Source organism: Pseudomonas sp. AK181 (assembly GCF_051122975.1).
GTDB classification, from domain to species: Bacteria; Pseudomonadota; Gammaproteobacteria; order Pseudomonadales; family Pseudomonadaceae; genus Aquipseudomonas; species Aquipseudomonas lactis.
Window position 1 is genome coordinate 115343 of the sequence record NZ_CP146348.1, and the last position, 57671, is coordinate 173013.

Annotated in this window: 49 protein-coding genes and 1 pseudogene (2 of these 50 running past the window's edge); 22 read left to right on the forward strand and 28 right to left on the reverse strand. The window is 62.5% G+C overall.

Annotated elements, in window-relative coordinates:
• The 8 genes from tssH to tssA all read right to left on the reverse strand — a co-directional run.
• Positions 1-2608, reverse strand: partial view of a type VI secretion system ATPase TssH gene (gene tssH / locus V8689_RS00495; protein ID WP_056790874.1) — the 5' portion only. It extends 53 nt beyond the left edge of the window; only the first 2608 of its 2661 coding nucleotides appear in the window; it begins with the start codon at positions 2606-2608; its stop codon lies off the left edge, out of view.
• Entirely contained in the window at positions 2601-3644 is a 1044-nt protein-coding gene (tssG, locus tag V8689_RS00500; protein ID WP_056790876.1) for a type VI secretion system baseplate subunit TssG, read from the reverse strand. Before tssG ends, tssH begins: the two co-directional genes overlap by 8 nt.
• A complete protein-coding gene (gene tssF, locus V8689_RS00505) occupies positions 3608-5467 on the reverse strand; it encodes a type VI secretion system baseplate subunit TssF (protein ID WP_003195564.1) in 1860 nt (619 codons plus the stop codon). The genes tssG and tssF overlap by 37 nt, the downstream gene beginning before the upstream one ends.
• Positions 5464-5979 (reverse strand): type VI secretion system baseplate subunit TssE, encoded by a 516-nt coding sequence (tssE, locus tag V8689_RS00510; RefSeq protein WP_003195563.1) that lies wholly within the window; start codon positions 5977-5979, stop codon positions 5464-5466. Before tssE ends, tssF begins: the two co-directional genes overlap by 4 nt.
• A 72-nt stretch (positions 5980-6051) precedes the next feature.
• Positions 6052-6540, reverse strand: a complete 489-nt coding sequence (locus tag V8689_RS00515) for an Hcp family type VI secretion system effector (protein ID WP_003195562.1) — start codon at positions 6538-6540, stop codon at positions 6052-6054.
• Between the two features lie 155 nt (positions 6541-6695).
• Entirely contained in the window at positions 6696-8192 is a 1497-nt protein-coding gene (gene tssC, locus V8689_RS00520; RefSeq protein WP_003195559.1) for a type VI secretion system contractile sheath large subunit, read from the reverse strand.
• A 2-nt stretch (positions 8193-8194) separates the two neighbouring features.
• A complete protein-coding gene (gene tssB / locus V8689_RS00525; RefSeq protein ID WP_003195557.1) occupies positions 8195-8701 on the reverse strand; it encodes a type VI secretion system contractile sheath small subunit in 507 nt (168 codons plus the stop codon).
• Between the two features lie 54 nt (positions 8702-8755).
• Positions 8756-9775: a type VI secretion system protein TssA gene (gene tssA, locus V8689_RS00530; RefSeq protein ID WP_047712087.1), complete on the reverse strand. Its 1020-nt coding sequence runs from the start codon at positions 9773-9775 to the stop codon at positions 8756-8758.
• A gap of 393 nt (positions 9776-10168) precedes the next feature.
• Here tssA and tagH point away from each other — a divergent pair, with 393 nt between their 5' ends.
• From tagH to V8689_RS00595, 13 genes are all read left to right on the forward strand, one after another.
• The gene (tagH, locus tag V8689_RS00535; RefSeq protein WP_056790878.1) at positions 10169-11497 is read left to right on the forward strand and encodes a type VI secretion system-associated FHA domain protein TagH; all 1329 of its coding nucleotides are present in this window, start codon (positions 10169-10171) and stop codon (positions 11495-11497) included.
• Between the two features lie 57 nt (positions 11498-11554).
• Positions 11555-12064 (forward strand): type VI secretion system lipoprotein TssJ, encoded by a 510-nt coding sequence (gene tssJ / locus V8689_RS00540; RefSeq protein ID WP_056790881.1) that lies wholly within the window; start codon positions 11555-11557, stop codon positions 12062-12064.
• A gap of 18 nt (positions 12065-12082) precedes the next feature.
• Positions 12083-13417, forward strand: a complete 1335-nt coding sequence (tssK, locus tag V8689_RS00545; RefSeq protein WP_044269913.1) for a type VI secretion system baseplate subunit TssK — start codon at positions 12083-12085, stop codon at positions 13415-13417.
• A 6-nt stretch (positions 13418-13423) separates the two neighbouring features.
• Positions 13424-14713, forward strand: coding sequence for a DotU family type VI secretion system protein (locus tag V8689_RS00550; protein ID WP_056790884.1), 1290 nt, complete (start codon positions 13424-13426; stop codon positions 14711-14713).
• Positions 14710-18210 carry a type VI secretion system membrane subunit TssM gene (gene tssM / locus V8689_RS00555; RefSeq protein ID WP_434520674.1) on the forward strand — a complete coding sequence of 1167 codons (3501 nt, stop codon included), beginning with the start codon at positions 14710-14712 and terminating at the stop codon, positions 18208-18210. Before V8689_RS00550 ends, tssM begins: the two co-directional genes overlap by 4 nt.
• The gene (gene tagF / locus V8689_RS00560; protein WP_056790891.1) at positions 18207-18860 is read left to right on the forward strand and encodes a type VI secretion system-associated protein TagF; all 654 of its coding nucleotides are present in this window, start codon (positions 18207-18209) and stop codon (positions 18858-18860) included. Before tssM ends, tagF begins: the two co-directional genes overlap by 4 nt.
• A complete protein-coding gene (locus tag V8689_RS00565) occupies positions 18861-19580 on the forward strand; it encodes a PP2C family protein-serine/threonine phosphatase (protein WP_056790893.1) in 720 nt (239 codons plus the stop codon). It abuts the gene before it with no gap.
• Positions 19577-22555 (forward strand): serine/threonine-protein kinase, encoded by a 2979-nt coding sequence (locus tag V8689_RS00570; RefSeq protein ID WP_056790896.1) that lies wholly within the window; start codon positions 19577-19579, stop codon positions 22553-22555. Before V8689_RS00565 ends, V8689_RS00570 begins: the two co-directional genes overlap by 4 nt.
• A complete protein-coding gene (locus V8689_RS00575) occupies positions 22555-23259 on the forward strand; it encodes an ABC transporter ATP-binding protein (RefSeq protein WP_056790902.1) in 705 nt (234 codons plus the stop codon). The genes V8689_RS00570 and V8689_RS00575 overlap by 1 nt, the downstream gene beginning before the upstream one ends.
• Positions 23259-24443: an FtsX-like permease family protein gene (locus V8689_RS00580; RefSeq protein ID WP_056790903.1), complete on the forward strand. Its 1185-nt coding sequence runs from the start codon at positions 23259-23261 to the stop codon at positions 24441-24443. Before V8689_RS00575 ends, V8689_RS00580 begins: the two co-directional genes overlap by 1 nt.
• Entirely contained in the window at positions 24436-26148 is a 1713-nt protein-coding gene (locus V8689_RS00585; protein WP_056790906.1) for a formylglycine-generating enzyme family protein, read from the forward strand. Before V8689_RS00580 ends, V8689_RS00585 begins: the two co-directional genes overlap by 8 nt.
• An 84-nt stretch (positions 26149-26232) precedes the next feature.
• The gene (gene tagQ / locus V8689_RS00590; protein ID WP_044269897.1) at positions 26233-27156 is read left to right on the forward strand and encodes a type VI secretion system-associated lipoprotein TagQ; all 924 of its coding nucleotides are present in this window, start codon (positions 26233-26235) and stop codon (positions 27154-27156) included.
• Positions 27157-27280: 124 nt separating this feature from the next.
• Entirely contained in the window at positions 27281-27655 is a 375-nt protein-coding gene (locus tag V8689_RS00595) for a hypothetical protein (protein ID WP_003195530.1), read from the forward strand.
• Between the two features lie 202 nt (positions 27656-27857).
• Here the strand turns inward: V8689_RS00595 and V8689_RS00600 are convergent, their stop codons facing one another.
• From V8689_RS00600 to exbB, 6 genes are all read right to left on the reverse strand, one after another.
• Positions 27858-29258, reverse strand: a complete 1401-nt coding sequence (locus V8689_RS00600) for an aminoacyl-tRNA deacylase and HDOD domain-containing protein (protein WP_056790907.1) — start codon at positions 29256-29258, stop codon at positions 27858-27860.
• A gap of 213 nt (positions 29259-29471) precedes the next feature.
• Positions 29472-31547, reverse strand: a complete 2076-nt coding sequence (recG, locus tag V8689_RS00605; RefSeq protein WP_003195525.1) for an ATP-dependent DNA helicase RecG — start codon at positions 31545-31547, stop codon at positions 29472-29474.
• Positions 31548-31555: 8 nt separating this feature from the next.
• Positions 31556-32476, reverse strand: a complete 921-nt coding sequence (locus tag V8689_RS00610) for a hydrogen peroxide-inducible genes activator (protein ID WP_003195523.1) — start codon at positions 32474-32476, stop codon at positions 31556-31558.
• A gap of 156 nt (positions 32477-32632) precedes the next feature.
• Positions 32633-33379: an energy transducer TonB family protein gene (locus V8689_RS00615; protein WP_003195521.1), complete on the reverse strand. Its 747-nt coding sequence runs from the start codon at positions 33377-33379 to the stop codon at positions 32633-32635.
• Positions 33376-33801 carry a TonB system transport protein ExbD gene (gene exbD, locus V8689_RS00620; RefSeq protein ID WP_003195519.1) on the reverse strand — a complete coding sequence of 142 codons (426 nt, stop codon included), beginning with the start codon at positions 33799-33801 and terminating at the stop codon, positions 33376-33378. Before exbD ends, V8689_RS00615 begins: the two co-directional genes overlap by 4 nt.
• 6 nt (positions 33802-33807) lie before the next feature.
• A complete protein-coding gene (exbB, locus tag V8689_RS00625; RefSeq protein ID WP_032894531.1) occupies positions 33808-34791 on the reverse strand; it encodes a tonB-system energizer ExbB in 984 nt (327 codons plus the stop codon).
• Positions 34792-34978: 187 nt separating this feature from the next.
• On the opposite strand from exbB, the gene V8689_RS00630 reads away from it, so the two are divergent.
• A complete protein-coding gene (locus tag V8689_RS00630; protein ID WP_056790910.1) occupies positions 34979-35830 on the forward strand; it encodes an SDR family oxidoreductase in 852 nt (283 codons plus the stop codon).
• A 608-nt stretch (positions 35831-36438) separates the two neighbouring features.
• Here V8689_RS00630 and V8689_RS00635 read toward each other — a convergent pair.
• The 6 genes from V8689_RS00635 to V8689_RS00660 form a co-directional block, all read right to left on the reverse strand.
• On the reverse strand, positions 36439-37179 hold the full coding sequence (locus tag V8689_RS00635; RefSeq protein WP_003195513.1) for a hypothetical protein: 741 nt from the start codon (positions 37177-37179) through the stop codon (positions 36439-36441).
• Between the two features lie 56 nt (positions 37180-37235).
• A complete protein-coding gene (locus V8689_RS00640; RefSeq protein WP_003176922.1) occupies positions 37236-37616 on the reverse strand; it encodes a RidA family protein in 381 nt (126 codons plus the stop codon).
• 24 nt (positions 37617-37640) lie between these two features.
• On the reverse strand, positions 37641-39746 hold the full coding sequence (spoT, locus tag V8689_RS00645; RefSeq protein ID WP_003195510.1) for a bifunctional GTP diphosphokinase/guanosine-3',5'-bis pyrophosphate 3'-pyrophosphohydrolase: 2106 nt from the start codon (positions 39744-39746) through the stop codon (positions 37641-37643).
• Positions 39747-39806: 60 nt separating this feature from the next.
• Positions 39807-40070, reverse strand: a complete 264-nt coding sequence (gene rpoZ / locus V8689_RS00650) for a DNA-directed RNA polymerase subunit omega (protein WP_003195508.1) — start codon at positions 40068-40070, stop codon at positions 39807-39809.
• Positions 40071-40237: 167 nt separating this feature from the next.
• Complete coding sequence (gene gmk, locus V8689_RS00655; RefSeq protein ID WP_003195506.1) at positions 40238-40858, reverse strand: guanylate kinase; 621 nt, start codon at positions 40856-40858, stop codon at positions 40238-40240.
• 10 nt (positions 40859-40868) lie between these two features.
• Positions 40869-41732: a YicC/YloC family endoribonuclease gene (locus tag V8689_RS00660; protein ID WP_003195504.1), complete on the reverse strand. Its 864-nt coding sequence runs from the start codon at positions 41730-41732 to the stop codon at positions 40869-40871.
• 286 nt (positions 41733-42018) lie between these two features.
• On the opposite strand from V8689_RS00660, the gene rph reads away from it, so the two are divergent.
• On the forward strand, positions 42019-42741 hold the full coding sequence (gene rph / locus V8689_RS00665; RefSeq protein WP_003195497.1) for a ribonuclease PH: 723 nt from the start codon (positions 42019-42021) through the stop codon (positions 42739-42741).
• A 22-nt stretch (positions 42742-42763) separates the two neighbouring features.
• Complete coding sequence (locus V8689_RS00670) at positions 42764-43132, forward strand: DUF4870 domain-containing protein (RefSeq protein ID WP_056790913.1); 369 nt, start codon at positions 42764-42766, stop codon at positions 43130-43132.
• A gap of 60 nt (positions 43133-43192) precedes the next feature.
• On the opposite strand, the gene V8689_RS00675 is transcribed toward V8689_RS00670, so the two are convergent.
• The gene (locus V8689_RS00675) at positions 43193-43972 is read right to left on the reverse strand and encodes an exodeoxyribonuclease III (protein WP_003195493.1); all 780 of its coding nucleotides are present in this window, start codon (positions 43970-43972) and stop codon (positions 43193-43195) included.
• An 82-nt stretch (positions 43973-44054) separates the two neighbouring features.
• Here V8689_RS00675 and pyrE point away from each other — a divergent pair, with 82 nt between their 5' ends.
• Entirely contained in the window at positions 44055-44699 is a 645-nt protein-coding gene (pyrE, locus tag V8689_RS00680) for an orotate phosphoribosyltransferase (RefSeq protein WP_003195489.1), read from the forward strand.
• A 162-nt stretch (positions 44700-44861) separates the two neighbouring features.
• Here pyrE and argB read toward each other — a convergent pair whose 3' ends face one another.
• From argB to coaBC, 4 genes and pseudogenes are all read right to left on the reverse strand, one after another.
• Positions 44862-45767, reverse strand: coding sequence for an acetylglutamate kinase (gene argB, locus V8689_RS00685; protein ID WP_056790918.1), 906 nt, complete (start codon positions 45765-45767; stop codon positions 44862-44864).
• A gap of 20 nt (positions 45768-45787) precedes the next feature.
• A pseudogene (locus V8689_RS00690) lies at positions 45788-47194 on the reverse strand (phosphomannomutase/phosphoglucomutase); the annotation flags it as partial.
• Between the two features lie 254 nt (positions 47195-47448).
• Positions 47449-47904 carry a dUTP diphosphatase gene (dut, locus tag V8689_RS00695; RefSeq protein ID WP_056790920.1) on the reverse strand — a complete coding sequence of 152 codons (456 nt, stop codon included), beginning with the start codon at positions 47902-47904 and terminating at the stop codon, positions 47449-47451.
• A 5-nt stretch (positions 47905-47909) separates the two neighbouring features.
• On the reverse strand, positions 47910-49118 hold the full coding sequence (coaBC, locus tag V8689_RS00700; protein WP_003195481.1) for a bifunctional phosphopantothenoylcysteine decarboxylase/phosphopantothenate--cysteine ligase CoaBC: 1209 nt from the start codon (positions 49116-49118) through the stop codon (positions 47910-47912).
• 142 nt (positions 49119-49260) lie between these two features.
• Here coaBC and radC point away from each other — a divergent pair, with 142 nt between their 5' ends.
• Positions 49261-49935, forward strand: coding sequence for a RadC family protein (radC, locus tag V8689_RS00705; protein WP_014720480.1), 675 nt, complete (start codon positions 49261-49263; stop codon positions 49933-49935).
• Positions 49936-50058: 123 nt separating this feature from the next.
• Here radC and V8689_RS00710 read toward each other — a convergent pair whose 3' ends face one another.
• Positions 50059-51651, reverse strand: coding sequence for an ABC transporter substrate-binding protein (locus tag V8689_RS00710; protein ID WP_060766318.1), 1593 nt, complete (start codon positions 51649-51651; stop codon positions 50059-50061).
• 457 nt (positions 51652-52108) lie between these two features.
• Here V8689_RS00710 and rpmB point away from each other — a divergent pair, with 457 nt between their 5' ends.
• Complete coding sequence (gene rpmB, locus V8689_RS00715; RefSeq protein WP_003176907.1) at positions 52109-52342, forward strand: 50S ribosomal protein L28; 234 nt, start codon at positions 52109-52111, stop codon at positions 52340-52342.
• Positions 52343-52353: 11 nt separating this feature from the next.
• Positions 52354-52509 (forward strand): 50S ribosomal protein L33, encoded by a 156-nt coding sequence (rpmG, locus tag V8689_RS00720; protein ID WP_003176906.1) that lies wholly within the window; start codon positions 52354-52356, stop codon positions 52507-52509.
• A 149-nt stretch (positions 52510-52658) separates the two neighbouring features.
• Here rpmG and V8689_RS00725 read toward each other — a convergent pair whose 3' ends face one another.
• Positions 52659-53021, reverse strand: coding sequence for a cupin domain-containing protein (locus V8689_RS00725; RefSeq protein ID WP_056790926.1), 363 nt, complete (start codon positions 53019-53021; stop codon positions 52659-52661).
• 230 nt (positions 53022-53251) lie between these two features.
• Here V8689_RS00725 and V8689_RS00730 point away from each other — a divergent pair, with 230 nt between their 5' ends.
• Together V8689_RS00730 and V8689_RS00735 are read left to right on the forward strand one after the other, a co-directional pair.
• Positions 53252-54745: an aldehyde dehydrogenase gene (locus tag V8689_RS00730; protein ID WP_003195472.1), complete on the forward strand. Its 1494-nt coding sequence runs from the start codon at positions 53252-53254 to the stop codon at positions 54743-54745.
• Between the two features lie 177 nt (positions 54746-54922).
• Entirely contained in the window at positions 54923-56065 is a 1143-nt protein-coding gene (locus V8689_RS00735) for an MFS transporter (RefSeq protein WP_056790929.1), read from the forward strand.
• A gap of 125 nt (positions 56066-56190) precedes the next feature.
• Here the strand turns inward: V8689_RS00735 and V8689_RS00740 are convergent, their stop codons facing one another.
• A protein-coding gene (locus V8689_RS00740; RefSeq protein ID WP_056790932.1) for a phospholipase D family protein crosses the window boundary here: on the reverse strand, positions 56191-57671 show its 3' portion. It continues 88 nt past the right edge of the window; 1481 of the gene's 1569 nt are visible here — the last part of the coding sequence; its start codon lies beyond the right edge, outside the window; its stop codon occupies positions 56191-56193.

Sequence of the window (57671 nt, forward strand, 5' to 3'; positions counted from 1 at the left end):
GCACTCCCGCCAACGCCTTGCCTTCCAACATGCGCGTGAGGAACTCGCGGCTCATGTCCGGCAGCAGGCTGTTGGTGAGGATGGTGTCGATCATGCGCCCGCCGCTTTCAGTCTCGGTGCAGCGCGAGACGATCAGGTCGACCACTGCGTCGTCATACTCGAACGCGACTTTATGGGTGTTCTCCACACGCTTCTTGATGCGGTTCAGTTGCAGGCGGGTGATCGCCTTGAGCATCTCATCGCTGAGCGGGTAGTACGGGATGGTCACCAGGCGGCCGAGCAACGCCGGTGGGAAAATCTCCAGCAGCGGCTGGCGCAGGGCCTTGGCGATTTCCTCCGGTTCAGGGATGTTCGCCGGGTCTTTGCAGACGTGGGAGATCAGCTCGGTACCGGCATTGGTGGTCAGCAGGATCAGGGTGTTCTTGAAGTCGATCACCCGGCCTTCGCCGTCTTCCATCACGCCCTTGTCGAACACCTGGAAGAAAATCTCATGCACGTCCGGGTGGGCTTTCTCCACCTCATCGAGCAGCACCACGCTGTAGGGTTTGCGCCGTACCGCTTCGGTCAGCACGCCGCCTTCGCCGTAGCCGATATAGCCCGGAGGTGCGCCCTTGAGCGTGGACACGGTGTGGGCTTCCTGGAACTCGCTCATGTTGATGGTGATCACGTTCTGCTCGCCGCCGTACATGGCTTCGGCCAGGGCCAGGGCGGTTTCGGTCTTGCCCACACCCGAGGTGCCGGCCAGCATGAATACGCCAATCGGCTTGCTCGGGTTATCGAGGCCGGCGCGGGAGGTCTGGATGCGCTTGGCGATCATCTGCAGGGCATGGTCCTGGCCGATGATGCGTTTCTTCAGGTGCTGGTCGAGATTGAGCACAGTCTCCAGCTCATTGCGCGCCATGCGGCCCACCGGGATGCCGGTCCAGTCGGCGACCACCGAGGCCACGGCCTGGTAATCCACGGTCGGCAGGATCAACGGGGTTTCGCCTTGCAGGGTGGTGAGGCGTTGCTGCAGATCGACCAGCTGCGCACGCAACGCATCGTTGCCGCTGTCCACCACGCCGGCTTTTTCGCGCAAGGTGGCACGGGTGGCGAGCAGTTCATCCACCAAGGCTTTCTCTTCAGCCCAACGGCTTTCCAGGGTCGCCAGGCGCTCGCGCTCGGCGCTCAACAAGGCTTCGCTGTTGCTCTGGCGCGTACCCGTGGCGATGCCGATCGCATGCTCACGGGCGATGATTTGCAGCTCGGTTTCCAGGGCCTCGATACGCCGACGGCTGTCGTCTACTTCTGCGGGTACCGCGTGCAGGCTGATGGCGACGCGGGCGCAGGCGGTGTCCAGCAGGCTCACGGACTTGTCCGGCAACTGGCGCGCCGGAATGTAGCGATGGGAGAGCTTCACCGAGGCTTCCAGGGCTTCGTCGAGGATCTGCACCTGGTGGTGTTTTTCCATGGTGGAAGCCACGCCGCGCATCATCAGCAGGGCCTTGTCTTCCGACGGTTCGGCAACCTGTACCACCTGGAAGCGGCGGGTCAGGGCCGGGTCTTTCTCGATGTGCTTTTTGTACTCAGCCCAAGTGGTGGCAGCCACGGTACGCAAGGTGCCACGGGCCAGGGCAGGCTTGAGCAGGTTGGCCGCGTCACCGGTGCCGGCAGCGCCACCGGCACCCACCAGCGTGTGGGCTTCGTCGATAAACAGGATGATCGGCTTGGGCGAAGCCTGCACGTCTTCGATGACCTGGCGCAGGCGCTGTTCGAACTCGCCTTTCATGCTGGCGCCGGCTTGCAACAGGCCCACGTCGAGGCTGCGCAGCTCCACGTCCTTGAGCGCAGGCGGCACGTCACCGGCGACGATGCGCAGGGCGAAACCTTCGACCACGGCGGTCTTGCCCACCCCGGCCTCACCAGTGAGGATCGGGTTGTTCTGGCGCCGACGCATGAGGATATCCACCAGTTGGCGAATCTCCTCGTCACGGCCCACGATGGGGTCGAGCTTGCCGCTGCGGGCCTGTTCGGTCAGGTCCACAGTGAAACGCTTGAGCGCTTCCTGCTTGCCCATTGCACTGGGCGCCATGGCCCCGCTGGCCTCGCCAGGGACGCCGGCATTGAAGCCGTCGCTGGCGCTCAAGGCGTTTTCCGGCGAGTCACCGACGTATTCATCAAAACGTTCGCTCAAGGCCTCGGCCTTGATCTTGTCGAACTCGGCGGACAAACCCAGCAGCGCATGGCGCAGGCTCGGCGTCTTCAAGATGCCCAGCACCAGATAACCGGTGCGCACCTGGCTTTCGCCGAACATCAGGCTGCCATACACCCAGCCGCGCTCTACGGCCTCTTCCACATGGGAGGACAGGTCGGTGATCGACGTGGAGCCGCGCGGCAGGCGGTCCAGGGCTTCGGTGAGGTCGCGAGCCAGGCGCGCCGGTTCCACGTTGAACTGGCGGATGATGCGGTGCAGGTCCGAGTCCTGCAGTTGTAGCAACTGGTGAAACCAGTGGGCCAGTTCCACATACGGATTGCCCCGCAACTTGCAGAACACGGTGGCGGCTTCGATGGCCTTGTAGGCCACGCTGTTGAGTTTGCCGAACAGTGCGGCGCGACTGATTTCACCCATGCTCTGGATTCCTTGAGGTGGTGGCGTGGTCGGCGTAATGCCGGGCCAGGATTAGGTCGTTGGCGTCATGCGCAGGTTGGCCGAGCCAGGTGTTGAAGCCCAGGCGGAACTGGCCGTTGAGTTGCAGCGCCGGTACTTCGGGTTGTTGCAAAACCAGGTTCAAGTCCCAGTCCAGTTCATGGCCCAGGTACTCGGCCACCCACGCCACCAGCTCGTTGAACGGCTGTTGGCCGGGCAGCATGCCCATGTAGTCATCCAGCGTGAGCGGGCCCAGGCGGATGCGGAATTTATGCTGGCGGTCCCACACGTGGCTGCCCAGGCAGAAGTCCACGCCCAACTGGTTGGCGCTGACCCCCACGCGGCTGCGTTCGGGCAGTTCCAGCCATTGGCCCACGTATTCCTCGATCTCTACCGGCAGGCCGAAGTACTCGCCGAGGATCGCTTTCAAGCCATCCGGGTAGCGGGTTTGCGCCGACAGATGGCCGCTGTAATGCAGCTTTGCAGTATCGGGGATCAGCCCTTGATTGAGCAGGCTCGGCATCCCGCGGCCACTCAGGGCGGCGAGGCGAGCGGACCAGTAGTCATCGTCCGGGCGGTCATGGCTGACCGTGGGCCGCGCCTCGGCCCAGGCCCGATAGAACAGGGTCAGCAGGCGATGGTGAAACACATCCAGGAACTGCTTGCTGGTGCTGTCGGCGTTGTTGCGTTGGCGCTCGCGTACGTACTCGGTGATGTGCAGCGGCAGCGGGCCATTGGGGCCGCCGAGGCCGAAGAAGAACTGCTCCAACCGCGCCGGCTTGCCGTCGCCTCCCGGCTCGACCGAGGCAAGGGTGGCGGGTGCGAAGGTGCAATCGGCCTGCTGCCCCAGGCGCAGCGGATCATCGGCCAGGCGCAGGGAATGGCCCAGGCGTGGCAGCTCGGGCGTTTCGCACTCGATGCGCCGCAATGCCTGGAAGAAGTCATATTCCCAGGGCTCCTGGTGCATCGCGTCCAGGGTTCTCACAGGGTCGGACGCCGTCCGGGCTTGGCTTTCCATCGCATGATCTCGCCGCGTTCGGTGGTACGGATCACCGTCTCGGTAAAACTGTTGATCGACACGTAGCGTGCCAGGAAGCGCTCCAGCACTGCACCGAGCAGGAACACGCCGGTGCCGCGAAACGCGTTTTCATCGAACTCCAAGGTGATTTCCAGGCCGCGGCCAAACACAATCGGGCCGGGCATCGGCAGGCGTCGGGTCACCGCCTTGCTGCTGACTTCGCGCAGGCCTTCGATCTGCAATTGCAGGGCGGCGTCATTGCTGTCGCCGTACAGGCGCAGCAGTTCACGCAAGGCGCCGGCGCCCTGGCCCTGTTCGCTCAAGGACAGGTAGTTGAGCGACAACTGGCTGATCAGGCGCCAGGCCTTGGCGTCATGTGCGTGGCTGGCACGCGGGCGGCTTGGCCCGGCGACGCACCGCACGGCCAGTACCGGCGCGCTGTCGGCCAGGGTGAAGTCGGTCTTGCCGTTGCCCACGCTCATGAACAGCGGCAGATCGCGGTTGGTGCACAGCGCCGTCACGCCCAACTGGCGCAGGTCATGGCGATACGGCGCCTGGCGGCTGTCCACCAGGCTGACGAAGGTTTCACTGCCCACATAAGTGGAGCGCGGGCCATTGCGGCGCTGATCGCTGGACAGCACCCGCGGCTCGCGGCGCACGCTGTAATACGCCTGGTCGCGGCCATAGCGCGACGGATCGCGCACCGCGTAGAACGGCAAAAACGGCTGCTCCGGCCCGGTGCCATGGCCGGTGATGCCGCTCAAGGAGTGAATCTCGAAATCCATCGGCCGCGTACGGTCGGCGATCACGTGGTGTTCATTGACCCGGTCGGACAAGTGGATACGGTCCACGCGCTTGGGGAACAGGTTGATGGCGGGTGTGCAGAACGGTAAGAACTGCGCCGCGCCGACGCTGCCTTCCAGGCTCGGTTCGTGGCGGTCGAACAGCACGATCAGTTCCAGCTCCTGGCCGTCACACCGTTTGACCGCACGGCTCAGTTCGGCGAATTCAACGAACAGGAATCGATGGGGCAGGGCGAAGTACTCCTGCAACAGGCGATAGCCCTGGAATGCCCGCGCCACCACCGGCATGGCCGCATCGGCATCGTCGAACCCCCGCGAGCGCAACGCGCCCTGGGGCAGGCGCTCGACCCAATCGCCACCGGGCTGGCGCGCAAACACCGCACAGGCGTTGCCCAGCAGTTGTTCGTAGAGGCGAAACGGTTGTTCATCAGCGCCGCTCAGGTACAGCGGCAAGGTGTCCAGGTCGAGACTGTTGAACGGCAGCTCGGCACCGGTGCGCAAGGTCAGGCGCAGACCGGCCTTGGCTTTCGGCTCGCTGGCGGCCAGGCGCCCGAGCACGGCGGCGGGGTTGCCGAAATATTCGGCGTTGCTGACCTGCAACGGCCACAGCGTCACCGGGTGCGCGGTGCGGTACTCGCAGCAGGTCTGGGTTTCACGGCCCAGGGCGGCACGCAGTACCGTGTCACGGGGCAGCGGGAAACCGCCGGCCAGGGAGCCTTCATCGGGGTCGGTCTGCAATTGCACCACGGTCATCGACGGCGTCGGCGCCAGGTAGTGCGGGTAGGCGATTTCCAGCAAGTTGTGGGTGAAGGTCGGGTACTCGGCGTCGAGCTTGAGCTGCACGCGGGCGGTGAGATAGGCGAAGCCTTCAAGCAAACGTTCGACGTACGGGTCGGCGCAGTCCATACCGGACAGGGTCAGCCGACTGGCGATCTTCGGGTATTCCTTGGCGAACTCGGCGGCGCTTTCGCGCACGTGGTGCAGTTCCTGGTTATACAGCTCCAGCAGGCGCGGGTTCATGGGCGTCTCCGCTGGTCGGCATTGAGCACGCGCACATGGCCGGACTCCAAGTCCACGTCGGTCTGCAACAGCAAACGCAACGGCACCGGCTGTGCCCACAGGTCGCCTTCAATCTCGAAACTCAGGGCGTTGTGGTTCATCTCGCCATGGCCCATGCGCGCCTTGACCCGCAATGTGTGGCGCAAAATACGCGGCTCGAAAGTGGCGATGGCCTGGTAAATCAAGGCTTCCAGGGCTTTGATATCGACGCTCGACGCGCTGTTGCCCGCCAGAGCCGGCAGGCCGTAATTGACCACCGACGTGCCGGCCGGGGTGTGCAGCGTGGCATCGGTATCGAGTAACGAGGTGGTGTTAAGCAACCACGCCAGGTCACGGAGCACCGAGGCCTTTAATTGGGTCAGGGACAGCACGCGTTTGTCGGCGCTTTCCTTGGGGTTGGTCGGGTCGTCGTCGGTCAACCGGTCCAGCAGGGACGGTTGCAGACGGTCGCGGGAAGCGATTTCAGTTACCACCAAAGCAGCTCCACGGACGGGTTGCGAGAGGGACACAATGGCCGTGGCACCGGGCCACGGCCACAAGGGCTATCAGCGTTTGGTGTTGGAACGGATGTTCCAGCCAAACTTGATCGCGCCGCCGTCTTTGGTGCCGTCGGCTTTCTGCGGCTGGTAGTCGACCATCACTTGGGCAAAGTTCAGGGTGACGTTTTCGGTCAGGCGATCATCGCTGCCCGAACCGCCGGTGCTCAAGGAGGTGACCAGCACTTCTTCCAGGTTGATCACCATGTACTCGACCTGGCTCTCGCCACCGGCCTTGCGCACGGTCAGCTTGACCTTGTCGATGTGCTTGCCGCTGGCGCAGTGCATCATCAGGTTGGGCGAAGCCTTGTCGACGTATTTGGTCAGCGACAGGTCCTGGATATTCACCTTGCCCGCGCCACCGCCACCGCCGACGTGCATGTTGCCGGACTGGGACATGCCCCAGCTCCAGTTCAACACATCGATTTCGTCCTTGTGGGCCTTGTCCATGGACTCGCCCTTGATGTCGCCGATCTTGATGAAAATATCAACAGCCATGTTTTCTCCCTGTGTGGCCCATGCCACTTGATTGGGTGATCGTTCCCACGCTCTGCGTGGTAACGCATCCTGTGACGCTACGCGTCACCGGGACGCAGAGCGTCCCGGGCGGCATTCCCACGCGGAGCGTGGGAACGAGCTAGCTCAATCGTTACTTATGCGCTTTTTGCCGAAGGCAGTTTCGATACCAGGCGCAACGACACCGTCAGCCCTTCAAGCTGATAGTGCGGGCGCAGGTAGAACTTGGAGTTGTAATACCCCGGGTTGCCTTCGACTTCTTCCACGATCACTTCGGCGGCTGCCAACGGGTGCTGGGCCTTGGTGGTTTCGGTGGAGTGTGCCGGGTCGCCGTCGACGTAGTTGAGGATCCAGTCCTGCAACCAGCGCTGCATTTCGTCCTTCTCTTTGAAGGAGCCGACCTTGTCGCGCACGATGCACTTCAAGTAGTGAGCGAAACGGCAGGTGGCGAACAGGTACGGCAGGCGCGCGGCCAGGTTGGCGTTGGCGGTGGCGTCCGGGTCGTCGTATTCGGCAGGTTTCTGCAGCGACTGGGCGCCAATGAACGCGGCGAAGTCGGTGTTTTTCTTGTGCAGCAGCGGCATGAAACCGTTCTTCGCCAGTTCCGCTTCACGGCGGTCGCTGATGGCGATTTCGGTCGGGCACTTCATGTCCACACCACCGTCATCGGTAGGGAACGTGTGGGCCGGCAGGTTTTCCACTTCACCGCCAGACTCGATGCCGCGGATGCGCGAGCACCAACCGTAGTGCTTGAACGAACGGTTGATGTTCACCGCCATGGCGTAGGCGGCGTTGGCCCAGGTGTACTTGGAGCTGTCGGCGCCGTCGGTGTTTTCTTCGAACGCGAAGGCTTCCACCGGGTCGGTCTTGGCGCCGTACGGCAGGCGTGCCAGGAAGCGCGGCATGGTCAGGCCGATGTAGCGTGAGTCTTCCGATTCACGCAGCGAGCGCCAGCCGGCATACTCCGGGGTGGTGAAGATCTTGGTCAGGTCGCGTGGGTTCGACAGTTCCTGCCACGAGCCCATGCCCATCACGGTCGGCGAGGCTGCAGCGATGAACGGCGAGTGCATGGCGGCGCAGACTTTCGACAGCTCGCCCAGCAGTTCCACGTCGGGCGGCGACTGGTCGAAGTAGTAGTCACCCACCAGGCAGCCGTAAGGTTCGCCACCGAACTGGCCGTATTCTTCTTCGTACATCTTCTTGAAGATCGGGCTCTGGTCCCACGCGGTGCCCTTGAACTTCTTCAGGGTCTTGTGCAGGTCTGGCTTGGAGATGTTGAGCACGCGAATCTTCAGTTGCTCATCGCTCTCGGTGTTATTGACCAGGTAGTGCAGGCCACGCCAGGCGCTTTCCAGTTGTTGGAAATCCTGGTGGTGGATGATCTGGTTGACCTGGGCGGTGAGCTTGGCGTCGATGGCGGCGATGATCGATTCGATCGACTTGATCGCGTCGTTGGACACCAGGTCGGTTTGCGCCAGGGCCTGTTCAGCCAAGGTGCGCACCGCAGTTTCAACGGCTTCGCGGGCACGCTCGGTCTTGGGTTTGAATTCTTGCAGCAGCAGGTTCGCGAACTCGCTGGCTTCTTCGGTGGTACCCAGGATCTGGCTGCCTTCGCGGGCGGTATTGTCCGTCATGATTACTGCTCCCCTGCAGGCTTGGGCGCGCTGGCAAGTGCCTGAAGCAATGCCGGGTCCTTGATCGCCTTCATGATGATTTCTTCAGCGCCAGTCTTGCCGTCCATGTAGGTCAGCAGGTTGGCCAATTGGGTGCGGGCTTCGAGCAGCTGGTTCAGGGAGTCGACCTTGCGGGCCACAGCGGCCGGGCTGAAGTCGTCCATGCTTTCGAAGGTGATGTCCAGGCTCAGGTTGCCTTCGCCGGTCAGCTCATTGGGTACGTGGAACGCGACGCGTGGCTGCATGGCCTTGAGGCGTGAGTCGAAGTTGTCGACGTCCACTTCAAGGAACTTGCGGTCGGCCACGGGTGCCAACGGCTCGGCAGGCTTGCCGGCGAGGTCGGCCATCACGCCCATTACGAAGGGCAGCTGGACCTTTTTCTCGGCGCCGTAAAGCTCGACGTCGTACTCGATCTGCACTCGAGGCGCACGGTTGCGCGCGATGAATTTCTGAGAACTTTGCTTCGCCACGTTGCTGCTCCTGGTCGCTTGAGCGACGGTGTTGTTACTGCACGGTCCGGCGGCTTACTCGCTGTCGGGGCCGCGCAGGTTTTCAAATTGGGACATGCCATCGGGAATCAGATTGCGCACGATGGCCGCAAAGTCGGCATGTACCAGATTCTTGGCTCGGTTCAACAACACCGGCAGCGGGCTCGAAGGCTCGTGGCGGGTGTAGTACGCGAGGATTTTGTCGAGGCTGCGCAGCACATCGTCGCGGGTGGCGATGTCGCCAGAAGGGCGAGGGGCTGCGGGCGCGGCGGCGTAATCGACCGAGGGGGCATTGTCTTCACTGACGGCCTCGGGATCGCTGCTGCTGTCGGTGCCTGGCACCGCTTGGTTGAGCAGTTGCAGGGCCTGTTTGAGCGGCTGTTTCAAGGCGCTGAGGTCCACGCCCTGGGCGGAACCGACTTGGTCATTGACCTGTTGCTCAATGGCCTCGCATGCCGCACGCGCCGCGCTCAAGGCGTCACGGGTGGCTTGCAGTTGTTCGGGGTCGCTGTCCAGGAACGCGGCATTGAGTTGCTGGTTGCCCAACTGCTCATCGGCAAAACTCTGCAGGCCGCTGGCGTTGAGCGCTGCGCGCAGGGTCACGGGCCCGAAGGTGCGCGAGCGTGTGAGGATACTTTCGCGCAGCAGGCGAATATTGGTCTCGCAGGTCAGGCCGGTAAGGGCGTTGATGCGCACGGTAGGGTCGTTGTCATCGTCGGCATCCAGGCGCGGGTGCAGCTCGGCCCAGTATTGGCGCAGCAAGGCGTCGATCAGCGTGAGGACTTCGGCCAGCCCGGCCACACCCTGGAGGGCGAGGGTGCTTTGCAGCAGAAAGTGGGTGATGCGCAGGTCTTTGCTGCGCTGCAACAGGTCCAGGCTTTGCTGCTGGATGCTGCGCCACTCGGGCGGCTCAGCGGGCAGGATCGAGTCGCCCATGCTGCGTTCGGGTTGGCCCTTGGCATCACGTTCCAACTGCAGAAATTGCGCGTCATATTCCATGTCCTCGCCACAGGGCGACGTCGCGGAAACGGCGGTGAGCAGCAACGGCACATCCACTGAATTCGATCTCCTTATCGGCCCGCTGGACGGCGAGCAATGCATGCATTAGTTACGCGATGAACTTTGCATGTTTTCTTGGTCATATACTCAGCGTGCCACTACTGCGCCATCACTGATGTTCAAGAAGTTGTGCATTTTTGGTGTAGTACTTATGGCTTGTCAAGGTAAGCTATTCGCCCTCTGTGACAGATGTGCGGTGTTTAACAACCTGCGCGACTGGCGGGTCGAAAGGCGCGCCCAGAGCGGATTTTTGTCATGGAAGCCAGTTAAGATCAGCGATCATGCTGGTAAAAGCAGATTTTGGCGGTCGTTTGTACGACAGGACGGGACTCTCCAGGGTGGCACTGCCTCCTGGGTAGACTGCGCGCGATGTATCAGCAAGGAGGCAAGATGTCGCTGTGTTTGACTATCACTAGTTATCACAAGATCACCCCTGGGCAATGCCCCGAAAAGTCCATGGATCAGGGCGTGATGGCTATTGGCCGCAGTTCTGACAATGACTGGGTATTGCCCGACCCTGAGCGTCTCGTCTCTTCGCAACATTGCGTTATTCAATACAAAGATGGCCGTTACTACTTAACCGATAACAGCACCAATGGTGTGGAATTGGTCAAGGCGGGTATTCGTATGCGTCGGGGTAACAGCGAGCCGCTGCAAGACGGTGAGTTGATCCGCATCGGTGATTACGAGATCCAGGCGCGCATCGACTTCAACGTGCAGGCCATCGACAGCCAGCCATTTGCCGGTAACTCACCCAACAGCTTTGAAGCGCTGATGGGCGCCGTGGCGAGCCCGCCTGCGCCCACGCCGATGATCGCGCCGCAGTTCCAGGGCGCCTCGGCCATGGAAACCCTGCCAGACCTGTTCGACTTCCTCAGCCCCACCGCCGTGCCGCCGCCCACCGTGGCGGACCATGTGCCGTCCGAGCAACACGATTTTCGCCCCCCGGCTCCGGTGGCCGTACCGGCGCCTGAAAAGTCGCCAGTGCAAGGCTCGGTGATTCCCGAAGACTGGGACCTGTTCGGCGACGCGCCCGCGCCCCTGGTCAATGCTGCGCCCGCCCCAGACCCGATCATCCCGCCGCCACCTGTGGTCGAGCCTGTTGCGCTCCCCATGGCCAATGCCGAGCCACAACCGGACCTCTTGCAAGCCTTCCTGCGCGGTGCGGGCCTGGACCAGTTGCGCCTGGATAAAGCCGACGCCTGCGCGCAGATGGAAAGCATCGGCCGCAGCTACCGGCTGATGGTCGAGGGCCTGATCGACGTCTTGCGCGCCCGTGCCAGCCTCAAGGGCGAGTTCCGCATGCAGCAGACGATGATCCGCCCCGCCGAAAACAACCCATTGAAATTCGCCCCGAATGCCGATGAAGCGTTACTGCTGTTGCTGCGTCATGGCAACCAGGCATTCATGGCGCCGGACCTTGCCGTACGTGACAGTTTCGACGACCTGCGCGCCCACCAGTTGGCCGTGATGGCGGGCGTGGAAGCGGCGATCAAACACCTGCTCACGCGCTTTGAACCGGCGCAATTGGAGGAGCGTATGGGCAAACCCGGCGGCCTCTCGAGTCTGTTCAACGGTTCGCGCCAGGCCCAGTACTGGCAGCAGTTCACCGAGCTCTACAGCAACATTTCCCGGGAGGCCCAGGAAGACTTCCAGGACCTGTTCGGTCGCGAATTCAGCCGGGCCTACGAAGAACACAGTGCACGACAGCGACGCTGAAAACGCCTCGCACTAATGGATAAAACGGATAGCTAAATACGTCATTGAGGACGCAGGATGATTCCCAGGTTTTTACTCGCAGCCGCTACCGCGCTGCTGCTGACGGCGTGTGCCAACGACGCGGTCAAACCCCAGGCGGCTGCCGAAGCCGAAGCTGACACGGCTGCCGTTGAGCTGCATTTTCACGCCATTGCCGGGCTTAACCCCGGTGCCAACGGCCAGGCCGCGCCGGTGCGGGTGCGCATTTTCGAATTGAAAAACGCCGCTACCTTCTCACGCTCCGATTACTTCGCCCTGGCGGACCGTGCGCAATCCACCCTCGGCCTGGACCTACTGGACCAGGACGAAGTGATGGTGCAACCCGGCCAACAACTGAGCGTGCAGCGCGATCTCGACCCGTCCACGCGCCAGATCGGCCTGCTGGTGGGCTACCGCGAGTTGGACCGTGCGCAATGGCGCGCCGTCATCAACGTGCCGCCGCGCCAATACAGCGAATACCAGATCAGCCTCGACGTGCATGCCGTGCGCGCCGACGTCGTGGCTTCCCCATCCAGCCCAGCCCAATAACAAGCAATCGGAGCCCCCATGTCCTGGAACAATCGCGTGGTCTGGTCGGAAGGCATGTTCATCGGAACGCAGCACTTCCAGCAGCATGACCGTTACCTGGAAAACCTGATCGATGCCCGCAGCCGTCCGTTGTCAGCGGGTGCCTGGGGGTTCTCCGAACTGCTGATCGACCAGGGCCTGCTGGCCCAGGGCAAGCTGGCGATTGTGTCGGCCCGCGGCCTGCTGCCCGATGGCACGCCGTTCAATATTCCCCAGGACGACCTGGCGCCGAGCCCGTTGAACATCGACGACAACCTGCGCGACGGCCTGGTGTACCTGGCCCTGCCGCTCAAGCGCGCCGGCGCCCGTGACACGGTGGACGAGGGTGAAGCCCTGGAAGCCGCGCGCTACGTGAGCCAGGTGCGTGAAGTGCGCGACGACAACGCCCCGTTCGAAAACCGTGCACCGGTGGCGGTGGGGTCGCGGGCATTGCGCCTGCTGACGGCGCAGGACGGCATCAGCGACTACGCGGCCATCGGCCTGGTACGCATCAAGGAAAAGCGTGCCGACCGTGCGTTGGTGCTCGATGACACTTACATCCCGCCCGTGCTGGACGTGGCCGCGAGCAAACCGCTGACGGCCTTTCGCAGCGAACTGCTGGGCCTGTTGCACCAGCGTGGCGAAGCCTTGGCCGGCCGCGTGGTGGCCTCGGGTGCCGGTGGTGCCTCGGAGATCGCCGACTTCATGCTGCTGCAACTGGTCAACCGCGCCCAGCCGCTGATCCAGCACTTCAGCCAGTTGAGCCCGTTGCACCCGGAGCGCTTCTTCAGCGAACTGGTCAGCCTGGCCGGTGAGTTTTCCACCTTCTCAACCTCCGGCCGCCGTCCCCACGAATACCCGCAGTACCAGCACGACGACCTGGCCCTGAGCTTCATGCCGGTGATGGCGGCCCTGCGTGAGGCGCTGTCGATGCTGATCGACAGCAAGGCCACGCCGATCCCGATCGTGGAGAAAGCCTACGGCATCCATGTGGCGATGCTGGCCGACAAGACCCTGCTCGACAACGCCAGTTTCATCCTCGTGGTGCGCGCCGATGTGCCCGGCGAAACCCTGCGTGCGCGCTTCGGCCAGCAAAGCAAGGTTGGCTCGGTGGAGCACATCCGCGACATGGTCAACCTGCAACTGCCGGGCATCGGCCTGCTGCCATTGCCGGTGGCGCCACGCCAATTGCCTTACCACGCGGGCAGCACCTACTACGAGCTGGACCGTGGCAGCGAGCACTGGCAGCAGCTGAACAATTCCGGCGGTTTCGCCTTCCATATCGCCGGGCAGTTCCCGGGCTTGAACCTGGCCTTCTGGGCGATCCGAGGATAATTGGCGATGCATCCCAATGATGATGACCGCACCCAGTTCATGCCGCGCCCGGGTGGCCGAGAACCTGCACCCGCGCGTGCCGAACCGGCGCCGCTGTCGATGCCTGCTGCACCGATCCTCACCGGCAAGAGCCAGGGCCTGAACCCGCTGGAAAGCGCCGCCGGCCCGTTGCTGGCGTTGTTGACGCGGCTGCGCAACACCATCGCCCACCCCGCGCCGGCCAGCCTGCGCGCGCAGTTGCTGGCGTACCTGCGCCAGTTCGAAGAGCGCGCCGAAGCCGCCGGTGTGGCACGCAATGAAGTGCTGTTGGCCCGTTACGCGCTGTGCACCGCCTTGGATGAAGCGGTGCTGAGCACGCCGTGGGGCAGCACCAGTGACTGGGGTAAACAGAGCCTGTTGATCACCGTGCACAACGAAGCCTGGGGCGGCGAAAAGGTTTTCCAGTTGCTTGACCACTGCCTGCAAAGCCCACGGGAACGCCTGTACCTGCTGGAGCTGTTGTACCTGTGCATGTGCCTGGGTTTTGAAGGCCGCTACCGCGTGATGACCGACGGGCGCAGCCAGTTGGAAGCTTTGCGCGAGCGCACCGCCGCAGCGATACGCAGCGCCCGTGGCGAACACGAGCGTGAGCTGTCACCGCACTGGCGCGGTGTGACCGTGGCCCGTGATCGCCTGGCGCAATTCATGCCGCCGTGGATCGCCGTGGCGATTGGCTTGGCGCTGCTGTTGGCGTTGCTGTTCGGCCTGCGCCTGAAGCTGGCCTCGGACGCCGAGCCGGTGTTCAAGAACATCCATGCCCTGGGCGAGATCCCGGTGCAGGCCATCGACCGTCCGGTGGCGCAGCCCAAAGTGATCGAGCGGCCGCGCCTGGCCGGGTTCCTGGCCGACGACATCAAGGCCGGACGCGTGGCGGTGGAAGACAAGGTTGACCGCTCTGTCGTGACCATTCGTGGCGATGAGCTATTCGCCTCGGCCAGCTCCAGCATCGTCGATGACTACCAGCCGCTGATGCTGCGCATCGCTGACGCCATCCGCAAGGTCAAGGGCCAGGTGCGCGTCACCGGGCACAGCGACAACCGCCCGATTGCCACGTTGCGCTTCCCGTCCAACTGGGCATTGTCCGAAGCCCGGGCCAAGTCGGTGCTGGAAATTCTCGCGGCCAAGACCGGCCAGGCCGAGCGCTTCAGTGCCGAAGGCCGCAGCGACACCGAGCCGTTGGCCACCAACAGTACTGCCGAAGGCCGTGCCCGCAATCGTCGGGTTGAAATCACCGTATTGGCGGAGGGCGTCGAGTGAAGGCGTTTTTCAGTTTCATGATTCGCTGGGTGATCCCCGTGCTGGGCCTGATTGCCCTGAGCCTGATCATCTGGTTTGTTGGCCCGCTGCTGGACGTGCTGGTGCCCGAAGCGCGCCGTTGGGTGCTGATCGTGCTGGTGTTTGCGCTGTGGGTGGCCTACCGCGTGTTCCGCATCATCCAGGCCCGTCGCCAGGCCGCCGAAGTGATGCGCAGCCTGGCCGCAGAAACCCCGGTCGACCCCAACAGCGTCGCGACCGCTGAAGAGCTGTCCACCCTGCGCCAGCGCATGGACGAAGCCCTGGCACTGCTGAAAAAAGCCAAGCTGGGCGGCGATGAGCGCCGCAACCTCTATGAGTTGCCGTGGTACGTGATCATCGGCCCGCCGGGCTCGGGCAAGACCACCGCGCTGGTCAATTCCGGGCTGCATTTCCCGCTGGCGGCGCAATTGGGCGCCGGTGCGGTGCGGGGCGTGGGTGGTACGCGCAACTGCGACTGGTGGTTTACCGACCAGGCCGTATTGCTCGACACCGCGGGCCGCTATACCACCCAGGACAGCAACTCCACGGTGGATAAAGCCGCCTGGCTGGGCTTTCTCGACTTGCTGAAAAAGCAGCGTTCGCGCCGGCCGATCGACGGTGCCTTTATCGCCATCAGCCTCTCGGATCTGTTGCTGGGCACCGACGCCGAGCGCGCCGCCCATGCCGCCGCGATTCGCCTGCGCATCCAGGAGCTGTACACGCAGCTGGGCGTGCGTTTCCCCATCTACCTGATGCTCACCAAGCTCGACCTGGTGCCGGGCTTCATGGAGTTCTTCGACAACCTGAGCAAGGAAGAGCGCGCTCAGGTGTGGGGCATGACCTTTGCCCTGGACGACGGCAAAAACAGCGACAGCCCGCTGGCGCACCTGCAAAGCGAATTCGCCGGCCTGGAGCAGCGCCTCAACGAACGCCTGGTCGAGCGCCTGCAACAGGAACGCGACCCGGCACGACGCGACCTGATCTATGGCTTCCCGCAGCAGTTCGGCGCGTTGAAAGATTGCTTGCAAAGCTTCCTCGAAGGCGTGTTCAAACCCAATGCCTTTGAAGAGCGCGTGTTGCTGCGTGGCGTTTACTTCACCAGCGGCACCCAGGAAGGCAGCCCGATTGACCGCCTGATCGGTGCCATGGCCCAGAGCATGAACCTGGACCGCCAGCACCTGGCGCGCCAGAGCGGCACCGGGCGCAGTTACTTCATCGAAAAACTCTTCACCGCCGTGGCCTTTGCCGAGCGCGGCCTGGTGGGGGTGAACCCGAAACTCGAGCGGCGCCGCAAGTGGATCGCCCGTGGCGTACTGGCGGCCACCGTCGCGCTGGTGGTGGTGGTCAGCAGCCTGTGGTGGGTGAGCTATCGCGCCAACCAGGCGTATATCGCCCAGGTCGACCAGAAGGTCGCGCCCCTGGGCCAGACCGTACAGAACCTGAGCCCGGCACAACGAGAAGTGCTCGCCGTACTGCCGTTGCTCAACGCGGTGAAAAACCTGGCGGGCGATTCGCCGAGCTGGTCCGAAGGGCTGGGGCTGTACCAGAGCGATATGCTCGAAGCCGAGTCCGCCAGCGTGTACCGCAAACTGTTGATCGCCGTGTTCGCGCCACGCCTGGTGACGCGTATCGAAGAGCAACTGCACGGCGGCGGCAACTCGGACTTCCTCTACGAGGGCCTCAAGGCTTACCTGATGCTCGCCGACACCGAGCATTACGACCCGGACTTCATCAAGGCCTGGATCGCCCTGGACTGGGACCGCAACCTGCCCCGCGACCTGCCGGCCGATCAACGCCAGGCCCTGGCCGGGCACTTGCAGGCGCTGTTCGAACGCCACCCACCGAGCGCGCGCCTGGACCCACGCCTGATCGACGATCTGCGTCGGCAGTTGCAGCAACTGCCGGTAGCCCAGCGCGTGTATGACCGCGTCAAGCGCCAGAAACTGCCCGAAGGTATCCCGGACTTTCGTCTCAACGAGGCCGCCGGTCGCGATGCCGCACTGGTGTTCAGCCGCAAGAGCGGCAAGCCGTTGGGCGAACCGTTGAGTGGTTTCTTCACCGCCAAGGGCTATCGCCAGGCGTTCTTGCTCAGCAGCCTGAACCAGACCGGCACCCTGGCCGAAGAGCAATGGGTGCTGGGCCATGAACAGGCCGACCAGCAGAACGTGGTGAGCCTGGCCGCCGACGTGCGCCGCTTGTACTTCCAGGATTACCAGCGCCAGTGGGACGCGTTGCTCGCCGACATCGACTTTGTGCCGATCACCAGCGTGGCCCAGGCCGCCGATGTGCTGCGGGTGATTTCCGGGCCGACTTCGCCGCTGAAAAAGCTGCTGGTGGCAGTCGCCAGGGAAACCGACCTTCAAGCCGAAGAACGCCAATTGGCCGCCAAAGGCGCGCCAGTGGAGGGCGGCGTGGACAAGCTCAAGGAGCGCCTCGGCAGCTTGCTGGGCGAGGCGCAACCGACGGCGAATGCCCCGGCACCGGCGGATGATCCGGTGACCGCGCACTTTGCCGAACTCAACAGCATCGTCAGCAAAAACGAAGGCGAACCGGCGGCCATCGACGGCCTGCTGTCGGACATGAATGCACTGTATGTGCAGGTCAGCGCCATGGTCGGTGCCAGCGGCGATGCCTTGCTCGGCGAGGCCAAGAACCAGGCGTCGGCTGCGGCCACGCGGGTCAGCCTGAACGCCGAACGCCAGCCGCCGCTGGTGCAGGGCATGGTCAAGTCGGTGGTCAATTCCACCACCAACAGCATGATGGGTGGGGTGCGTAACCAGCTGAACGCGGCGTGGGTCAGTGAAGTGGTCAACGTGTATCGCCAGTCGTTGGCCGGGCGCTACCCGATGTCGCCGGGCAGTGCGCGGGACGCCACCCTGGATGACTTCGGCCAGTTCTTCGGCGTGGGCGGGGTGATGGACAACTACTTCCGCAAATACCTGCAACCCTATGTGGACACGTCGGCACAGACCTGGCGCTGGCAGCCGGGGGCGGCGCAGAAGCTGGGGATTGCCCCTGGCGTGCTGCAAACCTTCCAGCGTGCGGCGACGATTCGGGACGCGTTCTTCCGATCCGGTGGCACCCAACCCATCGTGCGTTTCGAGCTCAAGCCGGTGTCGATGGACCCCACCATCACTCAGTTCCTGCTGGACCTGGACGGCCAGCAATTGAGCTACGATCACGGCCCGAGCCGCCCGGTGGCGATGCAATGGCCGAACCCCGGCAGCATTGGCGTGGTGCGTATTTCCATCATGCCGCCGTCGGCCAGTGGCCGCTCCGGCATCACCCTGGACGGCCCGTGGGCCTGGTTCCGCCTACTGGAGCAATCGGACCTCACTGCAGGCAACTCGCCGGACCGTTTCAACCTGCGCCTGCGGGTCGATGGCGCGAGCATCGCCTACGAGTTGCGCGCCAACAGTGCGTTCAACCCGTTCAAGAGCCGCGTGCTCAGTGGCTTCAGCCTGCCGGAGCGGCTATGACGGCCTTGGGTTTTTACGGCAAGTTGGCCAGCCGCGGCGACTTTGTCAGCCGCGCCTTGCCCCAGAGTTTTATCGGCCCGTGGGACAGCTGGCTGGCGGCAGGTTTGCTCGCCAGCCAGAACAGCCTCGGCGCTGACTGGCTGAATGCGTACCTGGTCAGCCCGTTGTGGCGTTTTGTGCTGGCACCGGGCGTGTGCGGGCCGGATGCGGCGGCGGGCGTGGTGATGCCGAGCATTGACCGGGTCGGGCGGTACTTTCCGCTGGCGGTGGTGACCTTGCTGGATCACGACACCAACCCGGCGTCGCTGGTGGGCGGTTCGGACGCCTGGTTCGAGCAGGCTGAAACCTTGTTGCTCAGCACCCTGGACAGCGGCGCGACCTTCGAAGGCTTCAACGCCGGGCTCGACGAGTTGGGCGTGCCGGCCAGCGAGCCGCGGGCGGTGGACAGCCGTTTCGCCGGCCTGCAAAGGGTGGCAGCCACCGTGCCGCACCAGCGTATGACCGCGCTGGCCGAACAGGCGTGCGAGGGCGCAAGCCTGTGGTGGGGGCGAGGTTCGCAGCGTATCTCCCCCGGTTTATTACGGTGCCAGGGCCTGCCTGCCGCCAGCGATTTTGCGCAGTTTTTGCTCGGACAAGAAGGTGTGGTGTAGATGGGCGTGACGTACAAATCCGCGAGCAAAAGCCATGTGGGCATGGTTCGCCAAGTCAACGAAGATGCCTTTCTGGACCTGCCGGAAAACCGCCTGTGGGTGGTGGCCGATGGCATGGGCGGGCACGCGGCGGGGGACTATGTCAGCAGCTTGATCGTCGACAGCCTGCGCCATGTGCCGCTGGGCCGCTCCCTGGACGAATACTCGGCGGCGCTGCGCAATGACCTGCTGCGCATCAACACGGCTGTGCGCGAAGAAACCGCCAACCGTGGCGTGACCATGATGGGCAGCACCGTGGTGGTGTTCGCCGCGCGCGGCTTGCGCGGGGTGTGCCTGTGGGCCGGCGACAGCCGCCTGTACCGCCTGCGCGACGGCGTGTTGGAAAGCATTTCCCGCGACCACAGCTACGTGCAAGACCTGCAAGACAGCGGCCTGCTCAGCGAAGCCGACGCCCGCACACACCCGCGCTCCAATATCGTCACCCGCGCCATTGGCGTGGAGGCCCAGTTGGATGTCGCTTCAGTGGACCTGTTGATCGCGCCCGGCGACAGCTATTTGCTGTGCAGCGATGGCCTCAACAAAACCGTCGAAGACCACGAAATCCGCGACGTGCTCAGCCATGACGCGCCGGATGAAATCGTGCGCAGCCTGGTGCACCTGGGGCTCAATCGCGGCGCACCGGACAACATCACCACCCTCGTCGTGAAGGTCTCGTCATGAACATCGTCATCCCGGGTTATGACATCGAAGGCGAGATTGGCGAAGGCGCCATGGCCAGCGTGTACCTGGCGACCCAGCGCTCGCTGGAGCGCAAGGTGGCGCTGAAGGTGATGGCGGCAGCGCTGGCAGCCGACCCGAGTTTCTGCGAACGCTTCCTGCGCGAGGGCAAGACCCTGGCGCGCTTGTCGCACCCGCACACGGTGACCATCCATGACATCGGCAACGTCGGTGAGCTGTATTACATGGCCATGGAATACCTGCCCAACGGCACGCTCAAAGAGCGCATTGCTGCTGGGCTGACCCCGGAGCAGGGCGTGACGCTGATCCGCCAGATTGCCTCGGCCCTGGGCTATGCCCATGCCCAAGGGCTGGTGCACCGCGACGTCAAGCCGGCGAACATTCTGTTTCGCGCCGATGGCACGGCAGTGCTGTCGGACTTCGGGATTGCCAAGTCGCTGGACGATCGCACCCAATTCACCCAGGCTGGGTTTGCCGTGGGCACGCCAAGCTACATGAGCCCGGAGCAGGCGCGGGGCCAGGAGATCGATGGCCGCGCCGACCTCTACGCGCTGGGCGTGGTGCTGTATGAAATCCTCGTCGGCAAGCTGCCTTATAACGGCACCGATGCGCTTTCCACGGCGCTGGCGCACCTGACCGAACCCTTGCCGGAATTGCCGGTGCACCATGGGCGCTATCAGGGCGTGCTGCGCAAGTTGTTGGCCAAGGACCCAGCGGAACGTTATCCGGATGCGGCAGCGTTGTTGTTGGCGCTGGATCAACTGCCGGCGGATGAATCGGATGTCACGCTGGTGCGGCCGCTGCCGATTCCATTGAGCTTTGATCTGGCGGGCATGACCCCTGTCACCATCGACATTCCCACGGATAAACCGCAGCCGCAGCCAATAGCGCGTCAATCGGTGGTCACGCCGACGCAGCACAATGCTCCGTCCGAGCAGCGCCGTGGGCCGGTATTGGCCTTGGCCGCCGTGGCGGTCGCCGTCGCGTTGGCCATTGGTGGCGCCAGCTACTGGTGGTTGAGCGGCGGCGATGAACCGGCCCAGCCGCCAGCCGCCGTGGTGCCCAAGGTGACGCCGCCGGCGGCTGTGGCTGAAGTGGATGGCGGTCAACGCCCGTTACTGATGGCAGGCAAGAAAACCTTGTTCCAGCGCGTGCTCAGCAAACCCGGCGCCCAGCTTTCAGCGGACGCAGGGAGCCCGCCGGGTAAAGCGCTGCCGGCGTTTTCCGTGCTCTACGTGTACCAGCGCAAAGACGTCGACGGCAGCCCGTGGGTGCGCGTCGGCGCCGCTACCGATGGTCGCAGTGACGGTTGGCTGCCGGCCTCCCAGGTCAGCGACTGGAAACAAAGCCTGGTGCTCAAGTTCACCGAGCGCTCCGGCCGGGCTCCCGTGATGTTCCTGCGCCAGCCCGGTGAGGTGGAAAAACTGCTGGCCGACCCCGCCGCCGCAAAAAGCGCCTTGGCCAAGGCGCAGAACAACCGCGAAGACAACCAGCAAGTCCTGGCCCTGGAACCCACCGCCAGCGCGGTGCCGCAAAACCAGTTCTACCTGTTGCCGATTTTCGACTCCAAAGAAAGCTTCGACGACAACGGCCAGCCGGTGCAGTTGCTCAACGTGGCCTCCATCGACCCAGGCAGCCGAGCCACGGCCAAACCGGCCAGCCCGACGCTCAGCGCCCATGCCGACGCGTTCCGCACGGCCGTGGTGCTGGTGGTGGACACCACCGTGTCGATGCAGCCCTACATCGACCAGATTCGCGACGTGGTGCATGAGCTGCAAACCCGCATTGCCGAGCGTGGCGAGTTGGACAGCGTCAGCTTCGGCATGGTCGGCTTTCGCAGCAGCATCCAGAAAACCCCGGGCCTTGAGTATGTCGCCAAGACCCTCATCACCCTCGACCAAGGCCGTGATCCGCAGCGCTTTCTGGATATGGCGCGCCAGGTCAAAGCGTCGACGGTGTCCAGTCACTCCTTCAACGAAGACGCGTTTGCCGGGGTGATGCAGGCGGTGGACGGCATGGATTGGTCCGGCTACGGCGGGCGCATCATCCTGCTGGTCTCCGATGCTGGCGCGTTGCGCAAGAACGACCCGTTCGCCGCCACCCAGATGAACGAAGCCGAAGTGCGCCAGGCGGCGCTGGGCAAGCAGATCAAGATCTACGCGCTGCACCTGCGCACCGACGCCGGCAAGAAAACCCATGCCGGCGCTGAGAGCCAGTATCGCGTTCTCACCGCCGACGCCAACCCGCAGATCGGCGACCTGTACACCCCGGTGCCAGGCGGCGATGTGCGCAAGCTGGGTGAGCGCGTCGATGAGATCGGCACGGTGTTCGCCAACCTGGTGCATCAGGTGCGCAGCAACACGCCGCAGCCCGTGCCGTTGCTCAGTGCCGCGCCGAGTCTGGCGGACAAGTCCGCCGCCGTCGGTTATGCCATGCACATGGACTTTCTCGGGCGCAAAACCGCGAGCCAGGCACCGCAACTGGTCAGCGCCTGGACCGCTGACCGCGACCTGACCAACCCGGCGCTGCCGGCGTTCCAGGTGTGCGTGATGCTGACCAAGCTGCAACTCAACGACCTGCAACAATCGCTGAAGTTGATCGTGGACGCGGCGCGCAAGACCCAAAGCTCGCCCAAGGATTTCTTCCAGGAAATCGCCAGCGCCTCGGCCTATATGAGCCGCGACCCGCAGGCCCTGCGCAAGGGCGGCAACCTGGCTGACGGCGGCCTGCTCGGTGAATACCTGGAGGGCCTGCCGTACCGCAGCAAGTCGCTGAACATGACCCAGGACCTGTGGTTGTCATTGAGCGTGGCCGAGCAGGAAGACTTTATCGACGAGCTGGATTCGAAAATCCGCCTGTATGAAACCTTCCATAACGACGTGGCCAACTGGGTCCGTTTCGGCGATGCCGAACCGGGCGATGCGTTGTACCGCGTGCCACTGTCGACGTTGCCGTAATGCTGAACCTGAGCGCGGTGCACAAGAGCCGGGGCGTCGGTAGCCAGCGCTATAGCCTGGTGATCCCGGCGTTGCAGCTGGGCGCGGGTGAACAACTGGCGATTGTCGGCCCCAGTGGTTGCGGCAAGAGCACCTTGCTGGACTTGCTGGCGCTGGTGTCGGCGCCGGATCAGGTGGGGCAGTTTGCGTTCAACCAACAGGACATCGGCGCGTTGTGGCGTGCTGATCGGCAATCGGCGCTGGCCGCGTTGCGCAGCCAGCACCTGGGCTATGTGCCGCAGACCGGGGGGTTGCTGGGGTTTCTGGATGTGCGCGGCAATATCGCGCTGTCGTGCCAACTGCTGGGCTTGCAGGACGACGGCCGCGTGGCGCGCCTGGCTGAGCAGTTGCAGATCAGCGATCAGTTGGCCAAGCGCCCGGCGGCGTTGTCGGTGGGCCAACGCCAGCGGGTCAGCTGCGCGCGGGCTCTGGCCCATGGGCCGCAACTGGTGCTGGCCGATGAGCCGACGGCGTCCCTGGACCCGCTCAACGCCGAGCGCGTGATGCAGGCGCTGCTGGCCCAGGCGCGCGAACACCGTACGGCCTGTGTGATCGCCACCCATGACGAACCGCTGGCCCGCGCCAGTGGCTTGCAGGTGCGACGTATCCGTTGCCAGCGCGATCCAGACGGCGGCGTCACCGCAACCCTCGGGGAGGTGTGCTGATGCGCATCGGCTTGGTTGCCTCGCTCGCCTGGCAGGACTACCGCAACGATGGGTGGCTGTCGGCCTGTTCGGTGTTGGCATTGGTGGCGGTTATCGCGCCATTGCTGGTGTTATTCGGGCTGAAATTTGGACTGGTTAGCAGTTTGACCGAACGCTTGGAGACCGACCCCGCCAGCCGTGAAATCATCCCATTGGGTGGTGGCCGATTCAGCGCGGCGTTTATCGCGCAACTGGGTGAGCGCAGCGATGTGGACTTTGCTGTGCCGCGCACACGGCAGATTGCGGCCACGGCGCAGGTGGGCACCTTGACCCTGGAAATGCTGCCGACTGCCGCAGGGGACCCGTTGTTGGCAGGCTTGCCGATGCCCCACGGCCTGGACCAGATCGTGCTCAGCCATACCGCCGCCGAAAAGCTCGCGGCAAGGCCCGGTGATTGGCTGGAAACCAGCTTTGCGCGGCAAGTGGCGGGGCGCGTCGAGGCCCAGCGCACGCGGTTGCAGGTGCTGGCGGTGTTGCCGCTGGAGGCTTTCGCTCGCGAGGGTCTGTTTGCCGATCTGGCGTTGCTGGAGGCAGCGGAAGATTATCGCGACGGCCGTGCGGTGCCGGCGTTGGGTTGGGCCGGTGAAGCGGCGAGCGTGAGCGAACAGCGTATCTACCCGGCGTTTCGCCTGTATGCGCGCAGCCTTAGTGATGTGGAGCCGTTGCGGGTGTATTTCGCCGGGCAGAACCTGTTGGTTTCGACCCAGGCGCACACCATCGCTCAAGTGCAATCGTTGAGCCGCAACCTGTCGATTGTGTTCTGGATCATTGCCGGGCTGGCGTTGGCCGGGGCGTTTGCGGCTATTTTTGCGGGCACCCTGGCGGCGGTGGCGCGCAAGCATCGGGAACTCTCGGTGTTGCGCCTGCTGGGGTTTTCCACCGCCGCGTTGTTGCTGTTTGTGCTGCTGCAAGCGCTATACAGCGCAGGGTTTGCCGCTGTGCTCAGCGTTGGGCTGTATGGCCTGGCTGAGGCCGCGTTGAACAAGCTTTTTGTGCAGGTGCCGGGCGAGTACGCCAGCCACCTGTTGGCGCGCCATTACGGCCTGGCCCTGGTGGCGGTGCTCGGCGTCAGCGCCGTGGCGGCCGCCTGTGGTGGTTGGCGGGTGGCACGTATCCAGGCTTCTGAAGGAATCAGAGATGTATAAATTACTGGGCGCCTGCGTGGCGCTGAGCCTGGCCTCGCTGGCCTGGGCCGATGAGGCAAGTGACAAGCTCGACAACCCCAAGCCGTTGCCGGACGACGTGAGCCTGCCGCTGCCCTGCGAAGGCAACATGGTGTTCCGCTACGCCTACATCCTGGCCCAGGGCACCCTGGATGACCGTGAAATCAACCTGGGCTACCCCTTTGCCGAAGGCGAGGCGGGCTATCAGCAGTCGTTTATTTCCGGTTACCGCCGCGACTTCATCAACGGCCAGTTCACCCTCAAAGACTTGCCCAAAGACTGGAGCAAGGCCATCGCGCCGCAGATGCCGAAGACCGACGCCAAGACCCCGCTCAAGCCCATGCTGTACTTCATCGGCAAGTACGAAGTGACTGCTCGCCAATACGCCCAGGTGATGGCCCAGGCACAATCCCTGGCCAGCGGTGAACCGGCGCCGGCGTGTGATGCGCCCACCGGCATGGCCGGGCGTTTGCCCAAGGTGAAGCTGTCGCGCTTTGAAGCCGAGCGTTTCTCGGCGGTGTACAGCGCCTGGCTGATGAAATACCACCGCGAGTTGTTGCCGGTAAGCGGGCGCGGTGCGTCGGCCGAAGACGGCGGCCTGGGCTTCGTGCGCCTGCCCACCGAAGTGGAGTGGGAGTACGCCGCACGCGGCGGCCAGGCGGTGAGCCGCCAGGACTTCGAAGGCCGCCTGTATCCACGGCGCGCCGAGGGCAGTGAAAGCGATGGCCCGCTGGCCGATTACGCGGTGTTCAACCAGGTGGCTGGCGGCACCGGCCAGGCGGCGCGGCTGATGCCCATCGGCACCAAATTGCCTAACCCCATCGGCATGTTCGACGTGATCGGCAACGCTGCGGAAATGGTCCAGGAGTCCTTCCAACTGGTCCACGCCGGCCGTCGCCAGGGCACCTACGGCGGCTTTGTGGTCAAGGGCGGCAACTACCTGGAAGGCGAGGGCACGCTGTTCACCGGCATGCGCCGCGAATACCCGCTGTTTGCCGCTGATGGCACCGAGCAAAGCAACGAGACCACCGGTTTTCGCGTGGCGATTGGCGCGTTGTCGGCGCCGCGCTCGCGCTACAAGGAATTGTTCGCCCAGTGGCAGAAGGAAGGCCGCCTGGCTGCGCTGACCGATGCCATTGACGATGCCCAGGACCCGACCAAGCGCCTGGACAGCATCATCGCCGCCAGTGTCGATCCCAAGCTGCAAGCCGAGCTGGGCCTGGTCAACGAAGAGCTCAAGCGCAACGTGTCGCTGATCGCCCAGCAACGCGAAGAAGCGGCGGGCAATTTGATCCAGTCGTCGGCTTTGGTGGCCGAGACCATCAGCAACTACAACATCCGCCTGGCCAACCTGCAGAAGAGTCGCCAGCAGGCGGTGGACAGCAAGGACGAGGCCAGCGCGCAGCTGTTCGACATGGCCATTACCAATGGGCGCAGCGCGTTGGACGGCGCGGTGGCGATTTACATCGACAACCTGGCCACCGGCACGCGCTACACCGATGCGGTGATCCAGGCGCAGTTTCAACGGATCAAGGAAGAGTTGGATCGCAAGCCAGTGCTCGGCAAAAGCCTGGTGACGCGCGCGACACTGTTCGTTCGCCATGTCGGCAACTACCGCAAGCAACAGCGGGCCGACCCGGCAACGATCTTGAAGGAATTGCTCGCAGCGAGCGGTCAGCGGTCTTGATCGTTGGCTGTCTAGCGAGCTTGGAAGGGACTCAGGCGGCGGTGGGCCGTGCTGGGCAAGTCAAACTTAACAGAGATCACATCTATGCTTTTTTCCCGTAAGGCGGTTTCCAAGCGTCACCTGCTGCTGATCGCAGCTGGTTTCAGCACCGTGTTGACTGGTTGCGCTACGTCGCCTGCGTCCAAGGTAGCGTCGAGCACCAAGGTCGAGTACTACCCCAACTGCTACGAGCCGGTGCAGCACCTGCGCGCCACCGATTCGGACATGACCAAGTCGGTCGTTACCGGTGCAGCCCTCGGCGCGGCCGGCGGTGCCCTGCTGGGCGCGCTGACCGGCGACAAGGACAGCCGTGGCCGCAATGCCGCGATCGGTGCCGCAGGCGGCGCCCTGGCTGGAGGCGCGGCGGGTTACTACACCGAGCGCCAGAAGCAGATCACCGATGACAACCAGCGCATCGCGTCCTACTCCACCGACTTCAACAAAAGCGCCTCGGACATCGACCGCAGCACCGCCTATGCCAAGGCGTCGCAGCAGTGCTACCAGAGCGCATTCACCAAGCTGGTGGCTGATCGCAAGGCCAAGACCGTCAACGACACCGAAGGCCGCAAGCGCCTGGCGGAAATCGTCGCGGGCCTGAAGGAGTCCAATGACCTGATCGTGACGGTCAACGGCAAAGCCAGCGAAGACCTGAACAACTACACCCAGGCTTACGAGAAAGATCTGCAACAGGTCGGCGTACAGCGCAGCGATGTGGTGACCGTGGCCACCGCCGATACCACGCCAGTGGTCGCTCCGGCCAAGGGCAAGAAAGCCGTCAAGCCAGCCAAGAAGCCAGTGCTGCCAACAGTGCCAAAAGAAGCGGTAACCACCGAGCGCAGCATCCAGACCGTTCAGGCCAAGCAAGCTGAAAGCAAGCAGGTCGCCACTGCGGGCAAGACCCAGATCGAAGCCACCTGCCGCAATCCAAACCTGGCCGATTGGGCGCCAGTGCCGTGCCCTAACGTTTAAGTACTTGTTGCTATAAGCGTTAAACGCCAACCGATCTGCGCCTAAAGCGCGAGATCGGTGGCGTTCTTTTTGCAAATCGTTACACTGCTGCGGCCACTCCAATAAATACACCGAGGCCGTGTGCATGAAATTTCGTCTTCTCCTGTGGGTGCTGGGCCTGATGATGGGCAAAGCCAGCCGCACCAACCCCGCCTTCCAGCAGCAACTGGGTGATAAAGACCTGGCCTTCCAGCTGCAGACCCTCGACGGCAAGGTTGCCCGTCACTTCATCGTCAAAGACCAGCGCATCACCAGCCGCTCAGGTGTCCACCCGGCGCCGGCCTTCGCGATTGCCTTCAAGGATGCCGCCTACGGCTTCGCCACGATGCAGGCGAAGAATAAGCAACTGGCGTTCATGACGGGGATTCAGGACAAGTCGATCCAGATCAAGGGCAACCCGGCACTGGTGATCTGGTTCCAGGGGCTGACCAAGTATCTGAAGCCGAAGAAAAAGAAGTAACGATGACGCGGGTTGCCTGGCGCCCCGCGGTGTTCTCAGGTTTTTCGCGAGCAAGCTCGCTCCTACATTGAGGGGGGGCAGGTAGACCGAGTTGAATTCATCGCAGGCAAGCCAGCTCCCACAGTGACCGCGTTTCACCTTTGAAATACGGCCAACTGTGGGAGCTGGCTTGCCTGCGATAGCGGTGTAACAGGCGGCAGGTTTATCCCTGGCTGAACTGCGAAGCCAATTCGCGCAACAGCACTTCGGCATCCAGCACTTTACCCACCACATCCTCCGCCTTCTCGCGGCTCAAGCCCAGGCGCTCAAGCAGTGCGTCCGGAATGGCTTCATCCGGCCCAGAGCCAATCCCCCTGCTGCGCAACAGGCGCACCGCCAGGCACACCAGGTTTGGGTACTCGGCGTATTGCCCGTCATACGTGGGGTCGTGCTGGAAGCGCAGGGCGGTGCACAGTTCGTCCGGCATGTCCCAGTAGCGCATCAGCCAGGCGCCGATCTGTTCGCGGCTGATGCCCAGCAAGTGTTGCTCGACGTAGCTGTGGCACAGGTGCGGGTTGACCTCCAGGTGCCGGCAGATCAGCGAGAAGTGCGGCGGAAATACGTGGGCCAGCAGCAGGTAGCCGAAGTTGTGCAGCAAACCTGCCAGGTAGGTCAGGCCGGCTTCCGGGCGCTGGGCACGGGGCATGGCGCGGGTCAGGCCTTCAATCACGGCGGCGGTGTAGATCGACTGGTGCCAGTACGGCGTGGACAGGTGCGGACGGTCCTTGGGCAGGCTCAGGGTTTTACCCAGGGCCAGGCCCAGCGCCAGGTTGATCACAAGATCAAAGCCCAACACGCGCACGATGGCGTCTTCCACTGAGCGGATCTTGCCCGGCGAGGCGTAGTAGGGCGACGCGGCCCAGCTCACGACCTGGGCGGCGAGGGCCGGGTCGGTTTCCACCACGCCAGTGATGTCGTCGATGGTGGCGTTGGGGTCGACACGCAGCTTGATGATCTTCTGCGCGGTGTCGGCCAGTGGCGGAATCTCGATGGTCGCTTCCAGGCGTTGCTGAATACGGCGCGCGGTGAACGCTTGCATCGCCTGGGTGATTTCCTCACGGTCATCATTGGGGCGGTCGAGGTTCGGGCGGATGTTGCTCAAGGGTTCGCCAAACTGCGCGGCGCTGGCCTTGGTGAGCAGGCTCTTGAAGGCGTCGGTGGGGATTTCCAGCAACAGCCCGGCTTCGCCCGAATGCACCAGCAGGCTCGGCTCATTGAGCAAGCGGCCTTCGTACAGGCATGGCGAACTGGTCAGGGGCGGCAAGCCTGGCAGCAGGCTCAGGTCATGCTTGCCCAACATCCGCTCGACACGCTCGGGGGCCACGGCCGTGAGGCGGCGACCGGTGAGTTCGGCGAGGCGGTTGAGGTCCAGCAACTGGCTTTGGGGGAACAGCACCATGAGCGCGCCAACCGCATCCTCAAGCAACACCGCCTGGACCTTTCGGGCAGGGTTCAGGCCAGGCTGTTCGATGACTTCCGTGTAGGGGATGGCGAGCTTTGCGAGCAGCGCCCGAATGACCGGCGGGGCGGTCAGTGGGGCTGTGGCGAGGGCAACTTCTGACATGGCCTGATCCAATTTCTTACAGTCATTGGAGTATAACCAGCTTGATACGGGTGTTGGTCGGATAAGTGTTCTTTGTGACGAGGTTGGCTGCGCGCCGATCCCCCTGTAGGAGCGAGCTTGCTCGCGAAGAGCTTCCGGACGGCGCGATCACCCAGAATGTCCGCGTTATCGTTGGCGTTCTTCGCGAGCAAGCTCGCTCCTACAGGATGAGGGTCAGACTTGGCCGTATTGCTGGCCGTGGCGCAGCCAGCGGTTGAGCAAGGGGCTGACGTGATCGGGCCAACGTTCGAGCAACGCTTGCGCAGCATCGCGCACGGCGGGCAGCAGGTCGGCATCGCGCATCAGGTCGGCGACCTTGAATTGCAAGAGGCCTGTCTGGCGCGTGCCGAGCATTTCGCCGGGGCCGCGCAGTTCGAGGTCTTTTTCGGCGATGACAAAACCGTCGTTGGTTTCGCGCATGATGCCTAGGCGCTGGCGACCGATCTGCGACAGCGGCGGGTGATAGAGCAGCACGCAGTGGCTGGCGGCGCTGCCCCGGCCAACCCGCCCGCGCAACTGGTGCAGTTGCGCCAGGCCCAGGCGCTCGGGGTTTTCGATGATCATCAGGCTGGCGTTGGGGACGTCCACGCCCACTTCAATCACCGTGGTAGCCACCAGCAATTGCAGGTTGCCGGCCTTGAACTCGGCCATCACCGCGGCTTTTTCCGCCGGTTTCATACGGCCATGGATCAACCCGACCTTGAGCTCACCCAAGGCGCTGGTGAGGTCTTCATAGGTGGTTTCGGCGGCCTGGCAGGTCAGTTCTTCGGACTCTTCGATCAGGGTGCATACCCAGTACGCCTGGCGACCTTCGGCGCAGGCGCCGCGCACGCGCTCGATCACTTCGACGCGCCGCGTGTCGGTGACCAGCACGGTGTTGACCGGCGTTCGCCCCGGCGGCAGTTCGTCGAGGATCGAGGTGTCGAGGTCGGCGTAGGCGCTCATGGCCAGAGTGCGTGGGATCGGCGTGGCGGTCATGATCAACTGGTGCGGGTTCATACGCCCGCCCACGCCTTTCTGGCGCAGGGCCAGGCGCTGTTGCACGCCAAAGCGGTGCTGTTCGTCGATGATCACCAGCGCAAGGTTCTTGAACTGCACTTCGTCCTGGAACAGTGCATGGGTGCCCACCACCATCGGTGCGCCGGCGGCGATCTGCTCCAGGGCGGCGACGCGGTTCTTGCCTTTGAGCTTGCCAGCCAGCCACGCCACCTCCAGGCCCAGCGGTTCGAGCCAGCGTTTGAAGGTGATGAAGTGTTGTTCGGCGAGGATTTCCGTCGGTGCCATCAGCGCCACTTGATAGCCAGCTTCCAGGGCTTGCAGGGCGGCGAGGGCAGCGACCACGGTTTTGCCTGCCCCCACGTCACCCTGGATCAACCGCAGCATCGGTTCTTGCTGGCTGAGGTCGTAGGCGATTTCATTGCCCACGCGCTGTTGCGCGCCGGTGGGCGCAAAGCCGAGGTTGGCCAGGTATTGTGCGGGCAGCCGGGTGGCCTTGGGCATCGCCGGGGCGCGCAGGGAACGCATGCTTTCGCGCAGGCGTTGCTGGGACAGCTGGTGCGTGAGCAGTTCTTCAAAGGCCAGGCGATGTTGGGCCCAGTGATGGCCGAGGGCGAGCTCGTCCACATCGGCATCGGCGGGCGGGTGATGCAAATACCGAATCGCATCGGCCAGGGGCGCCAATTGATAGTCGCGGGCCAGCTCCAAGGGCAGCCAATCGGGCAGGCTTTGCGGGCCGAGCATGGTCAGGGTCTGCATGCACAACTGGCGCAGGCGTTGCTGGGTCAAGCCCTCGGTCAGCGGGTAGATCGGCGTGAGCGTGGTATCCACCGGTGGCGGCTCATCGCCGGTAATGGCGCGGTATTCCGGGTGGTAGATTTCCAGGCCCGATGCGCCGGGGCGTGCCTCGCCGTAGCAGCGCACACGGGTACCACGCTTGAGGCCCTCCTTCTGCGCGTTACTGAAGTGGTAGAAGCGCAGGCTCAAGCCGCCAGTGCCGTCCTGCAGGCGCACCACCAGGCTGCGGCGCTTGCCCATCACCACGTCGGCGCCGCTGACGGTGCCTTCGATCACCGCGTCCTGCCCAGGGCGCAAATGGCCGATGGGCACCACGCGGGTGCGGTCCTGGTAGCGCAGGGGCAGGTGGAACAGCACGTCCTGAAGGTTCTCCAGGCCGACCTTGGCCAGCTTCTCGGCCATGGCCTCACCGACACCCTTGAGTGCCGTCACCGACACCTGCGACAGCTCAGTCATACCGTGGCTTAGCTCGCAACGGGCGGCTTGGCCACCGAACACAGGCGGATCGAGTCCGCGAGGATCTCAATCGCTTTGGGGCGCGGGAAGCTGGCGCGCCAGGCAATCGCCACGGTACGGAACGGCACCGGCGGCGTGAGTGGGCGCACTTCGATTACGCCTTGGGCGTAGTGATGGCTGTCCACAGCCGACAGCGGCAGGATCGAAATGCCCAGGCCGGAAGCGACCATATGGCGAATGGTTTCCAGGGAACTGGATTCCACCGTGGTGTGCTTGGCGCCGTCGTTGCCCTTGGTGAGGGTCGGGCAGGCTTCCAGCACCTGGTCGCGGAAGCAGTGGCCTTCACCGAGCAGCAGCAGGCTCTTGTCATTGAGCAGGCCGGCGTCGATGGTGTCCTTCTTGGTCCACGGATGGGAGGCCGGCATCAGCACGTAGAACGGCTCGTCGTAGAGCGGCAGGGTCAACACGTCCGCCTCGTTGAAGGGCAGGGCGATGATGATCGCGTCCAGCTCGCCGTTGCGCAGTTTGTCGCGCAGCACGTGGGTGAAGTTTTCTTCGATATACAGCGGCATCTGCGGCGCGACGCGGTGCAGTTGCGGGATCAGGTGCGGGAACAGGTAGGGGCCGACTGTGTAGATCGCGCCAACCTTGAGCGGTGCGGTCAGCTGGTTCTTGCCGGCCTGGGCCAGTTCGCGAATGCTTTGCGCTTGTTCCAGGACCTTCTGGGCCTGGGCAACGATGCCTTCGCCCACCGGGGTGAGGCGCACGGCGCTCTTGCTGCGCTCGAAAATCAGCACACCGAGTTCGTCTTCAAGCTTTTTCACGCCCACCGACAGCGTCGGCTGGCTGACGTGGCAACGCTCGGCTGCATGGCCGAAGTGCTGTTCTTGGGCGAGGGTCACGATGTAGCGTAATTCTGTAAGAGTCATAGCGGGCGTCCATGAGGTTGCGGGCCAAGCATACCGGCTGCAATCGATAGACGCACGTTATCAGAACTTTGCTGTGGATTGAGTGGGAAATGTCGGAATTTTGCTGAGGTAAGAAAGCGCATGTGGGAGGGAGCGAGTCCCTCCCACAGGGCTCTGTCAGCGGCGACGCTTGTCGATGTTGTAAACGAACGGTGCGACCAGTTCGACGCTGCCGTTTTTCAACAGGTCGGCCGGTGGTTTGGGTAGCGGCTGAGCCTTGCGGATCATCTCAAGGGTTGCACGGTCCAGGTCGGCGTTGCCGGAGCGGCCTTCCAGTTCGTAAGACAGCACATTGCCTTCACCATCGACCACGAAGCGCAAGCGGTTCATACCTTCCTTGCCACTGCGTTGGGCGCCAGGCGGGTACTTCTTGTACTTCTGCAGATGCGCCAGCAACGTGCTTTGCCAGGAAGCCTGGGCGGCCAGCTGCTGTGCCGATGGGCCCGGCGTAGGCTGTGCGGACTTCTGCGCAGGTGCGTTGCTCGGCGGCGTTTCGCTCGGCGGCTCCTCGGAAGGTTTCTCCTTGGGCGGCTCGGGCTTCTTCTCCACCGGCTTTGGCGGTTGTGGCTTAGGCTTGGGCTTGACCGGCTTGGGCACCTGAATCGTTGGCTTGGGCGCCTCGGCCAGCTTTGGCAGGGGCAGCTCTTCGACCGGTGGTGGCGGCGGCGCAACGACCTTGGGCGGTGCTGGAGGCGGCGGTGGCGCTGGCAGCGGCGCCAGGTCGATGACCATGGCGGCGGGTGGCAGCTGGATCGCCTGCGGCGCAGACCATTGGAGCGCGATGATGATCGCGACGGCATGCACGCCCAGCACGACGGCGAGGCTGGTGCCATAACGCGTCAGTTTGTGGCGCGTCGTGATCATTTCTTGGCTGCCGTCTCAAGTCCGACCAGGCCGACCTTGAGGTAGCCGGCTGCCCGCAGGGCATCCATCACGCTCATCAGGTCGCCGTAGTCCACGCCTTTGTCGGCCTGGAAGAAGATCGTCGTGTCTTTCTTGCCTTGGGTCTTGGCGTCCAGCACCGGCCCCAGGGTTTCAGCCTTGACTTCTTCTTCGCCCAGGAACAGGCGTTGGTCCGCCTTGACGCTGAGGAAGATCGGTTTCTCTGGCCGCGGCGCCGGCTTGGCGCTGGACGCAGGCAGGTCCACCTTGATGTCCACGGTCGCCAGCGGTGCGGCCACCATGAAGATGATCAGCAGCACCAGCATCACGTCGATAAACGGCGTGACGTTGATTTCGTGGTTCTCGACGAGTTCGTCGTCGCCTTGATTCAAATGCAGGCCCATGGCCGATTACCCCACTTTCACCATGTGCGGTTGCGAGCTGCGCTCGGTAGGCAGGTGATCGAGGTCACGGCTGACCAGCAACAGGACTTCAGCCGATGCATCCGACACCTGGGCCTTGTAGCCGGCAATCGAACGGGCGAAGACGTTGTAGATGACCACCGCAGGAATGGCGGCAACCAGGCCCAGTGCGGTCGCCAGCAGGGCTTCGGCGATGCCGGGGGCAACGACGGCGAGGTTGGTGGTCTGGGTTTTGGCGATGCCGATGAAGCTGTTCATGATGCCCCACACGGTACCGAACAGGCCGACGAAGGGCGCGGTGGAACCGATGGTGGCGAGTACGCCGGTGCCGCTGCTCATGTTACGGCCGCAGGCGGCAACCAGGCGCTCCAGGCGGAAGCTGACGCGCTCCTTGATGCCTTCTTTTTCGCGGGTATTGGCCGACAGGCGCATTTCTTCCAGTGCGTCGTGCACCAGCAGGTTGGCCAGGGTGCCCTTCTTGGTCGCGGTTTCGCTCGCTTCCTTGAGGGTGGTGGCTTTTTTCAGGTGGACGATTTCAGCACGCAGACGACGCTTGGCGCCCAACAGCTCGAAGCCTTTGGCAATCCAGATGGTCCAGGTGATGATCGAGGCGATGGCCAGGCCGATCATGACGGCTTTCACCACCACGTCAGCATTCTGGTACATGCCCCATGGCGACAGGTCGTGGGCCATGCCCAGGGTGTTGTCTTCTTCCAGCACCACACCGGTTTCGTCGGCAGGTGCGGCAGCACCGGCGGCCTGGGCTGGGTCGGTGGCCACGGGCGCGACGGCAGGCGCTGCCGGGGTCGCGGCATTTTGCTCGGCGGCTGCTGGAGCGGCGGGGGCGGTGGCGTCAGCGAATGCGGCGGTCGGTGCCAGCAGTACGCTGAACAGCATCGCAGCAATCGCACGCCAGGCGCGGGAGGGACTGTGAAGCTTGGTTGGCGAAGCGGGGGTTGTATGACGTGTCATGCTGGCCGGACCTGAGAGAAAAAATGGGTGATCGTCCTTCCAGACCCAAAGGGTCGAGGACAAATGGGCGGTCATTATTGCAAGTAATTCTTGTTAACAGAAGTAATACAGTAACTTTATTTGTGCTTTTTCTGGCCGTTGGTCATGTCTGGCGGCTACTCTGCGCCTTTAAGAACGGAGTTTTGTGATGTCTGCGCCTTCTGTTGTGATTGCCGGTTGCGGTGATGTGGGTAGTCGGCTGGCTAGCCAATTGCTGGCCTCGGAATGGGAGGTCCACGGCCTGCGCCGCGATATTTCACGCCTGCCCGACGGCGTGATCGGCATCGCTGGCGATCTGTTCAAAAAGGGTTGCCCTGATACCTGGCCCATCGGCGGGGTGGATTACCTGGTGTATTGCGCCGCCGCCACTGACCACGACGAAGCCGGCTATCGCGCCGCCTACGTGCAAGGGTTGCTGCATGTGTTGGAGTGGCTGGACGACTACGGCCAGACGCCCAAGCATTTGCTGTTTGTTTCCAGCAGCAGTGTGTATGGGCAGCAAAACGGCGAGTGGGTCGACGAAACGTCCGAGACGCAAGCGAAGGGTTATTCCGGGCAGGTGATGCTGGAAGCTGAGCAAGTGGCGCTCAATAGCGGTATTCCAGCGACCATCGTGCGCTTGACCGGCATCTACGGACCTGGCCGTGAATGGCTGCTGACCCAGGTGCGTCAAGGCTACCGCGTAGCGGTTGATCCGCCGTTGTATGGCAACCGTATCCACGCCGATGACGCCGCGGGCCTGCTCGCCTTTTTGCTGCGGCATGTGGAAAAGGGCGGCTCGCTGGACAAGGTCTACATCGGCGTTGACGATGCGCCGGCACCCCTGGCCGAGGTGGTGGCCTGGTTGCGCGAGTACTTGGGTGTGACTGAGTGGGCCGAGGACGCCAGTGTGCGCCGTGCTGGCAGCAAACAATGCAGTAATGCGCGTATCAAGGCGTTGGGCTGGGTGCCGACATACCCGACTTACCGGGAAGGCTATGCGGCGATCCTGAAAGGCTGAAGCGCGGTAAAAAATGTGGGAGCTGGCTTGCCTGCGATGGCGGTATATCCATCACATCTTTGTTGGATGTAATACCGTCATCGCAGCATAGGTATCTACACAACTTAGAGCCGACGCTGGACCTGTGGCGAGGGAGCTTGCTCCCGTGACGGCCTGAAAGGCGACGCTGATCTGGCTGACACACCACCATCCAAATGTGGGAGCTGGCTTGCCTGCGAAGACGGCCTCACAGTCAACACAGTTGAACCGGGTACATATCCGTTATTTAGGTAACGGCCACCTAGGGTTCCGCTCTGACAGCGGCTCACTTTTGAAAAGCGCAAAAGTAAGCAAAACGCTCTTGCCCCACCACTCGGCACCTCGCCTAGGCTCGGTGTGCCCGTAATCCGCCAGGGATTTGGGGGGTAAACCGGCATCCCTGCCGGTTTACCCCCCAAATCCCTGTCGAATTCCGGCCAGCGTGGTTTAACGGGGCGCCTGAGATCAAAAGCAGATCAAGATCAAGAGCGACTCGCTTCGCATCGTGGTTACCGTTGATCGAGTTGTGTGGAGACCTACGATTCTCGCAGGCAAGCCAGCTTCCACATTTTGATCAAGTGAGACTTTTATTACTTTTCAAGCAGCCACTGGCGCGGGCCTGGCGTAAACGAAGGCACTTCATCGGCCTGCGCGGTATTGATCGCCTGGAAGATCTCCAGTTGCTCACCCTTGCGCGCGAAGATCCATGGGTTGCCCTGGCCGTTCAGTTGCAGCCAGATGCTGTCGTAGCCGCCGCTCATGGAGGCGCAATCGCCTGCCAGGCAGAGTGAATAGCGATCAACCCCCGGCAGGCCGGCGACTTTGCCGTCAGCCTGGAACTGCACCGTGGCGCCGCTGCCGGTGCCGTCGCTGATCTTCCAGTCACCGCCCATATAGGCCGCGTACAGTGCGCGTTCGAAGTTGGCGCCCAGTGGCGCGCCTTCTGGGGCCGGGTCTTTGGCGCGGGCAAACAGCTGCTCGGGCTCATTGTCGTTGGCCACTTGCAGCAGTTGCTTGCCTTTGCGCTTGAGTTCGGTGGCAGAGCTGCCATAGAAGTCCACGTTCCACGCGCCGGGCTTTTCACCCGACAACTTGCCTTCCGCCACTTCAAAACCGTTGTAGTAGCGCGCCTGCAAGGCCTTGGTGTTGACCTCCCACTCAAGGTTAGGGCCATAGGATTGCAGGGCTTCACGCAAAGGGCCGCCCTTGGCCGCCGCGTCGATGGCGGCCTGGTTGATCCAGGTGCCGCTCACATCCAGGTCGGCGGGGTTGCTGGCACAGCCGCCGAGCAGCAGGGCGAGCAACGAGGAGGCTACAAGCGCTTTGCGCATTACGAAATCCTTCTGAAACGAAGTCGGCGCAGCCTGTTGGGGCTGCGCCGGGTGTTTTACTCGATGACCAGAATGGCGTCCATCTCAACCTGTGCGCCCTTTGGCAGGGCGGCAACGCCGATGGCGGCGCGGGCTGGGTAAGGTTGTTCGAAGTACTTGCCCATAATCTCGTTGACCTTGGCGAAGTGGCTGAGGTCGGTGAGGAAGATGTTCAGCTTGACGATGTCCTTGAACGAACCACCGGCAGCTTCAGCCACGGACTTGAGGTTTTCAAAGACCTGTACGGTCTGGGCTTCGAAGCCTTCAACCAGTTCCATGGTCTTTGGGTCCAGTGGGATCTGGCCGGACATGTAGACGGTGTTGCCCGCCTTGATCGCCTGGGAATAAGTGCCGATGGCAGCTGGTGCTTTATCGCTGGTGATAACTGTCTTGGTCATGAATGACTCCTTGTAATGGATCGGTTATGCACGCATGCGGGTGATGCGGATCACACCGGTCAAGGCGCGCAACTTTTTGATCACGCGGGCCAGGTGCACGCGGTCGTGCACGCTGACCACCAGTTGGACCACGCTGATGCGACCATCGCGTTCGTCCATGCTGATTTTCTCGATATTGCCGTCGGCGGCGTTGACGCTGCTGGCCAGCAGGGCGATCAGTCCGCGCTGGTGTTCCAGCTCCACCCGCAGCTCGACGTTGAATTCGCCGGTGACATCCTTGGCCCACGAGAGCTGGATGCATTTTTCCGGGTTGTGGCGGATTTCGGTGATGTTGCGGCAGTTGTCCAGGTGCACCACCATGCCTTTGCCTGCGGACAAGTGGCCGACAATCGGGTCGCCCGGGATCGGCGTGCAACATTTGGCGTAGCTGAGCACCAGGCCTTCGGTGCCGCGAATCGCCAGCGGGCCTTCAGGGCTCGGCAGCTGTTCGCCTTCGCCCAGCAGGCGTCGGGCGACCACGTAGGCCATGCGATTGCCCAGGCCGATATCTTCCAGCAGGTCTTCGATGGTTTCCTGGCGGTACTCGTGGAGCATCGCTTGCACGCGCTCTTGCGGGATCTTGTCCAAGGCGCTGTCGAAGCCGTTGAGCACCTTGTTCAGCAGGCGTTCGCCCAGGCTGATGGACTCGGAGCGGCGCTGCAATTTCAGCGCGTGGCGAATATGCGTACGCGCCTTGCCGGTGACTACAAAGTTGAGCCAGGCCGGGTTCGGGCGAGCGCCCGGTGCGCTGACGATCTCCACCGTGGAACCGCTTTGCAGCGGCTCCGACAGCGGGGCCAGGCGCCGGTTGATGCGACAGGCAATGCAGCTGTTGCCGACATCGGTGTGCACCGCGTAGGCAAAGTCGACCGCCGTGGAGCCTTTGGGCAGCTCCATGATCCGGCCTTTGGGCGTGAATACGTAGACCTCGTCCGGGAACAGGTCGATCTTCACGCTTTCGATAAATTCCAGGGAGTTGCCGGCACGTTGCTGCATTTCCAGCACGCCCTTGACCCATTGGCGCGCACGGGCATGGGTGCCTTTAGGCTGCTCGTCGCCGCTGGACTTGTACAGCCAATGGGCGGCGATGCCGTTGTTGGCCATCTCTTCCATTTCGCGGGTGCGGATCTGGATCTCGATCGGCACCCCGTGCATGCCAAACAGCGTGGTATGCAGCGACTGGTAGCCGTTGGCCTTGGGAATTGCGATGTAGTCCTTGAAGCGGCCTGGCAGGGGTTTGTACAAATTGTGTACAGCACCCAGTACGCGGTAGCAGGTATCGACCTTGTCGACGATGATCCGGAACGCATACACGTCCATGATCTCGTTGAAGGCCCGACGCTTGCCGCGCATCTTCTTGTAGATGCCGTAGATGTGCTTCTGCCGGCCGCTGACCTCGCCCTCGATCTCGTCGATCGCCAGGCAATGGCTCAGGGACTCTTCGATCTTGTTGACGATTTCCTTGCGGTTGCCCCGTGCGCGCTTGACCGCCTGGTAGATGCGCGCCGAACGCATGGGGTGCATGGCTTTAAAGCCAAGGTCTTCGAATTCGATACGAATGGCGTGCATGCCCAGCCGGTTGGCGATGGGCGCATAGATTTCCAGGGTTTCCTTGGCGATGCGCCGGCGTTTTTCGCCGGACAGCACTTCCAGCGTGCGCATGTTGTGCAGCCGGTCGGCCAGCTTGACCAGGATCACCCGAATGTCTCGGGCCATGGCCATGGCCATCTTCTGGAAGTTTTCCGCCTGGGCTTCGGCCTTGGTCTCGAAGTTCATCTGGGTCAGCTTGCTGACCCCATCGACCAGCTCGGCCACGGTTTCGCCAAATTGCGCACTGAGCGCTTCCTTGGCAATGCCGGTGTCTTCGATCACGTCATGCAGCATCGCGGCCATCAAGCTCTGATGGTCCATGTGCATGTCGGCAAGAATATTGGCCACCGCAAGAGGATGGGTGACATACGCCTCGCCGCTACGTCGGCGCTGGCCGTCGTGGGCTTGTTCGGCGTAGAAATACGCTCGGCGAACCAGGTTGACCTGGTCTGCGCCGAGGTAGGCCGATAAGCGATCGGCGAGGGCGTCTATGCTCGGCAAAGTGTGAACTCCTGCCGATGGCTGTGACCCCGCGCCGTGCTACGTCGACCAGGCATAGGCTTAGACGTCCTCGTTGGACTCGCCTTCGAACGCTGCAAACAGCGGTTCGTCTTCAACGATTTCGGCGTTGGCGATGAACTCGTAGCTCATCAGGCCTTCAGCGATTTCACGCAGCGCTACAACGGTAGGCTTGTCGTTTTCCCACTGGACCAGGGGCTCTTTGCCGCCAGTGGCCAGTTGACGGGCACGCTTGGTAGAGAGCATGACCAGCTCAAAGCGGTTATCCACGTGTTCTAGGCAGTCTTCAACGGTTACGCGGGCCATGGTATTCCTCGGAGCGAATGCAAGATGCGCGCTGCCCGGTTGGGCGAGCGGACTGAGCAGTTTAAAAAATCACCAGCGTTTAGGGAAGCGCTGATTTTTCGCAGGCCTTCGCAAAACCGCTACAAGTGCCAATGTAAGGCCCTTGCAGCTGTTTTGGGAAGAGCCAATCAGCCAAGCAATTCGGCGAGTAATTTGCCGAAACGTTGCTGTTGGCGCTTTTGCTGCAGTTGATTGGCGCGGAAAATCGCCTTCAAATCGTCCAGTGCGTGGGCAAAGTCGTCATTGATGATCAGGTAGTCGTAGTCGACGTAGTGGCTCATTTCGCTGACGGCCTCACGCATGCGCCCCTCGATGATCTCGTCGCTGTCCTGGCCGCGGTTGGTCAGGCGCTGGTGCAGGGCTTGGAGCGAGGGCGGCAGGATGAAGATGGAGCGCGCCTTGGGCATCAGCTGGCGCACTTGTTCGGCGCCCTGCCAGTCGATCTCCAGGATCAGGTCGTGGCCTTCGTCCAGGGTCTGTTGCAGGTGGCTCTGCGAGGTGCCGTAGAGGTTGCCGAACACTTCGGCGCGCTCCAGGAAGTCACCGTGCTCGATCATCTTGACGAACTCGGTACGCTCGACGAAGTGATAGTGCACGCCGTCCACTTCGCCCGGGCGCATGGCACGGGTGGTGTGGGAGACCGAAATGCGGATCTGCTCGTCGGCGTCGGTCAAGGCCTTGACCAGGCTGCTTTTGCCCGCGCCCGAAGGGGCGGAAATGATGTAAAGGGTGCCGGTGCTGTGGGTCATGGAGGGTGCCTTACTCAATATTCTGTACTTGTTCGCGCATTTGCTCGATCAACACTTTGAGGTTGACCGCCGCCGTGGTGCTGCGCGGGTCGAACGCTTTGGAGCCCAGTGTATTGGCTTCGCGGTTGAGTTCCTGCATCAGGAAGTCCAGGCGCCGACCGGCGGCACCGCCCGACTTGAGTACGCGGCGCACTTCAAGGATATGGGTGCTCAGGCGGTCGAGTTCTTCGGCCACGTCGCTCTTCTGCGCGAGCAGGACCATTTCCTGTTCCAGGCGCGTCGGGTCGAGGTCGGCTTTCATGTCGGTAAAGCGGTCGAGGACCTTCTGGCGTTGGGTGGCGAGCATCTGCGGTACCAGTTCGCGCAGGGTCACCACGTCGGCTTCGATCGACGTCAACCGCTCGTTGATCAGGCGCGCCAGCTCGGCGCCTTCGCGCTCGCGGCCGGCCTTGAGTTCCTTCAGGCCCTGGTTGAACAGGGCGAGGGCTTCGGCATTCAGGGCCTGCGGGTCGGCCGCGTCGGCCACCAGCACGCCGGGCCAGGCCAATACTTCCAGAGGGTTCAATGCGGCCGGCTGCTTGATCAGCCCAGCGATGGTTTCGGCCGCGGCCACCAGTTGGGCGGCGCGGTCGCGGTCAACCTGCAGCGGCTTGCCGGTGGTTTCTTCGGTAAAGCGCAAGGTGCATTCCAGCTTGCCACGGGAGATGCCCTGGCGCAGCGCTTCACGCACCGCTCCTTCGAGGTCGCGGAACGACTCTGGCAGGCGCAGGTGCGGCTCCAGGTAACGGCTGTTGACCGAGCGCAGTTCCCAGCTGAGGGTGCCTTGGGCCCCGGCTTTTTCGACACGGGCGAAGGCGGTCATGCTGTGCACCATGGAGGTACCTCGCGTTGGATAAATAGAAATTGACCAGGCCCACCCGTAGGAGCGAGCTTGCTCGCGAAGAACGCAAGGGCACCGCGTTTAATCAGGAAGGCCCCGTAATCGTTGACGTTTTTCGCGAGCAAGCTCGCTCCTACCGTCTTGAGGCGCAGGATTGTAGCGCAGTGGGAGGAGGCACCCAAACACGGGCATTAGTAACCGGATTTTTTAGAAGTGCCCCGAACCGGCTTGCGGCTCTATAATGCTCGGCAGTTTTTCGTCCTCAGTACAGGTATCCCCTATGAAACGTCCAAGTGGTCGCGCTGCCGATCAGCTCCGCTCGATCCGCATCACCCGCAACTACACCAAACACGCCGAGGGATCTGTACTGGTCGAGTTTGGCGATACCAAGGTCATCTGCACTGTCAGCGTCGAAAACGGCGTGCCGCGCTTTCTCAAGGGCCAGGGCCAAGGTTGGTTGACCGCTGAATACGGCATGCTGCCGCGCGCCACTGGCGAGCGTAACCAGCGTGAAGCCAGCCGTGGCAAGCAAGGCGGGCGTACCCTGGAAATCCAGCGCCTGATCGGCCGCTCCCTGCGTGCCGCTTTGGATATGTCCAAGCTGGGTGACGTCACTCTCTATGTTGACTGCGACGTGATCCAGGCTGACGGCGGTACCCGCACGGCATCCATCACCGGCGCCATGGTTGCCCTGGTTGACGCTTTGAAAGTGATCAAGAAGCGCGGCGGCCTGAAAGCGGGTGACCCGCTCAAGCAGATGATCGCCGCTGTCTCGGTTGGCATGTACCAGGGCGAGCCTGTGCTGGACCTGGACTACCTGGAAGACTCGGCCGCCGAGACCGACCTCAACGTGGTCATGACCAGCACCGGTGGTTTCATCGAAGTGCAGGGCACTGCCGAAGGCGCGCCATTCCAGCCGGCTGAGCTGAACGCCATGCTGGCCTTGGCCCAGAAAGGCATGACCGAAATCTTTGAATTGCAGAACGCCGCGCTGGCTGACTGAGCCCGCCCCAAGGAGAAACGCCATGAGTGACAGCCAGTTGCCGGTTCCGGCACCGTCCAAGGAAGTACGCCAGTGGGCAATGTTGTGTCATTTCGCGGCATTCCTGGGGTTGGTATTCCCCTTCGGCAGCTTGTTGGGGCCGTTGATCCTGTGGCAGTTCAAGAAAGACATGGACCCGCTCGTCGATGACCAGGGCAAGGAGGCGCTGAATTTCCAGATCACCGTGGCGATCGCCTGGCTGGTGTGCCTGTTGCTGGGCTTTGTGGTGGTCGGCTTCTTGCTGATGACCGTGCTGGTGATCGGGGCGTTGATACTGACGATCATCGCCGGTATCAAGGCCAACAAAGGCATTGTCTATCGGTATCCGTGGACCTGGCGCCTGGTCAAGTAACCGAGCGGCCACAAAAAAACCGACATCACTGTCGGTTTTTTTTGTGCCTGGAGAATGACCTCAGATGGTCAATGTCCAGTCGTAGTCCACGATCAGCGGCGCGTGCTGCGAGAAGCGCGGCTGGCGCGGCAGGCGTGCGCTGCGTACGAACCGGCGCAGGCCTGGGGTCAGCAGCTGGTAGTCGAAACGCCAGCCCAGGTTGAGCATCTCAGCCTGTTCGTTATCTGGCCACCAGCTGTACTGGTCGCCTTCGCGGCTGACTTCACGCAGGGCATCGACATAGCCCATGTTGCCGACAATCTCGTCCATCCAGGCGCGTTCCGGCGCCAGGAAGCCTGGGGATTGCTGGCTGTCGCGCCAGTTCTTGATATCCAGCTTCTGTTGCGCCACGTACAGCGAGCCACAATAAATGTACTCGCGACGTTTGCGCCGCTGTTTATCCAAGTAACGGGCGAAATCGTCCATTAGCTTGAATTTCTGGTTCAAGTCTTCATCGCCGTTCTGCCCGGAAGGAAGCAGCAAGGTCGCGATGCTGACCTTGTCGAAATCGGCTTGCAGGTAACGCCCGTAGCGGTCGGCTGTCTCGAAGCCGAGGCCGCTGATGACCGCCTTGGGTTGCAACCGCGAGTACAAAGCCACGCCACCTTGGGTGGGCACTTCGGCATCGCAGGCATAAAGGAAGTAGCCATCCAGTTGGAAGGCTGGGTCGTCCAGTTCAAAGGCGGAGGCACGGGTGTCCTGCAGGCAGATGACGTCGGCATTCTGTGCTTGCAGCCAACTGAGCAAACCACGCTCGACTGCAGCCTGAATACCATTAACGTTCACACTGATGATCCGCATAAATGGCCCCAAAAATCGCGTGCGTGTATGATACACGCCGTCCACCCAATTAGCTAAATCCGTGGTATCTGAGGCTTTTTTCATGCAGGCGTATCAGCGCGATTTCATTCGTTTTGCCATCGATCGCGGCGTTTTACGCTTCGGTGAATTCACACTCAAGTCCGGGCGCACCAGCCCGTACTTCTTCAATGCGGGCCTGTTCAACTCAGGTTCGGCCCTGGCTCAGCTGGGCCGTTTCTATGCGGCAGCCATCGTTGAGAGCGGTATTTCCTTCGACGTACTCTTTGGCCCGGCCTACAAGGGTATTCCCCTGGCTGCGGCGACAGCGGTCGCCCTGGCGGAGCATCACGGGCAGGACCTGCCGTGGTGTTTCAACCGTAAGGAAGCCAAGGCCCATGGTGAAGGCGGCAGCCTGGTTGGCGCGCCGTTGACCGGCGATGTGCTGATCATTGATGACGTGATCACCGCGGGCACTGCTATCCGTGAAGTGATGCAGATCATCGCTTCCCAGGACGGCGCCAAGGCTGCCGGTGTGCTGATCGCCTTGAACCGCCAGGAGCGCGGCAACGGTGAGTTGTCGGCGATCCAGGAAGTGGAGCGTGACTTCGGCATTCCGGTGGTGAGCATCGTGTCGCTGAACCAGGTGTTGCAGTTCCTGGAAGATGACCCGCAGCTCAAGCAGCATTTGCCAGCTGTGCGTGCATACCGCGAGCAGTTCGGCGTCTGACACTGGTCTCGCTGTAGGAGCGAGCTTGCTCGCGAAAAACTCCCAGGCGCCGCGTTCATTCAGGAAGCACGCGTTATCGTTGACGTTTTTCGCGAGCAAGCTCGCTCCTACAAAAAAAGCCCCGCTCAATTGAATTGAGCGGGGCTTTTTTGTTTGCAGCGATTAAGGACGCTTGCGGTTGCTGATCAGCGTACCCACACCGGTATCGGTGAAGATTTCCAACAGGATTGCATTCGGTACCCGACCGTCCAGGATCAGCGAGCTGCCGACGCCGCCTTGCACTGCTTCCAGCGCGCAGCGGATCTTGGGCAGCATGCCGCCGTAGATGGTGCCGTCGGCGATCAGGTCATCCACCTGTTGGGTGGTCAAGCCGGTCAGTACCTTGCCTTCCTTGTCCATCAGGCCGGCGATGTTGGTCAGCAGCATCAGCTTTTCGGCCTTCAACGCTTCTGCCACTTTGCCCGCTACCAGGTCGGCGTTGATGTTGTACGACTCGCCATTGGCGCCCACGCCAATCGGCGCGATCACCGGGATGAAGTCACCCTTGACCAGCAGGTTGAGCAGGTCGGTGTTCACGCCCACCACTTCACCCACCTGGCCGATATCGATGATTTCCGGCTGGGTCATCTCGGGCGTCTTGCGGGTAACGGTGAGCTTTTTCGCACGGATCAGCTCCGCATCCTTGCCGGTCAGGCCGATGGCGCTGCCGCCGTGGCGGTTGATCAGGTTGACGATGTCTTTGTTGACCTGGCCACCGAGGACCATTTCCACCACGTCCATGGTTTGCGCGTCAGTGACACGCATGCCATCGATGAAGTGACTCTCGATCGACAAACGCTTGAGCAGGTCGCCGATTTGCGGGCCGCCGCCGTGAACGACCACCGGGTTGATCCCCACGGCCTTCATCAGCACGATGTCGCGGGCAAAGCCGGTTTTCAGCTCATCGCTTTCCATGGCATTGCCGCCGTACTTGATCACCAGCGTCTTGCCGACATAGCGTCGAATATAAGGCAACGCTTCGGACAGGACCTTGGCGGTGTTGGCAGCGGCTTCGCGTTCGAGGGTCATTCAGGGCTCCGGGCAAAAAATCAGAACGGTAATTGGAGATCAGGGGCAACACGTTTCAACTGGGCGTGGAACACGTCCTTGATGCGCTGCAACTCCGCTTCGGTATCCGCCTCGAAACGCAGGACCAGTACCGGTGTGGTGTTGGACGCGCGAACCAGGCCCCAGCCTTTGGCGTAATCGACTCGCACACCATCAATGGTGGTCAGGTTGGCGCCTTCACCCCATTGCGCATCGTGCAATGCGTCAATGATGCTGAATTTGCTCTCCTCGGTCACATGGATATTGATCTCAGGCGTAGAAATATCATTCGGGAAGGTCTGAAACAGCTCTTCGGCCGTGGATTTCTCCTTGCTAAGGATCTCCAGCAGACGAGCGGCGCTGTAAATGCCGTCGTCAAACCCGAACCAGCGCTCCTTGAAGAACACGTGGCCGCTCATTTCACCGGCCAACAGCGCGCCGGTTTCCTTCATTTTCTTTTTGATCAACGAGTGGCCGGTCTTCCACATTAGCGGGCGACCGCCGTATTCCTTGATCAATGGCGTGAGGCGGCGAGTGCATTTCACGTCGAAGATGATCTCGGCGTTGGGGTTGCGCGCCACTACGTCACGGGCAAACAGCATCAGCAGGCGGTCCGGGAACACGATCTCGCCGGTTTCGGTCACCACGCCTACACGGTCGCCGTCGCCATCGAAGGCCAGGCCGACGTCGGCGCCCACTTCTTTGACCTTGGCGATCAGGTCCACCAGGTTTTCCGGCTTGCCTGGGTCTGGGTGATGGTTGGGGAAGTTGCCGTCCACTTCGCAGAACAGTGGGATCACTTCGCAGTTCAGGGCTTCGAGCAGTTGCGGGGCAATCACGCCGGCTGCGCCGTTGCCGCAGTCCACCACGACTTTCAGGCGGCGGGCGAGCTTGACGTCACGGGTGATTTCATCTGAGTAGCGCTGGAGGATATCGACCTTGGTGATGCTGCCGGTGCCGCTGGTCAAGTCGTTGGTCTTGAGGCGGGTGTGCAGGGCCTGGATCTGTTCATTGGCCAGGGTGTCGCCAGCGATGACGATCTTGAACCCGTTGTAGTCCGACGGGTTGTGGCTGCCGGTGAGCATGACCCCGGATTTGCCCGCCAGTACGTTGGCGGCGTAGTACAGCGCGGGGGTTGGTACCAGGCCGACGTCGCTGACGTGGCAGCCGCTGTCAGCCAGGCCCTGGATCAGTTGCTCGACCAGCTCCGGGCCGGACAAGCGGCCGTCACGGCCTACCGAAACGTTGGGTTCGCCCTGGGCCAGGCTCTGGGAGCCGATGGCGCGGCCGATCCAGTAGGCGGTTTCGGCGGTCAGGGTCTTGGGGACCACACCACGGATGTCATAGGCGCGAAAAATGCTGTCGGGAAAGGTCGGGGCTACGCGGGCTGCGGTACTCATCGCGGGGGAAACTCCATCTGAAAGGGGGCAAGGCAGGCCTGATGTGGCTGGCCGGCAGGCTCAAACTGAAGGGTATGACGGCGTTTTCGGCAGAGAGTTCGTGGTGTAAAAATGCCATCGGCGCTTTGGCGCTAGCATTATTTTTACGTAGTCCTTTGATTTCATTAGAGAAATCTCGATGATTATTTCCGCGCATTCTTCATCCTGAAAAGCCGGGCGGTGGCGCGTGGCCGGACGATGGCGTCCGGCCACGTTCAGCTTAGTCAGTGACTGCCGGAATGCCCAAAACCGCCTGCGCCGCGTTGGGTTTCGTCAAACTCCTGCACCAATTCAAAATGCGCCTGCACCACCGGCACCAGTACCAACTGGGCGATGCGCTCGCCGATGGCGATGTTGAAAGCAGTCTGGCCACGGTTCCAGCACGACACCATCAACTCGCCCTGGTAGTCGGAGTCGATCAGGCCGACCAGGTTGCCGAGCACGATGCCATGTTTGTGGCCCAGGCCGGAGCGCGGCAGGATCAACGCCGCCAAGCCAGGATCGCCGACATAGATCGACAGGCCGGTGGGAATCAGGAGGGTCTGGCCCGGCTCAAGGACGGTGTCTTGCTTGAGCATGGCGCGCAGGTCCAGGCCGGCGGAGCCCGGTGTGGCGTAGGCCGGCAGGGGGAATTCGTCGCCGAGGCGTGGGTCGAGGATCTTGGCTTGCAAAGCGTGCATGGAGATTAAACCTGGTTCAGCCGTTGGGCGATAAAAGAGATCAGTTGGCGGGCAATCTTGCCCTTGCTGGTCTGGGCGAAAAGGGTGGCGTGCAGTTCGCGGTCGATCACGCTGCACGCATTTTCCTCGCTGTTGAAGCCGATGCTCGGGTTGGCGACATCATTGGCAACGATCAGGTCGAGGTTTTTGTCTTTCAGTTTGCGTGCGGCGTAGTCCAGCAGGTGCTCGGTCTCCGCAGCGAAGCCGACGCTGAACGGACGGTCTGGACGGGTGGCGATGGTGGCCAGGATGTCCGGGTTACGCACCATTTGCAGGAGCAGGCCGTCGCCGCTCGTAGGGTCTTTCTTGAGCTTCTGCGGGGCGACGACCTCCGGGCGGTAATCCGCAACCGCTGCCGAGGCGATAAACAGGTCGCAGGGAATGGCGGCTTCGCAGGCCGCCAACATGTCCCGGGCGCTGACTACGTCGATTCGCGTGACGCGATCAGGGGTGGGCAGATGCACGGGGCCGGTAATCAGTGTGACCCGTGCGCCTGCCTCGACCGCAGCTTCTGCCAGCGCAAAGCCCATTTTTCCTGAGCTATGGTTGGTGATGTAGCGCACCGGGTCGATGTTTTCCTGGGTTGGGCCAGCCGTGATCAGCACGTGCTTGCCGGTCAGGGCCAGGTGCTGGAAGCACTCGGCGGCGCATTGCGCGAGGTCGGTGGCTTCGAGCATGCGGCCCAGGCCGACGTCGCCGCAGGCCTGGCTGCCGGACGCCGGGCCGAACACCTTGAGGCCGCGGGTTTGCAGGAGTTGGGTATTGGCTTGGGTGGCCGGGTCGCGCCACATGGCCTGGTTCATGGCCGGAGCGATAGCGACGGTGGCGTCGGTGGCCAATACCAGGGTGGTCAGCAGGTCATCGGCAATGCCCTGGGCCAGGCGGGCGATCAGGTCGGCGGTGGCCGGGGCGATCAACACCAGGTCGGCCCATTTGGCCAGTTCGATATGGCCCATGGCGGCTTCTGCTGCCGGGTCCAGCAGGTCGAGGTGAACCGGGTGGCCGGACAGGGCCTGCATGGTCAGCGGGGTGATGAACTCGCTACCACCACGGGTCATGACCACGCGCACTTCGGCGCCCTGGTCCAGGAGCCTGCGAACCAACTCTGCGCTCTTGTAGGCGGCAATGCCGCCGCCGACGCCGAGAACGATGCGTTTCCGATACAGACGCTGCATTGGTTTGCCTTTCCAGTTCAGTGATGCCAGTTCAGTGACGCCTGCGATGACCCCTCCCCAGGTGAAATCGCCGGCAAAAAAGAGGGCCCTACGATAACACAGCGCCCGCCGGGCAACAGCGGAGCAGATACAGGGAGGTGGGATGAGTATTCGTGATTGGCCCGTGGCGGAGCGTCCGCGGGAGAAGTTATTGGAAGGCGGCGCAGCGAGCCTGTCCGATGCCGAGCTGTTGGCGATTTTCCTGCGTACGGGGGTTGCCGGCCGAAGTGCGGTGGATCTGGCGCGCCATCTGCTGGCGCAATTCGGTGGCCTGCGCCCGTTACTGGAGGCCAGCCAGACGCTGTTCAGCCAGCATCTGGGGCTGGGCCCGGCGAAGTTCGCTCAACTGCAGGCGGTACTGGAAATGTCCCGGCGCCACCTGGCCGAGCGCTTGCGAGCTGACTCGGTGCTGGAGAGCCCGTTGGCCGTGCGCGAGTACCTCAAGGCGCTGCTGCGCCATGAGCCCCATGAGATATTCGGCTGCCTGTTCCTGGACTCAAAGCATCGGGTGCTGGGGTTCGAGGTCATTTCCCAGGGCACCATCGACGCTGCGATTGTCTATCCGCGACAAGTGGTCAAGCGCGCCTTGGCGTACAACGCGGCGGCGTTGATCCTGTGTCACAACCACCCGTCGGGGAGTGCGGAGCCCAGCGCGGCTGATCGAAAATTGACCAAGTTGCTGCAAAAGGCGCTGGACGTGGTGGATGTGCGGGTGCTGGACCACATCATCGTGGGCGATGGTGATCCATTGTCGATGGCTGAATACGGTTGGCTGTAATAACCCTGCCTTTGTAGGAGCGAGCTTGCTCGCGAAAAACCTGAGAACCCCGCGGGGCGTCAGGCTTGCCGCGTTATCGTTGGCGATTTTCGCGAGCAAGCTCGCTCCTACAGGTGGTGGGGCTTAGGGCTTGAGGTTGACCTTCGAGTAGTCCTGGCGGCCGAATGGGCTTACCTGGTACCCGTCGATGTTCTTGCGGGTCAAGGCAAACGCCATTGGGTGCGCCAGCGGCAGCCACAGCGCCTGTTGCTGGATCTGCGCCTGGGCCTGTTGATACAGCTTGCTGCGCACACCTTGCTCGCTGGTGGTTTTGCCGGCACTGATCAACTTATCCAGGGTGGGGTCGCAATAGCGGGCGAAGTTGGTGCCGGACTTTACCGCGGCGCAGGAGAACTGCGGCGTCAGGAAGTTATCCGGGTCGCCGTTGTCGCCGGCCCAGCCCATGAACAGCAAGTCGTGCTCGCCGGCCTTGGCGCGGCGGATCAACTCGCCCCATTCGATCACGCGAATCTCGGCCTGGATGCCAACCTTGGCCAGGTCGGCCTGCAACAGTTGGGCGCCGAGGTTCGGGTTGGGGTTGAGCAGGCTGCCGGTAGGGCGGGTCCATATTGTGGTCTTGAAGCCGTCCTTGAGCCCGGCGCGGCCCAGCAGCGCCTTGGCTTTGGCGAGGTCCTGCGGGTAGCCTGGCAACTCTTTGGCATAGCTCCAGGTGTTCGGCGGGTAGACACCGTTGGCCGCTTCGGCGGTGCCTTCGAACACGGCCTTGAGGTAGCTGCCCTTATCAAAGGCCAGGTTGATTGCCTGGCGTACTTCGGGCTTGTCCAGCGGCGGGTGCTGGCTGTTGATGGCGACGAATGCGGTCATGAACGCGGCGGTTTTTTCCACCTTCAGCGCCGGGTCTTTTTCGGCCTCGCCCACATCCAGGGGCTTGGGCGACAGGGCGATCTGGCATTCATCGCGATGCAGCTTCTGCAGGCGTACGTTGGCGTCCGGGGTGATGGCGAAAATCAGGTTATCCACCGCCGGTTTGCCAGCGAAGTAGTCCGGGTTGGCCTTGTAACGCACCACGGCGTCTTTCTGGAAACGCACGAACACAAAGGGGCCGGTGCCGATGGGCTGGCTGTTGAGCTTCTCGGGTGTGCCTGCCTTGAGCAGTTTGTCGGCATATTCGGCCGGGTAGATCGAGGCAAAGCCCATGCTCAGCGCCGGCAGGAAGGTGGAGTCGGCGTGGTCGAGGGTGAAGCGCACCGTCAGCGGGTCAAGGGCGTCGATTTTCTTGACCAGGGTGGGCAATTGCAGGGATTGGGCGTGAGGAAAGCCGCTCTGGGCGATCTTGTGCCACGGGTTGGCCGGGTCGAGCATGCGCTCGAAGCTGAAGCGCACGTCTTCGGCGGTCAGGGTGCGGCTTGGGCTGAAATAGTTGGTGCGATGGAATTTCACATCGGGGTGCAGCTTGAAGGTGTACGTGAGCCCATCGGGCGACACTTCCCAGCTGTCCGCAAGGCTCGGTACCAACTTGCCACTGGCCGCGTCGAATTCCACCAGGCGGTTCATCAGCACATCGGCCGAGGCGTTGGTGGTGGTCAGCGAATTGTACTGCACCACATCGAACCCTTCGGGGCTGGCCTCGGTGCAAACGCTCAAATTGGTGGCCGCAACGGCCACTGGCGCAATAAAGAGAGGGGCAAGCAATAGCGGTAGGGCAGCGAGGCGCATATTCGGTTTCCTGTGCAGATCGAAGGCCCATCTGCGAGTGCAGTCTGGAAAAAGCCTACCGTAGAGGTCTGATTGATAAATGACTAGCCCATTTTTGCCTGTGCTTTTGGCCAAAATGCTGTTTTGATGGCGCCTGCGCGTGTTGCGCCGTGCACTTCCCTGTGACCGCAGGCGTTGTAAATCATTCTGTGCGACGAGCGGTCGGCTGTTACAGCGGCCCATCCTGGCAGCGGTTCAGGCGCTTGTGGTCACGATTTACGCTGCTAAAAGTACACAGGTTGTTGTTGCACTGGGGTCTTTCTGGTATAAAGCAGCGCTCTTTTCTAGGGGCCCGGTTCCTTCACTGTAGGTGTAGCCGGTAAGACCCTAAAGAAACGCGGCGCCTGGCGCCAAATGACTGAGAGATTAAGCGGCCAACCCATGCCGGGTTGGGCATGTGGTTTTAGAGGGCTGAGGCATGTCGAGAGTCTGTCAAGTTACCGGTAAGGGTCCGGTGACTGGGAATAACATTTCCCACGCAAATAACAAAACCCGTCGTCGTTTCCTGCCGAACCTGCAGCATCACCGCTTCTGGGTTGAAGAAGAGAAACGTTTTGTTCGCCTGCGTGTATCTGCTAAAGGCATGCGTATTATCGACAAGCGTGGCATCACTGTCGTGCTGGCCGAAATCCGTGCCGCTGGCAAGATCTAAGGAGCTCTATCATGCGTGAATTGATTCGAATGATCTCTAGCGCCGGTACTGGTCACTTCTACACTACCGACAAGAACAAGCGTACTACCCCGGACAAGCTCGAAAAGAAAATGTTCGACCCGCGCGTTCGCAAGCACGTGATCTACAAAGAAGGCAAAATCAAGTAATTGATTTTCTTCCTTGTGAAAAAAAGCCCGTATCTCACGATGCGGGCTTTTTTTTGCCTGATCGTTCCCACGCTCTGCTGATCGTTCCCACGCTCTGCGTGGGAATGCCGTCTCGGACGCTCAGCGTCCCGCTGTCGATCAATCAATGATCAGGCTTTCTCTTCAAACACCACGTAAATCTTGCGGCACGCTTCCAGCACTTCCCAGGTACCGCTGAAACCGGCAGGGATCACAAAGCGGTCGCCCGCCCGCAGGGTCTTGGCATTCCCCTCGGCATCGCGCAACACCGACACGCCTTGCACGATCTCGCAGTACTCATGCTCGGTGTAGTTGACTTTCCACTGGCCCACTTCACCTTCCCAGACGCCGGCGTTCATCTGGCCGCATGGGCTGTTGTAGTGGTTGTAGAGTGTCTGCTCGGGATCGCCCTTGAGGATTTTCTCGGCGCCAGGGCGGTAGCGTTCGGGGGCGGTGTTGGCTTGGCTGAAATCGACGATGTCCTGGATGCTCATGTGCATTTCCCGTCTGGCCTGCGGTTGGAGAGCCCAAAGTCTATGTTTATTAAAATGAACATCGCAAGGGCGTTTGCCACTGTTATGTCAAATATATTGAAACATCCCCAGCCGCTGGTTTAGGGTGGCAGCTGCCTTGAGCCGAACAGCAGGCTGGTCGGGCAAGCATTCGTGATGGCGCCGGGATAAACCTCCCAGGCCCTTGTATTCAATAAGAGGAGGACACTCGCATGACCACCCTGACCCGTGCCGACTGGGAACAACGCGCCAAGGCTCTGAAGATCGAAGGCCGCGCCTATATCAATGGCGAGTACACCGCCGCCGTTTCCGGCGACACCTTCGAATGCATCAGCCCGGTGGATGGGCGCTTGCTGGCCACTGTCGCCAGCTGTGATGCCAGCGACGCCCAGCGCGCCGTAGAAAATGCGCGTGCCACTTTCAATTCCGGCGTGTGGTCGCGCCTGGCGCCGGCCAAGCGCAAGTCCGTCATGATCCGTTTCGCCGCGCTGCTCAAGGCTAACGCCGAAGAGCTGGCGCTGCTCGAAACCCTGGACATGGGCAAGCCCATCAGCGACTCCCTGAACATCGACGTCCCCGGCGCGGCGCAAGCCCTGAGCTGGAGCGGCGAGGCGATCGACAAGATCTACGACGAAGTCGCCGCCACGCCTCACGATCAACTGGGCCTGGTGACCCGCGAGCCCGTCGGTGTCGTGGGCGCCATCGTGCCGTGGAACTTCCCGCTGATGATGGCCTGCTGGAAACTCGGCCCGGCGCTGTCCACCGGTAACTCTGTCATCCTGAAGCCGTCCGAAAAATCCCCGCTGACTGCCATCCGCATTGCCGCGCTGGCCGTAGAGGCCGGTATTCCAAAAGGCGTGTTCAACGTGCTGCCTGGCTATGGTCACACTGTGGGTAATGCCCTGGCGGTGCACATGGACGTCGACACCCTGGTGTTCACGGGCTCCACCAAGATTGCCAAGCAACTGTTGATCCGCTCCGGCGAATCAAACATGAAGCGTGTCTGGCTGGAAGCTGGCGGCAAGAGCCCGAACATCGTGTTTGCCGATGCGCCGAACCTGCAGGCGGCCGCCGAATCCGCCGCCAGCGCCATTGCCTTCAACCAGGGCGAAGTCTGCACCGCCGGCTCGCGCCTGCTGGTCGAGCGTTCCATCAAGGACACCTTCCTGCCGCTGGTGATCGAGGCCCTCAAGGGCTGGAAGCCGGGCAATCCACTGGACCCAGCCACCACTGTGGGTGCCTTGGTGGATACGCAGCAGATGAACACCGTGCTTTCGTACATTGAGGCCGGCCACGCCGACGGCGCCAAGCTGGTCGCAGGTGGCAAGCGCACCCTCGAAGAGTCCGGCGGCACCTACGTCGAGCCGACGATTTTCGACGGCGTGACCAATGCCATGAAGATCGCCCAGGAAGAGATCTTTGGCCCGGTCCTGTCGGTGATCACTTTCGACAGCGCCGAAGAAGCCATCGCCATCGCCAACGACACCCAATACGGCCTGGCTGCAGCGGTGTGGACGGCGGATATCTCCAAGGCACACCTGACGGCCAAGGCGTTGCGTGCCGGTAGCGTGTGGGTTAACCAGTACGATGGCGGCGACATGACCGCACCGTTCGGTGGTTTCAAGCAGTCGGGTAATGGTCGTGACAAGTCGCTGCATGCGTTCGACAAGTACACCGAACTGAAAGCGACCTGGATCAAGCTCTAAGCAACACCGCTGATCCCCTGTAGGAGCGAGCTTGTGTGGGAGCTGGCTTGCCTGCGATAGCATCACCGAGGTGTGGCTGACACACCGAGGCGTCTGTATCGCAGGCAAGCCAGCTCCCACACAGGTCCGCTCCTACAGTTCGTTTTGCAAACCAGAATTATCCACAGGAGCGTGGCAATGCGTTGGGCGACTTATTTCGCCGTGCTGGCCTCGGTACTCAGCGTTGGCCTGGCCCTGGGTGTCAGCATGCCGTTGGTATCCCTGCGTCTTGAAGGCTGGGGTTATGGCAGTTTCGCCATTGGCGTGATGGCGGCGATGCCGGCGTTCGGCGTGCTGCTGGGGGCCAAGGTCTCCAGCCGCATGGCGTCCTGGCTCGGCACTGCCAACCTGATGCGCCTGTGCCTGTGGGCCGGTGCGGTGTCCATCGGCTTGCTGGCGATCCTGCCCAGCTACCCGGTGTGGCTGGTGCTTAGGCTGATGATTGGGGTGATCCTGACCATCGTCTTCATCCTTGGCGAAAGCTGGATCAACCAACTGGTGGTCGAGCAGTGGCGTGGCCGACTGGTGGCGCTCTACGGCTGCAGTTATGCCTTGAGCCAGCTGTCGGGACCGTTGCTGCTGGGCCTGATTGGCACCGACCATGACTACGGTTTCTGGGTCGGCGCGGGCCTTTTGGTGGTGGCGCCGCTGTTGTTGCTGGGGCGTACCGGGGCGCCGACGGCGGATTCGTTCAGCGTGACGTTTGGCGACCTGTGGCGCTTTTGCCTGGGCCTGCCAGCGATTGCCTGGGCCGTGGCGTTGTTTGCTGCGTTCGAAGCGATGATTCTGACGCTGTTGCCGGTGTACTGCCTGCAACAGGGCTTTACCGCCGAGATCGCCTTGGCGATGGTCAGTACGGTGGTGGTGGGCGATGCGTTGCTGCAATTGCCTATTGGCGCGTTGGCCGACTACCTGCCGCGACGGACCTTGTTCCTGGCCTGTGCGCTGCTGTTGCTGGCGTCGAGCCTGGCGGTGCCGTTATTGATGCACACCGTGCTGATCTGGCCGGTGTGGGTGCTGTTCGGCGCGAGTGCCGGTGGGTTGTTCACCTTGTCGCTGATTTTGATTGGCGAGCGCTACCGCGACGATGCGTTGGTGCGTGCCAACGCTCATGTGGCGCAGCTGTGGGGCATTGGCTGCCTGATCGGGCCGTTGGTGGCGGGGGCGGGCAGCCAGTGGATCAGCGGGCATGCGCTGCCGCTGTTGATGGCGGCGGGGGCGTTGGGGTTGGTGGTGCTGTTGCTGCGCCAAGGGGCATTCGGCGCTACACAGCCGGCCTGACCTTGAAATGCAATCTATTGTGGGAGCTGGCTTGCCTGCGATAACGGTTTGTCAGTCGCTTATGTGTCGCCTGGTACACCGCTATCGCGGGCAAGCCGGGCTCCCACAGGTGATTTGCAGGGTTTTTAGAGCATGCGTTCCAGGCCGACGCTGGTGGCGAACCAGGCGTTGAACCGCCGCCACCAACTGCCCGGTTCGCGGGTCAGGGTGTGCATCTGGCCGTTGTCTTCTGTTACCCACACCACCTGGCCGTCCTGCAGTTTGGCCTCATAGCTCAACGCCGGCGCCATACCTTCCAGCGCCAGGTTGCGTACGTGCTCGGCCAGCTCGGGGCTGTCCACCAGTACGCCGACTTCGGTGTTCCACAACACTGAGCGCGGGTCGAAATTGAATGAGCCGATAAACGACTTTTCTCGATCAAAAATCATCGCCTTGCTGTGCAGGCTGGAGTCCGAGCCGCGCCAGCTACCATGCCGAAACAGGTGTGGGCCGCTGCTTGCGCTGGGGTCGCCGGGTTGCCTGCGCAGTTCATAGAGCTTCACCCCGTGCTCCAGCAACGCCTTGCGATACGGCGCGTAACCGCCGTGCACGGCTGGCACGTCGGTGGCTTCGAGGGCGTTGGTCAGCAGGCGCACCGAAACACCCGCATCGGCACGTCCTGTGAGGTAGACCAGCCCAGGTTGGCCCGGCACGAAGTAAGCCGAAATCATGATCAGTTCATGGCTGACCCCCGCCAGCTCTGGCGCCAGCTGAGTGGTCAGCAGCAGCTGTGGGTCGGGGTCGGCCTTGGCCAGTACCTTGCTCGGTGCGTCCCACAGCGCCTGGTTCCAGGCCCAGATCAACTCGCGGCGCCAGATGTCCATGCGCGGTTGGGTCTGGTAACTACGCAGGCGGTTGTACAGCGCGTGGTTCTGCTGACGGGACTCGGCCAGTGAGGCTTCAAGGCGCCCGCGGGCGATGGCGAGGTCGACCTTGGAGGGTTTGTTCGAGACGAAGTCATCGATCGGCTTGCTCAGGGCGCTGTTCCAGTACTGGTCGAAGCTGTGACCCAATTGCTCGGCCACCGGCCCGACGCTGAGCATGTCGATATCGGTGAAATTCAGGTTGGGTTCGGCGTCGAAATACTCGTCGCCCAGGTTGCGCCCGCCCACGATGGCCACGCTGTTATCGGCCAGCCACAGTTTGTTATGCATGCGCCGGTGTTGCAGTGACAGGTTGAATACTCGGCCCATGGCGCGTGTAACGCCGGTGCTGCGCCCTAGGTGCAGCGGGTTGAACAGGCGTATCTGCACCTTGGGATGGGCGGCAAGGGTGGCGATGATCTGGTCGAGGCCATCGCTGGTGGTGTCGTCCAACAGAATGCGCACGCGCACCCCGCGGTCGGCGGCCTTGAGCAATTCGTCCACGAGCATGCGTGTGCTGATGCCGTCGTGCACGATGTAGTACTGCAAGTCGAGGCTGCTCTGCGCGTTGCGGATCAACTCGGCGCGGGCCATGAAGGCTTCACTGCTGTTGGGCAGTAAACGAAAGCCTGAGCGCCCTTGGTAGGGGGCGGCCTGGGCCTGGATCGAGCGACCGAACGAGGAGTCCTGCGCGGGCAGAGCAT

What these genes read in the sequence shown, in the direction of transcription:
- tssG (WP_056790876.1), bottom strand. Translation starts at nt 3,644, where the DNA reads ATGGAAAGCCAAGCCCGGACGGCGTCCGACCCTGTGAGAACCCTGGAC.
- tssF (WP_003195564.1), bottom strand. Translation starts at nt 5,467, where the DNA reads ATGAACCCGCGCCTGCTGGAGCTGTATAACCAGGAACTGCACCACGTG.
- V8689_RS00515 (WP_003195562.1), bottom strand. Translation starts at nt 6,540, where the DNA reads ATGGCTGTTGATATTTTCATCAAGATCGGCGACATCAAGGGCGAGTCC.
- tssC (WP_003195559.1), bottom strand. Translation starts at nt 8,192, where the DNA reads ATGACGGACAATACCGCCCGCGAAGGCAGCCAGATCCTGGGTACCACC.
- tagH (WP_056790878.1), top strand. Translation starts at nt 10,169, where the DNA reads ATGTCGCTGTGTTTGACTATCACTAGTTATCACAAGATCACCCCTGGG.
- tssJ (WP_056790881.1), top strand. Translation starts at nt 11,555, where the DNA reads ATGATTCCCAGGTTTTTACTCGCAGCCGCTACCGCGCTGCTGCTGACG.
- tssK (WP_044269913.1), top strand. Translation starts at nt 12,083, where the DNA reads ATGTCCTGGAACAATCGCGTGGTCTGGTCGGAAGGCATGTTCATCGGA.
- V8689_RS00550 (WP_056790884.1), top strand. Translation starts at nt 13,424, where the DNA reads ATGCATCCCAATGATGATGACCGCACCCAGTTCATGCCGCGCCCGGGT.
- tagF (WP_056790891.1), top strand. Translation starts at nt 18,207, where the DNA reads ATGACGGCCTTGGGTTTTTACGGCAAGTTGGCCAGCCGCGGCGACTTT.
- V8689_RS00565 (WP_056790893.1), top strand. Translation starts at nt 18,861, where the DNA reads ATGGGCGTGACGTACAAATCCGCGAGCAAAAGCCATGTGGGCATGGTT.
- V8689_RS00570 (WP_056790896.1), top strand. Translation starts at nt 19,577, where the DNA reads ATGAACATCGTCATCCCGGGTTATGACATCGAAGGCGAGATTGGCGAA.
- V8689_RS00575 (WP_056790902.1), top strand. Translation starts at nt 22,555, where the DNA reads ATGCTGAACCTGAGCGCGGTGCACAAGAGCCGGGGCGTCGGTAGCCAG.
- V8689_RS00580 (WP_056790903.1), top strand. Translation starts at nt 23,259, where the DNA reads ATGCGCATCGGCTTGGTTGCCTCGCTCGCCTGGCAGGACTACCGCAAC.
- V8689_RS00585 (WP_056790906.1), top strand. Translation starts at nt 24,436, where the DNA reads ATGTATAAATTACTGGGCGCCTGCGTGGCGCTGAGCCTGGCCTCGCTG.
- tagQ (WP_044269897.1), top strand. Translation starts at nt 26,233, where the DNA reads ATGCTTTTTTCCCGTAAGGCGGTTTCCAAGCGTCACCTGCTGCTGATC.
- V8689_RS00595 (WP_003195530.1), top strand. Translation starts at nt 27,281, where the DNA reads ATGAAATTTCGTCTTCTCCTGTGGGTGCTGGGCCTGATGATGGGCAAA.
- V8689_RS00600 (WP_056790907.1), bottom strand. Translation starts at nt 29,258, where the DNA reads ATGTCAGAAGTTGCCCTCGCCACAGCCCCACTGACCGCCCCGCCGGTC.
- recG (WP_003195525.1), bottom strand. Translation starts at nt 31,547, where the DNA reads ATGACTGAGCTGTCGCAGGTGTCGGTGACGGCACTCAAGGGTGTCGGT.
- V8689_RS00610 (WP_003195523.1), bottom strand. Translation starts at nt 32,476, where the DNA reads ATGACTCTTACAGAATTACGCTACATCGTGACCCTCGCCCAAGAACAG.
- V8689_RS00615 (WP_003195521.1), bottom strand. Translation starts at nt 33,379, where the DNA reads ATGATCACGACGCGCCACAAACTGACGCGTTATGGCACCAGCCTCGCC.
- exbD (WP_003195519.1), bottom strand. Translation starts at nt 33,801, where the DNA reads ATGGGCCTGCATTTGAATCAAGGCGACGACGAACTCGTCGAGAACCAC.
- exbB (WP_032894531.1), bottom strand. Translation starts at nt 34,791, where the DNA reads ATGACACGTCATACAACCCCCGCTTCGCCAACCAAGCTTCACAGTCCC.
- V8689_RS00630 (WP_056790910.1), top strand. Translation starts at nt 34,979, where the DNA reads ATGTCTGCGCCTTCTGTTGTGATTGCCGGTTGCGGTGATGTGGGTAGT.
- V8689_RS00635 (WP_003195513.1), bottom strand. Translation starts at nt 37,179, where the DNA reads ATGCGCAAAGCGCTTGTAGCCTCCTCGTTGCTCGCCCTGCTGCTCGGC.
- V8689_RS00640 (WP_003176922.1), bottom strand. Translation starts at nt 37,616, where the DNA reads ATGACCAAGACAGTTATCACCAGCGATAAAGCACCAGCTGCCATCGGC.
- rpoZ (WP_003195508.1), bottom strand. Translation starts at nt 40,070, where the DNA reads ATGGCCCGCGTAACCGTTGAAGACTGCCTAGAACACGTGGATAACCGC.
- gmk (WP_003195506.1), bottom strand. Translation starts at nt 40,858, where the DNA reads ATGACCCACAGCACCGGCACCCTTTACATCATTTCCGCCCCTTCGGGC.
- V8689_RS00660 (WP_003195504.1), bottom strand. Translation starts at nt 41,732, where the DNA reads ATGGTGCACAGCATGACCGCCTTCGCCCGTGTCGAAAAAGCCGGGGCC.
- rph (WP_003195497.1), top strand. Translation starts at nt 42,019, where the DNA reads ATGAAACGTCCAAGTGGTCGCGCTGCCGATCAGCTCCGCTCGATCCGC.
- V8689_RS00670 (WP_056790913.1), top strand. Translation starts at nt 42,764, where the DNA reads ATGAGTGACAGCCAGTTGCCGGTTCCGGCACCGTCCAAGGAAGTACGC.
- V8689_RS00675 (WP_003195493.1), bottom strand. Translation starts at nt 43,972, where the DNA reads ATGCGGATCATCAGTGTGAACGTTAATGGTATTCAGGCTGCAGTCGAG.
- pyrE (WP_003195489.1), top strand. Translation starts at nt 44,055, where the DNA reads ATGCAGGCGTATCAGCGCGATTTCATTCGTTTTGCCATCGATCGCGGC.
- argB (WP_056790918.1), bottom strand. Translation starts at nt 45,767, where the DNA reads ATGACCCTCGAACGCGAAGCCGCTGCCAACACCGCCAAGGTCCTGTCC.
- dut (WP_056790920.1), bottom strand. Translation starts at nt 47,904, where the DNA reads ATGCACGCTTTGCAAGCCAAGATCCTCGACCCACGCCTCGGCGACGAA.
- coaBC (WP_003195481.1), bottom strand. Translation starts at nt 49,118, where the DNA reads ATGCAGCGTCTGTATCGGAAACGCATCGTTCTCGGCGTCGGCGGCGGC.
- radC (WP_014720480.1), top strand. Translation starts at nt 49,261, where the DNA reads ATGAGTATTCGTGATTGGCCCGTGGCGGAGCGTCCGCGGGAGAAGTTA.
- V8689_RS00710 (WP_060766318.1), bottom strand. Translation starts at nt 51,651, where the DNA reads ATGCGCCTCGCTGCCCTACCGCTATTGCTTGCCCCTCTCTTTATTGCG.
- rpmB (WP_003176907.1), top strand. Translation starts at nt 52,109, where the DNA reads ATGTCGAGAGTCTGTCAAGTTACCGGTAAGGGTCCGGTGACTGGGAAT.
- rpmG (WP_003176906.1), top strand. Translation starts at nt 52,354, where the DNA reads ATGCGTGAATTGATTCGAATGATCTCTAGCGCCGGTACTGGTCACTTC.
- V8689_RS00725 (WP_056790926.1), bottom strand. Translation starts at nt 53,021, where the DNA reads ATGAGCATCCAGGACATCGTCGATTTCAGCCAAGCCAACACCGCCCCC.
- V8689_RS00730 (WP_003195472.1), top strand. Translation starts at nt 53,252, where the DNA reads ATGACCACCCTGACCCGTGCCGACTGGGAACAACGCGCCAAGGCTCTG.
- V8689_RS00735 (WP_056790929.1), top strand. Translation starts at nt 54,923, where the DNA reads ATGCGTTGGGCGACTTATTTCGCCGTGCTGGCCTCGGTACTCAGCGTT.